The sequence below is a fragment of the Streptomyces sp. NPDC051214 genome, from assembly GCF_040682375.1.
In the GTDB taxonomy this organism is placed as follows: Bacteria; Actinomycetota; Actinomycetes; order Streptomycetales; family Streptomycetaceae; genus Streptomyces.
Genome location: NZ_JBFBAT010000009.1, coordinates 113,406 through 169,812, shown reverse-complemented (window position 1 = coordinate 169,812; position 56,407 = coordinate 113,406). Strand labels below are relative to the sequence as shown.

Below are 56,407 nucleotides of genomic sequence, written 5' to 3'. Positions count from 1 at the left end.
TCGGGCCCGCCCGGACTGACCCGAATGGCGACACGCCGGAAGCCCGGTTCCTGGCCCGTCCCGCCGGGCGGATTACCGGGCCGGGAGCTGGGCACAACGCTTGCATGCTCGCCGCGCGGCACCCGTGGGGCGGGCGCATCAGGCGGCGTGCCCCGTTGCCGCGGGCTCTGAGTCGATTTATCGTCCCAGCACGAATCGCGAGCAAGATCACAATATGTGAAGGGGCCGCGGCCATGGTGGCGAAGAAGACCGCCGTACAGCATCCGGCGTCGGGCAGATCCACGGGCGCGGCGACGAAGAAGACCGCCGCCACGAAGACAGCCGCGAAGAAGACCGCCACGAAGAAGACCGCGGCCAAGGAAGCCGTGGCGAAGAAGGCGGCCGTCAAGAAGGCCGTCGCCAAGAAGGCGGTCGCCAAGGTCGCCGACATCGGCAAGAAGACGGCCGCCGACGAGGGCGCGGCCAAGGAGCCCGCTTCGAAGAAGGCCGCCACGGCGAAGACCACGGCGAAGGCCGCAGCAAAGAAGGCCCCCGCGGCCAAGAAGACAGCTGCCAGGAAGAGCACGGCCAAGAAGACGGCCGCGACAGCGGCCGAGGGTGCGGCTCAGGCCGCGGAGACGACGGGAGCCACGACAGTGGTCACGAAGAAGACTCCGGGCACGGCGACGGCAGCCAAGAAGCCGACGGCGGTGCCCAAGGCGCGCGTCGCCGCCGCGGAGCCCGGTGAGCTCGCGGTGCGGCCCGGCGAGGACCCCTGGACCCCCGAGGAGGTCGAGGAGGCCCGCGCGGAGCTCCAGAGCGAGGCGCTGCGGCTCGGCAGCGAGATCGCCTCGTCCGAGGACGCCCTCGCGGGTCTGATGCGTGACTCCGGGGACGGCGCGGGCGACGACGACGCGGACACCGGCACGAAGAACATCACGCGGGAACATGAGATGTCGCTGGCCGCCAACGCGCGCGAGATGCTCGAACAGACGGAGCGCGCCCTGGAGCGTCTTGACGCGGGGACGTACGGCATCTGCGAGAACTGCGGTAGTCCCATCGGCAAGGCGCGGATGCAGGCCTTCCCCCGCGCGACCCTGTGCATGGACTGCAAGCAGAAGCAGGAACGGCGCTACTGAAGGCGGCCTGACCACCTGGTGCCGTACGTGTGTGCCGTACCCTCGTCCCCAGTCAGGTACCTAGGTTGAGGGACTCACGTGGCAGAGGCGGAGCGCATCATCGGTACGCCGGATATCCCTGAGGCCGACGGGGCCGAGCCGGAGCAGTCCGCCTCGGGCTCCGGCGCGGCGAAGGGGCAGGACGAGCCGGCGTCGCCGGACGAGCAGGGCCCCCAGGGCCCCGAGGGCAAGGGGAAGCGCAAGCTCCTGGTCCTGTTCGCGGTGGCCGTGATCGCGTACGCCCTGGACCTCGTCAGCAAGATGATCGTCGTCGCGAAGCTCGAGCACCACGAGCCGATCGCGATCATCGGGGACTGGCTGCAGTTCAACGCCATCCGGAACGCGGGCGCGGCCTTCGGCATGGGCGAGGCGTTCACCGTGATCTTCACCTTCATCGCTACGGCGGTGATCGTGGTCATCGCCCGCCTGGCCCGCAAGCTCTACAGCCTGCCGTGGGCCATCGCGCTCGGCATGCTGCTGGGCGGCGCCCTGGGCAACCTCACCGACCGGATCTTCCGTGCCCCCGGTGTGTTCGAGGGAGCGGTGGTCGACTTCATCGCGCCCAAGGGCTTCGCGGTGTTCAATCTCGCCGACTCGGCGATCGTGTGCGGCGGCTTCCTGATCGTGATCCTGTCCTTCCGCGGCCTGGACCCGGACGGCACCGTCCACAAGGACTGAGCGCTCCCGGCGAGGGGCTCGCGGTGCGGGAGTGTCAGCCGCCTCCTGCATACTCAATGGGTGAGCACGATTCCCGAGATCCGTACCCTGCCCGTGCCGGACGGCCTGGAGGGCGAGCGCGTCGACGCCGCCATCTCCCGCATGTTCGGTTTTTCCCGCACGAAGGCCGCCGAGCTGGCGGCGGCAGGCAAGGTGATGGTCGACGGCAGCGTGGTCGGCAAGTCCGAGCGTGTGCACGGCGGCGCCTGGCTGGAGGTGGAGATGCCGCAGGCGCCCGCTCCGGTGCAGGTCGTCGCCGAGCCCGTCGAGGGCATGGAGATCATCCATGACGACGACGACATCCTCGTGATCGTCAAGCCGGTGGGCGTGGCCGCGCACCCGAGCCCCGGCTGGACCGGCACCACGGTGATCGGCGGCCTCGCGGCCGCCGGGTACCGCATCTCGACCTCCGGTGCCGCCGAGCGCCAGGGCATCGTGCACCGCCTGGACGTGGGCACCTCCGGCCTGATGGTGGTCGCCAAGTCGGAGCGCGCGTACACCTCCCTGAAGCGGCAGTTCAAGGAGCGCACGGTCGACAAGCGGTACAACGCGCTCGTGCAGGGCCACCCCGACCCGATGAGCGGCACGATCGACGCCCCCATCGGCCGCCACCCGAACCACGACTACAAGTGGGCCGTCACCGCCGAGGGCAAGCCCTCCGTCACGCACTACGACCTCATCGAGGCGTTCCGCGCGGCCTCGCTGCTCGACATCAAGCTGGAGACGGGCCGCACGCACCAGATCCGCGTGCACATGGCGGCCCACCGCCACCCGTGCGTGGGCGACCTGACGTACGGAGCCGACCCGACGCTCGGCAAGCGGCTCGGTCTGACCCGCCAGTGGCTGCACGCGGTGCGCCTCGGCTTCGAGCACCCCGGGGACGGGCAGTGGGTGGAGTTCGAGAGCACCTACCCGGACGACCTCCAGCAGGCGCTTGACCGCGTCCGGGCGGAGAGCTCGTGAGCTCCGCGGTCACCTGCCGGGTCGCGGTCGGGACCGACGACCTGGAGGCCTGCTTCGCGGTCCGCAAGGAAGTCTTCGTCGTGGAGCAGCGGGTCCCCGAGGACCTTGAGTACGACGCGTACGACGCCGACGCGGTGCACGTCATAGCGGTCCGCGACGACGGTCTTCCGCTGGGCACGGGCCGCCTGCTCACCGGAGCTGCGGCCGCCGCGAAGAACGGCGGGGACGCCGGGGTGGGCGCGCTCGGCCGGCTCGCGGTGACCAAGGCGGCGCGCGGCCTCGGCGTGGGCGCGGCCCTGGTGCGCGCGATAGAGGACGCGGCACGCGCGCGTGACCTCGGCGCCGTCGACCTGCACGCGCAGACGCACGCCCTCGGGTTCTACGAGCGCCTGGGGTACGAGGTCTACGGCCCCGAGTTCCCGGACGCCGGGATCCCGCACCGGGCGATGCGCAAGGCGCTGGTCTAGCGAGCGGGGCGGGCGCCCGGAGGGGCATCGGCCGGTTCGCGGGGAACGCGTGGCAGGGTTGAGGTCTTGATCGTCTGAGTCCCGGACCGTCCCGGACCGGCGAGCTGCCTCGAACCGTCTCGAACCGCCGGAGGGCGCACCGTGGACCAACTGGCGCTGCTGCTCATTCTGTTGCTCGGTGCCGTCGTGACGGTGCCGCTGGGGGAGCGGCTCGGACTGCCCGCGCCCGTCCTCATGACGCTGGCCGGGATCGTGCTCGCCTTCGTCAGCTGGGTCCCGAACGTCGAGATCCCGCCCGACTACATCCTGCCGCTGGTCCTCCCGCCCCTGCTGTACGCGGCCGTCCAGCGCACCTCCTGGCGGCAGTTCGCGGCCAACAGACGCCCCATCTTCCTGCTCGCCGTGGCCCTCGTCTTCGTGACGACCGCCGCGGTCGCCGCCATCGCCAACTCGGTGGTCCCCGGGCTCCCGATCGCCGCGGCGGTGGCCCTCGGCGCGCTCGTGGCGCCGCCCGACCCGGTCGCCGCGACCGCCGTCGCCGGGTCGCTCGGGCTGCCGCGGCGGCTCGTGTCGATCCTGGAGGGCGAGGGTCTCTTCAACGACGTCACGGCGATCGTGCTCTACCACGTGGCCATCGCGGCGGCGATCAGCGGGACGTTCTCCTGGCCGTCGGCGGTGGGGCAGTTGGTGCTCTCCGGAGTGGTCGCCGTCGCCGTGGGCGTCGCGCTCGGCTGGCTGACCAACAAGCTCATGGGGGTGCTCGGCGAGGCCACCCTGCAGACCGGCCTGACGCTGCTCGTGCCCTTCGTGAGCTACGTGCTCGCCGAGGAGCTCCTCGGCTCCGGCGTGCTCGCCGTGCTGACCACCGCGCTCTATCTGGCGGAGCACGGCGCCGACGCGGACGACGTGCTCGGCCGGATCACCGGGCAGACGTTCTGGCAGATCGTCGACACCCTGGTCACCGGCGTCGCCTTCGGGCTCATCGGGCTCGAACTGCACAACGTCTTCGGCACGGCCAACGGCCGCGAGCTGCAGATGATCGGCTGGGGCGCGGCGGTCGTCGCCGTCGTCATCGGCGTACGGCTGCTGTGGCTGCTGCCCGCGACCTGGCTGGCCAAGCGGCTGCACAAGCTGCGGGACTACGACGAGGACATCCCCACGACCTGGCGCGAGACCGTCGTCATGTGGTGGTCCGGGATGCGCGGCGTGGCGTCCGTCGCCCTCGCCCTGGCCATTCCGCTCAAGACGGAGAATGGCGACCCCTTCCCGGCCCGCGACGAGATCATCTTCATCGCCTTCTGCGTGATCATGGCCACGCTCGTCGTGCAGGGGCTCACCCTGCCCTGGCTGGTGCGGAAGCTCGGGGTGCGCGCGGACACGGACGCCGAGCGGGCCGTCGAGCGTGACCTCGCCGTCCGGGCGGCCAAGGCGGCCAAGCGCCGCCTGAAGGAGATCGAGGAGGTCGAGGAGCTGCCGGAGGACCTCTCGGAGCGGCTGCTGCGCGGCGCCTTCGACATCGGGGCCAGGATCAGCCCCGACATCGTCGACGACGAGCGCCGCGAGCGGTACTCCAAGCGCGCCGACCGCCTCAAGGCGGTCCAGCGCATCCAGCGCGACATGATGTCGGCCGCGCGCCACGAGATCCTCGCCGCCCGCAGTGAACCCGGCGCCGATCCGGAGATCGTCGACCGGGTCCTGCACCAGCTCGACGTACGCAGCCTGCGGTCCTGAGGGAGGCCCGGGAGTCAGCCCCGGCCCGTGCGGGGCACTATCGGCGGCGGCGGATGCGGACCGTCGTCTTCCGGCGGCAGTTCGGCCCAGGCCGTGCTGACCTTGGGCAGCGCGTACGCGTGGTGTTCGGTCAGCCAGCGGACCAGGTGCTCGCGCACGGTGACCCGCACCGTCCAGATGTCGTCCGCGTCCTTGGCGGTGACCAGGGCGCGGACCTGGATCGTGTTCGGCGTCGTGTCCGTGACCGCGAGGCCCCAGTCCCTGCCGTCCCAGGCGGCGCACTCGCGCAGGATGTCCTGGAGCTTCTCGCGCATCTCGGTGATGGGCGCGGTGTGGTCCAGCTGGAAGAAGACCGTGCCGGTCATCTGGGAGCCGCCGCGCGACCAGTTCTCGAAGGGCTTCGAGACGAAGTAGGACACCGGCATCGTGATCCGGCGCTCGTCCCAGGTCCGTACGGCCAGGAAGGTCAGGGTGATCTCGTCGATCGTGCCCCACTCGCCGTCCACGACGACCGTGTCGCCGATCCGCACCATGTCGCCGAAGGCGATCTGCAGCCCCGCGAAGAGATTCGACAGCGTGGACTGGGCGGCGACGCCCGCGACGATGCCCAGCACACCGGCCGACGCGAGCAGCGACGTCCCGGCCGCCTGCATGGCGGGGAAGGTGAGCAGCATCGCACCGACGGCCACGACGCCGACGATCGCGCTGACCACCCGCTGGATGAGCGTGACCTGCGTACGCACACGCCGGACGCGGGCGGGATCGCGGTGCGCGTTGGCGTACTGGGCGTAGGTGGCCTCGACGATGGCGGTCGCGATACGGACGAGGAGCCAGGCCACCGACCCGATGAGCACCAGGGTCAGGGTCTGCGCGATCCCCGCGGCATGGTCCTTGGCGATCTCCGCTTGTTCGAATGAGCCGCGCAGCAGGGCGGCACACAGGGACAGTTGCAGTGGCAGTCGGCAGCGGCGCAGCAGACCCCACAGTGGGTTTTCGGGGTGGCGGTCGTCGGCCCGGCGCAGCAGTACATCGGCCAGCCAAACCACGGCCAGCGTGAGCACGACCGAGCCGCCGACCACGATCAACGGACGCAGTACGTTCTCCATGCCCCCGAGGGTAGGTGGCACGATGGCCTCATGAACATCATGCTTTTCCACTCGACGTACGGGCTGCGGCCCGCGGTGCACGCGGCGGCCGACCGGCTGCGCGCGGAGGGACACGAGGTGTGGACGCCCGATCTGTTCGACGGGCGCACCTTCGACACCGTCGAGCAGGGCATGGCCTTCAAGGACGAGCTCGGCAAGGACGAGCTCCTGAAGAGGGCGATCCTGGCCGCCGCGCCCTACTCCGAGCGGGGTCTCGTCTACGCCGGGTTCTCGTTCGGCGCCGCCACCGCGCAGACCCTGGCCCTCGGCGACGACAAGGCGCGGGGCCTGCTGCTCCTGCACGGCACGTCCGACATCGCCGAGAACACGTCGGTGGACGAGCTGCCGGTGCAGCTGCACGTCGCCGAGCCCGACCCGTTCGAGACGGACGACTGGCTGAGCGCGTGGTACCTCCAGATGGGCCGCACGGGCGCCGACGTCGAGGTCTACCGCTATGCGGGAGCGGGCCACATCTTCACCGACCCCGACCTGGACGACTACGACGCCGAGGCCGCGGAGGCGACGTGGCGCACGGCGATCGGCTTCTTGGAGACGCTCTAGCCGGCAGCCCCCGGGCCCTTCACGCGCGCGTGCAGCGTCCCACCGGGGCGCTGGCGGGCGGCTTGCACATGATGCCGAAGTCGGCGTCGCTCGAGCTGAGGTAGCGCCCCGCGCAGTCCTTGTCGGTGGTCCTGCCGCGCTCGGCGCAGAACCGCAGCGCGGCCCGGCCGTCCGCGAAGGGCCCGGGGGCGTAGATCACCCAGAAGCCCGGCCGCAGCGAGGCGTAGTCGTCGCTGCGCAGATAGCGCGCCTCCGGCACGTCCTCGCGCACGGCCGCGAGCCGGCGGTCGCGGTCCTCCGTACTGGAGCCGACGGGCTCGGAGTGGAGCTGGGCGATCCAGCTGCCCGCCGCGGGCGGGACGCCGGGAGAGGACTCCGCGCGTCCGGGTGTCCTGCCGGGCTTCGGGGACGCCTCGGGCGAAGCCTCCCCGGAGGCGCGCGCACCGCCCTTGCCCTGCGCCCTGTCCGTCTTGGTCCCGTCCTGGAGCGCCAGCACCAGTGCGGCGCCGGCCACCAGGGCGAGCGCCACCGAGGCCGCCGCGACGAGCATCGGCATACGTCGTCGGGGCAGCGCCTGGGGCGAGTCCCGGGGCGCGACCAGCGTCGGCTGCCGGGTGACGCCGTTCGCCACGTCGGCGAGCAGCGCGTCGAGGCGCTCCGCGTCCGGGCGCAGTGCCGGGTCCCGCACCAGAAGGGCGGTCAGGACCGGGGTGAGCGCCTCCGAGCGCACCGGCGGCGGCACCGGTTCGTCGAGCACGGCGGCGAGCGTGGCGAGGGTCGTGGCGCGGCGCAGCGGGCTGACGCCCTCCACGGCGACGTACAGCACGACGCCGAGTGACCAGAGGTCGCCCGCCGGGCCCCGGTCCGTGCCGCGGATGCGCTCGGGCGCGATGTACTCCGGCGAGCCGATCAGGTCGCCGGTCGCGGTGAGCTGCGTGGAGCCCTGGAGCGAGGCGATGCCGAAGTCGGTGAGGACCACGGAGACGCCGGTGCCGGGGGCCTCCTCCCGCAGCAGGATGTTCGCGGGCTTCACGTCCCGGTGCAGGATGCCCGCCGCGTGGGCGACGCGCAGCGCCGAGAGCAGCTGGCGGCCGATGCGGGCCGCCTCCCGGGGCGGCAAGGTGCCCTGCTCCAGGAGGTCTTGGAGCGTGCGCCCCGGCAGCAGCTCCATCACGAGCCAGGGGTGCGGGCCGGTGTCCACGATGTGGTGGATCATCACCACATGGGGGTGGTTGAGGCGGGCCAGCGCCCTGGCCTCGCGCAGCACCCGCTCCCGCAGGACGCGCGACTGCTCGTCCGTCAGCTCGTGCAGCGCGGGGCGCACTTCCTTGACGGCCACCTCCCGGTGCAGCACGGTGTCGCGCGCCCGCCACACCGTGCCCATGCCTCCGCTGCCGAGCCGCTCGATGAGCTCGAAACGACCGTCCACCACATCCCCCGGGTCACTCATGCCGTCAGAGTAAGGGGCGGCTTCGGCAGTGACGCACGTGACCCGGTCAGCGCACCGGCGCGTACGCCCGCTCGACCCGCTGGGTGCCGCTGAGGGCGCGGTACGAACGGGCCCACTTGGACGTCGCCTCGGGGTCCTTGCGGTCGGAGAGGACGTAGTAGTCCATCTGCGAGCGTTCGGCGGTGACGTCGAGGACGCCGTAGCCGTGCGAGTCCATGTCCAGCCACTTCACATGGCGGTTGGCCGCCTTCACCGCGCCGACCGCGACCAGCGAGAGGGTGTGCGGGGCGACGTGCAGCATGTCGTCCACGTTGTCGGAGGTCACGGAGGTGACCACGAACTCCGTGGCCGCGGAGGGCGATCCGGGGTACGTGGCGGCCCTGACCGGTACGTCGTTCGCCCACGCCATGTGGATGTCCCCGGTGAGGAAGACCGTGTTCCGGATCGCCTGGTCGACCAGGTGGGAGATGAGCTCCTTGCGGTCGTCGGTGTAGCCGTCCCACTGGTCGCCGTTGACGGCGAGGCCCTCCTTGGGCAGCCCGAGCAACTCCGCGATGGGCTCCAGGAGATGGGCGGGCACGGAGCCGAAGGCCACCGGCGAGATCATCACCGAGGTGCCGACCAGCTTCCAGGAGGCGTCGGACGAGGCCAGGCCCGCCTTCAGCCAGTCGAGCTGGGCGCGTCCGGTGATCGTACGGTCCGGGTCGTCCACGTCGCCGCTGCCGAATCCCGCCTGCTCGGAGCGGAAGGAGCGCAGGTCGAGCAGGTGCAGATCGGCCAGCTTGCCGAAGCGCAGGCGGCGGTAGACGGTGCCTTCGGTGGAAGGGCGTACGGGCATCCACTCGAAGTACGCCTGCTTGGCGGCCGCCATGCGCCGGGCCCAGCCGCCCTCGGACTCCGGGGAGTGGTTCACCGCGCCGCCCGACCAGGTGTTGTCGGCGAACTCGTGGTCGTCCCATATCGCGATCAGCGGGTGCGTGGCGTGCATCGCTTGGGCGTCCGGGTCGGTCTTGTGGGCGCCGTGCCGGGTGCGGTAATCGGCGAGGCTGACGATCTCGTGCCGCGGCTCGTGCTGCCGCACCCCGTACTCGGCGGCCGGGTACTCGCCGCTCTTGTACTCGTAGATGTAGTCGCCGATGTGCAGCACCGCGTCGAGCTCGGTGCGGGCCGCGAGATGGCGGTAGGCGGAGAAGTACCCCGCCTCCCAGTTGGCGCAGGACACCACGCCGAACCGGACACCGGGGGCCGCCGACTCGTGCGCGGGGGTGGTGCGGGTGCGGCCCACGGGGGAGTGCACCGGGGTCCCGTCGGACCCGGAGCCGCCCACGGAGAAGCGGAAGTAATAGGTGGTGGCAGGGCTCAAGCCCCTTACGTCGGCCTTGACCGTGTGGTCGGCCGTGGGCCGCGCGGTCGTGCTGCCCTGGCCGACGACCTGGGTGAAGCCCTTGTCCTTGGCGATCTCCCAGCGCACTTCCGTGTCGGGCCCTTTGCCGGAGCCCGGCGTGGCCTCGGGTGTCGGCGTCACGCGGGTCCACAGCAGGACGCCGTCGGGCAGCGGGTCGCCCGACGCGACGCCGTGGTGGAACGCGGGGCCCGCGGCGGCGTGGGCGAGGGGAGCGGCGACGAGCGGCGCGAGGGCCGCGGTGGCGGCAGCGGCCTTGACGACCGTACGGCGGCTCGGGGCAGGGGAGTTGAGCGGTCTGTGTGCGCTGTTTCGACTGGTCACGAGCGATCACCTTACTGATCGGTAATCGCCAAGAGCGGGCGAACAACGAAACGTTCGCCCGCTCTTCCGCCGTGCGCCGCTCAGCGAGCGGCCGGCTGTCCGCTCAGGCCTTGAGCGCCGCGTCGATGGCCGTCTTGTACTCCTCGACCGTCGAGGGCGCGTTCTTCTTGTCGGAGCCGGTCAGCTTCTTGCCGTCCATGACGAAGGAGGGAGTGCCGTCGACGCCGTCCTTGTTGTCGTCGAACTTCTTCGACATCTCCAGGGCCCAGCGGTCGTACGTGCCGTCCTTGACGTCCTTCGCGAAGGTCTTGCTCTTCTTGAGCTCCGGGACCTGATTCGCGATCTTGGTCAGGTACGCGTCGTCCTTGAACTTGTCGGTGGTCTCCTCGGGGTGGTTCTCCTTGGAGAACAGCGCCTTCTTGTAGTCGAGGAAGGCCTGGTCGCTCACGTTCAGGGCGGCACCCATCGCGCTGAGCGCGTTCTTGGAGCCCTCACCCGTGAGGTTGCGGTCCAGGAACGAGGCGCCGATGAACTGGATCTTGTACTTGCCGTCCTTCAGGTCCTTCTCGACCGTCGGGCCCACGGTCTGCTCGAAGCTGGCGCAGACCGGGCAGCGCGGGTCCTCGTAGACCTTGAGGGTCTTCTTGGCGCTGTCCTTGCCGATGACGACGGTCGTGCCGTCCGTGCCCGTGGAGTTGGCCGGCTTGACCAGCTTCTCGTCCTTGGCGGCGTCCCAGTGGTCGGGCTTGTTGGCCTGCATGACGGCGTAACCGACGCCGCCCGCGATCGCCAGGACCGCGACGACGGAGACGCCGACGATCATCGACCGCTTCCGCTTCTGCCGCTTGCGCTCGGCTTCCTGCTGGGCGCGGATCCGCTCGCGGGCCGCCGACTTGGCCGCCTGGCTGTTGCGCTTGCTCATGATGGTGTTCTCCGTAGGGGTGACGTACGTGGGGACGGTGGTGCTCAGGCGAAGACGGCCGAGCACGGCGGTCCACGCCGTCCCACGCAGTGCACGAGCAGCCGCGTACGCGCGGTGCGCACCCGGCGCGCGGGACGCGGGGCCCGCAGGACGGGCCGCGGGCGGATGCCCGCCGCGGCGACCGCGACGAGCAGCGGCCGGAAGGTGGAGGCGGTCACCGCGCGCAGGACCTGGGCCAGGGCGCGTTCCCCGCGCCGCAGCCAGGCGGCCGCGAGCAGGCCGACCGCGATGTGCGCGCCGAGCAGCAGCCAGGCGGCGCCCGGATCGGCGTCGGCGAGCAGCACGGTGGCACGGTGTCCGTCGCCGCCGGTCATCTGGGCCAGCGGGGTGCCGACGCCGGCGCCGCCGCACAGCACGTCGAAGCCGACGGAGCGCAGCGGGCCCGCGACGGGGCCGCCCGCCTGGCCGTAACAGACGTGCTGCCCCGCGGTGAACACCGTGTCGGCGGCCAGCTCGAGGGGGATGAGCAGGGCGGCGATGCGGCCGTAGCCACGCTCGCGCCCCGCGAGCGCGTACGCGATGACGAAGACCGCGCCGGAGATCACCGCGACGGTGGTCAGCGGGAGCGGGGCGCGGGACAGCAGCACGTGCGACGCGGCGGAGAGCGTCACGACGAGCGCCGTGAAGAGCGCCGCACGCACGGCTCTGAGCTGGGTCCCGGATATGTCCATCGCGCAAGCGAGTGTGCCATGCGCTCGCGTAAGGCAGCCCTAAAGGGTGCCTATGAGTCGCACGGCGTCGTCCTGGTGCCTACAGACCCGGGATCCGGCCGTTGCGGAACAGGTCGACGAAGATCTGGTGGTCCCTGCGGGCCCGCGCGCCGTACTCGTGCGCGAAGTCCACGAGCAGGTCGCCGAAGCCCTCCTCGTCCGCCGCGATGGCGGCGTCGATCGCGCGCTCCGTGGAGAACGGCACCAGGTCCGAGTGCCCGCTCTCGTCGTCCGCCGCGGAGTGCATCGTGGCGGTGGCGCGGCCCAGGTCGGCGATGACCGCGGCGATCTCCTCCCAGTCGTCGATGTCCGACCAGTCCAGGTCCACCGCGTACGGAGAGACCTCGGCGACCAGCTGGCCGGCACCGTCCAGCTCGGTCCAGCCGAGCCACGGGTCGGCGTGCGCCTGCAGCGCGCGCTGCGAGATGACCGTGCGGTGGCCCTCGTGCCGGAAGTAGTCACGGGCCGCGCCGTCGGTGATGTGCCGCGAGACGGCCGGGGTCTGCGCCTGCTTGAGGTAGATCACGACGTCGTTCTCCAGGGCGTCGCTGTTGCCCTCGAGCAGGATGTTGTACGAGGGCAGCCCCGCGGAGCCGATGCCGATGCCGCGCCGGCCGACGACGTCCTTGACGCGGTACGAGTCGGGGCGGGTGAGCGAGGACTCGGGCAGCGTCTCCAGATAGCCGTCGAAGGCGGCGAGCACCTTGTACCGCGTGGCCGCGTCGAGCTCGATGGAGCCGCCGCCCGGCGCGAAGCGGCGCTCGAAGTCGCGGATCTCCGTCATGGAGTCCAGGAGGCCGAAGCGGGTCAGCGAGCGGGCGTCGCGCAGCGCGTCCAGGAGCGGGCCCTGGGCGGTGTCCAGGGTGAAGGGCGGCACCTCGTCGCTCTTGGCGCCGGTCGCCAGGTCGTGGATCCGCTCGCGGTACGCCGCCGCGTAGATCCGGACCAGGTCGGTGATCTGCTCGTCGCTGAGCGCCTTGGTGTACCCGATCAGGGCCACGGAGGCGGCGAAGCGCTTCAGGTCCCAGGTGAAGGGGCCCACATACGCCTCGTCGAAGTCGTTCACGTTGAAGATCAGGCGGCCCTGGGCGTCCATGTACGTGCCGAAGTTCTCCGCGTGCAGGTCGCCGTGGATCCACACCCGCCCCGTGCGCTCGTCCAGGTAGGGGCCGCCGTGCTGCTCGCGCTCCAGGTCCCCGTAGAAGAGGCAGGCCGTGCCGCGGTAGAACGCGAAGGCGGAACCGGCCATCTTCCGGAACTTCACCCGGAACGCGGCGGGGTCCGCGGCGAGCAGCTCGCCGAACGCGGTGTCGAAGACGGAGAGGATCTGCTCGCCGCGCTGCTCAGCGGTGGGCTGCGGTTCCGACATCGCGGGGTGCCTCCAGGTAACAGGTGGTGCCAGGTGGTGCATGACATTTTGGACAGGTGCTCCGACCTGTCCAACGCACGACGGTACCCCCGAGTGCCCGCCGCTTGTCAGTGCTCCGGATTAGACTTCCACGCTGTCCCCCCAGACTGCCCGCAGTCCGTCGCCGATAGTTTCCCGGAGGCCTCCCGCCGTGACCAAGCCGCCCTTTACGCACCTCCACGTCCACACCCAGTACTCGCTGCTGGACGGTGCCGCGCGGCTCAAGGACATGTTCGACGCCTGTAATGAGATGGGCATGACGCACGTCGCCATGTCCGACCACGGCAACCTCCACGGGGCGTACGACTTCTTCCACTCGGCGCAGAAGGCGGGCGTCACGCCGATCATCGGCATCGAGGCGTACGTGGCGCCCGAGTCCCGCCGCAACAAGCGGAAGATCAAGTGGGGCCAGCCGCACCAGAAGCGCGACGACGTGTCCGGTTCGGGTGGTTACACCCACAAGACGATCTGGGCGGCGAACAACACCGGCCTGCACAACCTCTTCCGGCTGTCGTCGGACGCGTACGCAGAGGGCTGGCTGCAGAAGTGGCCGCGCATGGACAAGGAGACGATCTCCCAGTGGTCGGAGGGCCTGATCGCCTCCACCGGCTGCCCCTCGGGAGAGCTCCAGACCCGGCTGCGCCTCGGCCAGTTCGACGAGGCCGTGAAGGCCGCCGCCGAGTACCAGGACATCTTCGGCAAGGACCGGTACTTCCTCGAGCTGATGGACCACGGCATCGACATCGAGCGCCGGGTCCGCGACGACCTGCTCCGGGTCGGCAAGAAGCTCGGCATCCCGCCCCTGGTGACGAACGACTCGCACTACACGTACGCGCACGAGTCCGTCGCGCACGACGCCCTGCTGTGCATCCAGACCGGCAAGAACCTCTCGGACCCGGACCGCTTCCGCTTCGACGGCACCGGCTACTACCTGAAGTCCACGGACGAGATGTACGCCATCGACTCCTCGGACGCCTGGCAGGAGGGCTGCCGCAACACGCTCCTGGTGGCCGAGCAGATCGACACCACCGGCATGTTCGAAAAGCGCGACCTCATGCCGAAGTTCGACATCCCGGAGGGCTTCACCGAGGTCACCTGGTTCCAGGAGGAGGTCCGCCGCGGCATGCAGCGCCGCTACCCGAGCGGTGTCCCCGCGGACCGGCAGCAGCAGGCCGAGTACGAGATGGACATCATCATCCAGATGGGGTTCCCGGGGTACTTCCTCGTGGTCGCCGACTTCATCATGTGGGCCAAGAACAACGGCATCGCGGTGGGTCCGGGGCGTGGCTCCGCGGCCGGTTCGATCGTCGCGTACGCCATGGGCATCACCGACCTCGACCCCATCACGCACGGGCTGATCTTCGAGCGGTTCCTCAACCCCGAGCGCGTGTCCATGCCCGATGTCGACATCGACTTCGACGAGCGCAGGCGCGTCGAGGTGATCCGGTACGTGACCGAGAAGTACGGCGCCGACAAGGTCGCCATGATCGGCACGTACGGAAAGATCAAGGCGAAGAACGCCATCAAGGACTCCGCGCGCGTGCTCGGATATCCGTACGCGATGGGCGACCGCCTCACCAAGGCGATGCCCGCCGACGTCCTCGGCAAGGGCATCGACCTCTCCGGCATCACCGACCCCAAGCACCCGCGCTACAGCGAGGCGGGCGAGATCCGGGGGATGTACGAGAACGAACCGGACGTGAAGAAGGTCATCGACACAGCCAAGGGTGTGGAGGGCCTGGTCCGGCAGATGGGCGTGCACGCGGCCGGCGTGATCATGTCCAGCGAGCCCATCGTGGACCACGCGCCGATCTGGGTGCGGCACACGGACGGCGTGACGATCACACAGTGGGACTACCCCCAGTGCGAGTCGCTCGGCCTGCTCAAGATGGACTTCCTCGGCCTGCGCAACCTCACCATCATGGACGACGCCGTCAAGATGGTGCGCAACGACAAGGGCATCGACCTGGAGATGCTCTCGCTCCCGCTCGACGACCCGAAGACCTTCGAACTGCTCTGCCGCGGTGACACGCTCGGCGTCTTCCAGTTCGACGGCGGCCCGATGCGCTCGCTGCTCCGCCAGATGCAGCCCGACAACTTCGAGGACATTTCCGCCGTCTCGGCCCTCTACCGGCCGGGCCCGATGGGCATGAACTCGCACATCAACTACGCGGAGCGCAAGAACGGCCGCCAGGAGATCACGCCGATCCACCCGGAGCTCGAAGAGCCCCTGAAGGAGACGCTCGGTCTGACCTACGGCCTCATCGTGTACCAGGAGCAGGTGCAGAAGGCCGCGCAGATCATCGCCGGCTACTCCCTCGGCGAAGCCGACATCCTGCGCCGCGTGATGGGCAAGAAGAAGCCCGACGAGCTGGCGAAGAACTTCGTCCTGTTCCAGGAGGGTGCGAAGAAGAACGGCTACTCCGACGCCGCGATCCAGGCCCTGTGGGACGTCCTGGTCCCCTTCGCCGGATACGCGTTCAACAAGGCGCACTCCTCCGCGTACGGCCTCGTCACGTACTGGACCGCCTACCTCAAGGCGAACTACCCCGCCGAGTACATGGCCGCGCTGCTCACCTCGGTGAAGGACGACAAGGACAAGTCGGCCATCTACCTGAACGAGTGCCGGCGTATGGGCATCAAGGTCCTGCCGCCCAACGTGAACGAGTCCGTGCACAACTTCGCCGCCCAGGGCGACGACGTGATCCTCTTCGGCCTGGAGGCCGTCCGCAACGTCGGCACGAACGTCGTCGAGTCGATCGTCAGGTCGCGCAAGGCGAAGGGGAAGTTCGCCTCGTTCCCCGACTACCTCGACAAGGTCGAGGCCGCCGCCTGCAACAAGCGGACCACGGAGTCACTGATCAAGGCGGGCGCCTTCGACACCATGGGGCACACCCGCAAGGGCCTCACCGCGCAGTACGAACCCATGATCGACAACGTGGTGCAGGTCAAGCGCAAGGAGGCGGAAGGGCAGTTCGACCTCTTCGGAGGGGGCGAGGAGACCGGCGGCGAGCCGGGCTTCGGGCTCGACGTGGAGTTCTCCACCGACGAGTGGGAGAAGACGTATCTGCTCGCCCAGGAGCGGGAGATGCTCGGTCTGTACGTCTCCGACCACCCGCTGTTCGGCCTGGAGCACGTCCTTTCCGACAAGGCCGACGCGGGCATCGGACAGCTCACCGGCGGTGACTACTCGGACGGCTCGATCGTCACCATCGGCGGCATCATCTCCGGCCTCCAGCGCAAGATGACCAAGCAGGGCAACGCCTGGGCGATCGCGACCGTCGAGGACCTCGCGGGCTCCATCGAGTGCATGTTCTTCCCGGCGACCTACCAGCTGGTGTCGACCCAACTCGTCGAGGACGCCGTGGTGTTCGTCAAGGGCCGCCTCGACAAGCGCGAGGACGTGCCGCGCCTGGTCGCGATGGAGATGCAGGTCCCCGACCTGTCGAACGCGGGCACCAACGCGCCCGTCCTGATCACCATCCCCACGGTGAAGGTGACCCCGCCGATGGTCAGCCGCCTCGGTGAGATCCTCAGCCACCACCGCGGCAACAGCGAGGTGCGGATCAAGCTCCAGGGCGCCCAGAAGACGACGGTGCTGCGGCTCGACCGCCACCGGGTACAACCGGATCCCGCCCTTTTCGGCGACCTGAAGGTGTTGCTCGGCCCGTCCTGCCTGGCCGGGTGAGGGGCAGATTCATGTGAAGGGGCGCACCCGGAATTCCGGGTGCGCCCCTTCACGCTTATCCGCCTGTGTGGGCGTCAGTCAGGCGTCAGTCAGGCGTCGGTCAGGCGTCAGTTGTGGCCGAAGCGGCGCTGGTGCTTGCGCGCGACCTCGGACGGGCTGCCCTGTGCCTGCACGTTGGACTGCACGCGCTGCTCGGCCTGCTCCGCGGACGACTTGGCCTGCTCCTGGGCCTGCTCGGCGGCCGAGGCGCGGTTCTGGTCGCCACCCTGCTTGCGGTTCTTGTTCTTGGCCATGGTGATCTTCCTCCTGAGGGGGATCTGGGGGCCAGGACGCGACCAGATTCACATACGGCGACAAGCTGCGCATTTCAGAGAATTACCGTGCGTAATAAGCCCTGTCGGGGAGTGAAGTCGCGATACGCCACGCCGAAGATCGAGTTCCGGCCGTTAACCTCCGCCGGGTCGGGCAGACTCGAAGGAAACCCGAACCATTACTTCCAGGGAATCTCCAGGGAAAGAGGGTGGATCGCGTGGACCGCTGCATCGTCCTGGTGGACGCCGGGTATCTGCTGGGCGCCGCCGCGAGTCTCCTCGCCGGCGAGCCCTCCCGGTCCCGGATCACCGTCGATCACACCGCCCTCATCCAGGGCATCCGTGAGCGCGCCGAATCCGACACCGAGCGCCCCCTGCTCCGGATCTACTGGTTCGACGGAGCCCCCGACCGCGTGCCCCAGCCCGATCACCGCAGGCTGCGCGTCATGCCCCGCGTGACGGTCCGGCTCGGCGCCCTGACCCGCAGCGACGGACGGTGGGCCCAGAAGGGCGTCGACGCCGCCATGCACGCCGAGCTCACGGAGCTGGCCCGCAACCGCGCCTGCTCGGACATCGTGCTCGTCACCGGCGACGGGGATCTGCTGCCCGGCATGATGGCCGCCAAGGAGCACGGCGTCGCCGTCCACCTGTGGGCCGTCCAGGCCGCCGACGGGGACTACAACCAGTCCGAGGACCTGGTGGCCGAGGCCGACGAGCGGCGCGTCCTGGACCGGGCCTGGATCACCAAGGCCGTACGCCCCAAGGAACTCACCGGCGTCTGCGCGCCTTCTCCCGTCCCGCGCCCCGAGATCGCCGCCATCCTCTCCGCCCCGCTGCCGGAGTCCGCGCTCGCGGCCGGCGCCCAGCGGGCCGCCGAGGAGGCCGCCGCAGTCGCCCGGCACGCCCAGCACGGCGAGCACCCCTCACACGCCCAGCACGCCGAAGCAGGGGCCAACGGCGACAGTGGCGGCGCCCACCACATTCCGCCGGGCAAGGGCGTGCCCACCCCCAAGGACCTGGCCGCCCTGCGCGGCCCCGGCACCCAGGCGGCCCAGCACCCCACCAACGCCACGCTGCGCTGGTCCTCCGACAAGGGCTGGGTCGAGCGCCCCGGCGGCGCCGCGGAGAGCCCGGAGGCCGCGGCCCTGCCGACGCTCGCCCAGCTGACGACGGCCGAGCAGCGCTGGGCGGACCGCGAGGAGGACATCACCACCGTCGGCGGTGACCCCTTCGAGGTCGGGCAGGTGTTCGCGCGCCGCTGGATGGCCCGCCTGCCCGAACAGCACAACCTGCAGAAGCTCTCGACGATGTACCCGCGCATCCCGCACCGCGTCGACGGCGAGCTCCTGCGGTACGCGGCCCGCTTCGGCCTGCTCGCCCACAAGGACGACCAGATCGACGAACACGACCGGTACGCGATCCGGGCCGGCTTCTGGCGCGAGATCGACGTGCACACGGCGGTCGAGCACGCACCGGTGGGCGACCGCTCCGGCGAGTGACCGAACAGGCACGCGAACGAGTGACGGAACACGTCCGCAGATGACTGATACGGGGCGTACGGGGCGCCCCGGGCGATGTGCCGGGCGCGGGACCCCGTACCCTCGTCCTTCGTGAGTACGCGCTCGGCACAGGCAGTCCGACAGGGGCTCCGACAGGGTCACGGCAGTGATGCCGTCTGCGCGGTGCGCGACCTCGTCAAGACCTATCCCGCCGCCCGCGGCAGGCGCGGCAGGCCCGCGACGCCCGAGGTGCGCGCCACCGACGGCATCAGCCTCGAGGTGCGGCGCGGCGAGATCTTCGGCCTGCTCGGGCCCAACGGCGCGGGCAAGTCCACCCTCGTACGGCAGCTGACCGGCCTGATGCGGCCCGACAGCGGGAGCGTCGAGATCCTCGGGCACGACATCCTGCGCCATCCCGAGCGGGCCGCGCGGATCCTCGCGTACCTGGGGCAGGAGTCCACCGCGCTCGACGAGCTGACCGTCTCGCTCGCCGTCGAGACGACCGCGCGGCTGCGCGGCCTCGAGGTCCGCGCGGCGCGGGCCGAGCGGGACGGCGTCCTCGAAGAGCTCGCGCTCACCCCCCTCGCCACACGGCCGCTGAAGAAGCTCTCCGGCGGGCAGCGCAGGCTCGCCTGCTTCGCCACCGCCCTGGTGGGGCAGCGGCCGCTGCTCGTCCTCGACGAGCCGACGACCGGCATGGACCCCATCGCGCGGCGCGCCGTCTGGGGTGCGGTCGACCGGCGCAGGGCCGAGCACGGCACCACCGTGCTGCTCGTCACGCACAACGTCATCGAGGCCGAGACGGTCCTCGACCGTGTCGCCGTCCTCGACCACGGCAAGGTCATCGCCTGCGACAGCCCCGTGGGTCTTAAGGAGCAGGTCGCCGGTGAGGTGCGGGTCGAGCTCGTCTGGCGGGAGCGGGCGCCGCTCGACGTCCCCGAGGTCGCCGCGCTGCGCTCGTCCGCGGTGGAGTCCGGCCGGCGCTGGTCGCTGCGGCTGGCCCCCGACGAGGCGCGGGCCGCCGTCGCGGCGGTCACCGGCGGGGCCGCCTTCGCCGCGCTCGACGACTTCACCTTGGCCACACCGAGTCTGGAGGACGTGTATCTCGCCCTGGGCGGGAACGGGGAAGGGCTGGTGAAGGCGTGACCTTCGCCGGACGGATGAACAGCGACAGCAGGAGGGCCGTTCGGTGAGTGCCGTTCCCCTGGAAGCGGCCGTACGGGCCGACGACCGAGAGTGGCAGGCCGAGGCCGCCGAGCCCCTGGGCCCCCGAGCGCGGCTGTTCCCCGCGCTCGCGGCCGTCTACCGGGCGCAGCTGTCCCGGGCCCGCGTCGCCCGCATCCCGCTGCTCTTCGTGGCCACCTTCCAGTCCGTCGGAATCATGATCCTGATGCGGGGCGTCGTGGACGGGGGCGGCGAGGCGCGTGCCGTCGTCGCCGGGTCCTCCGTGCTCGTCGTCGCGTTCGTCGCGCTCAACCTGCTCGCGCAGTACTTCGGGCAGCTGCGGGCCGACGGTGGCCTCGACCACTACGCCACGCTGCCCGTGCCGCCCGCCGCGGTGGTCCTGGGCGCCGCGGCCGCCTACGCCTCGTTCACCGTGCCGGGCACGCTCGTCACCGCGGTCGTCGGGTGCGGCCTCTTCGGGCTCCCGATGGCGAACCTCTGGGTGCTCCTCGCGGTGATCCCGTTGGCCGGTGCCGCGCTCGCCGGGCTCGGCGCCGCCCTCGGGCTGCTCGCGCCCCGCCCCGAACTGGCCACGCTGCTGGGCCAGTTGGGCATGTCGGCGGCGCTGCTCCTGGGTGTGCTCCCGGCCGAGCGGATGCCCGGGTTCCTGCAGTACGCGCGTGACCTGCTGCCCTCGACGTACGGGGTCGAGGCGTTCGCCCGTACCTTCGGGCCGCATCCGGACTGGGCGACCGTCGTCCTCGATCTCGCCGTCTGCGCGGGGGTCGGCGTCGCCTCGCTCGCGATCGCCACTTGGGCGTACCGCCGTGCAGCCGTGCGATGACGCGGTCCTCGCCGTGCGGTGAAGCGGTCCTCAGGTAGTACTGGCACCATGTGTGGGTGACTGCACCGCTGACGCCCTCCCAGCCGCCCCACGACCGGCCCCCGCACGACCCCTGGCAGCAAGCCGCTCAGCCGTCCGGAGCCGTTCCCCCGCAGGCGGACGAGGAGGACGGTCCTGGCATGAAGACCGAAGTGCGGCAGGCCGCGGTGATCGCGGTCGTGGTGGCTGTCTGCGGCGTGGTGCTCGGCCTGCTGTGGCTGTGGCTCGCGCCCCGTGTGCCGTTGATCGCCGACAGCGAGACGGTGTACCTCAAGGACACCGAGGGGGAGCAGGCGATCGGCGTGGACGGAACGTTCACCCTGCTCGCGCTGGCGTTCGGCGCGGTGAGCGGCGCCGTGGTGTTCCTGCTGCACAGGCGGGGCGGCATTCCGCTGGTCGTCGGGCTGACGGCAGGGAGCCTGCTGGGGGCCGTGCTCGCCTGGCGGCTCGGGATCTTCCTCGGGCCCGAGACGGATGTCGTCGCCCATGCGAAGTCCGTGGGCAAGGGCGTGGCGTTCGACGCCCCGATGGAGCTCAAGGCCAAGGGCGCGCTGCTCGCCTGGCCGGTGGCCGCGCTGCTCGTGCACCTGGGTCTTACCGGGCTCTTCGGACCGCGGGACCCCGAGCCGTACCCCCTGCCCTACGGGGACCCCGGGCGGGCAGAGGGCAGCTCGGACGCGACCGGGGCGTGAGACCGCCCCTCGGGCCGCTCGTGGACGTCAGGCGGGCCGGACGGGTCGGACGGGTCAGGCGGGCCGCTTTCCGTGGTTCGCCTTGCCCTTGCGTACCCGCCACTTCCTCTTGCGCGTCTTCTTCGACATGAGGGTGGTACTAGTCGAGCCCGTGGCCCCCGTCGAGGGCCTATTCACGCCCGATCGGGGCGAGTACCGCGCCCGTGAGACGCGCCAGGTCACCGGGGGCCAGTTCGACCTCCAGGCCCCGGCGGCCCGCCGACACGCAGATCGTGGCGTGCGAGGAGGCCGAGTCGTCCAGGACCGTGCGGAGCTTCTTGCGCTGGCCGAGGGGTGAGATGCCGCCGCGTACGTACCCCGTGGTGCGTTCGGCGGCTGCGGGGTCCGCCATCACCGCGCGCTTGCCGGAGACCGCCGCGGCCAGGGCCTTGAGGTTCAGGGTGCCCGCCACCGGGACCACGGCCACCGTCAGCTCGCCGTCGACCTCCGCGACCAGGGTCTTGAAGACCCGGTCGGGGGAGACGCCCATGGCCTGGGCCGCCTCCTCGCCGTACGAGGGGTGCGCGGGGTCGTGTTCGTAGGCGTGCACCGTGTGGTCCGCGCCCGCCGCGGTCAGGGCCACCGTCGCCGGGGTGCCGCCCGCGCCCGACTGCTTCTGCTGTTTCTTCTGCTTCTTCGCCAAAGCGCTCGCGCCTTACGTCGGTTGAGGCTCGTGTCAGTTGAGGCTCGTGGTGCCGCGCGTGAGGTCCGTCGCGGGCAACGACGGCAGATTACGGATGATCGCGGTCTCGGCGCGCAGGACTTTCAGCTCCTCGTGCAGGCGCGAAGCGGTGTCCGGCGCCTCCAGGAGCCGCTGCTTCGTGGGGGTGTCGAGGACGGCTGCGGCCGCGACCAGATACGACACCACGGACGGGTCGTCCGGCAGTTCGGCGCCCGTGGACAGGGACCGCTCGCGCGCCCCCGCGAGCCGCTTCTGGTAGGCGCGGAACGCCCGCAGGACGCCCTCGGCGAGGGCGCCCGCCTCCTCGCCCGGGTCCTCGGGCAGCTCCTCGACCTCCGCGGTCAAGAAGGCGCCCGAGGCGTCCACCGAGTGCAGGCGTACGCGGGTGGTGCCGGTGGCGAGGACCTCGAAGCCGCCGTCGGCGCGCTCCCTGATCGTCGCCGCGTCCGCGATGCAGCCCACCGCGTGGAAGGCCTTGAGCGGGTCCTCGCCGAAGCCGGCGGTCGGGCCCTGCTCGGGCTGTGCGGTGGGGTCCGGGAGGCCCGGGGCGCTCGGGGCGACCTCGAGGCCGTCCCGGATGGCGACGACCGCGAAGAGGCGCTGCTCCTCGTCGGGAGTCTTGAGCAAATCGCGCATCATGGCGCGATAACGCTCCTCGAACACGTTCAGCGGGAGCACGAGTCCCGGGAACAGCACCGAGTTGAGCGGGAAGAGCGGAAGCCGGACGGTGGTCACGAGCTGCAAGCCTAATGGTCGCCGGAGCCCGCTCGTCCGCCGCCGGTGCGCAGCGGGGTCCCGGAGGCCACCTCGATGCGTATGCCGTCGCGCAGTTCCAGGAACTGGCCGAGCGGATCGTCGGACATGCGGTCCCAGGGGAAGGACGTCGCATGGGGCCCGATGAGGCGCATCTGTTCCAGGGCGTCGCTCCACCGCTCCAGGCGTACGAGGACGAACGCGAGGACGTTGCGGACCTCCGCGGGCCAGGGGTCCCCGGCCTCGTACTCCCCGGACACCGCGATCCCCAGGTCGGCCGCCGCGTCCAGGCGCTCGCGCGGCACGCTCCCCGATGCGCTGGTGAGGTACGCGAAGGCGGCCCGCGCGGGCAGCGCCTGGATCAGCGAGCCGGGCAGCGCGTCGCGGGCGGCCCGCTCGGCGAAGTCGAAGCACTGGCCGTGCGAGCCGTACCAGGACGCGGAGAGGTACTGGAGCGCCGAGGCGTGGCAGCCGTAGTGGTGCGAGGAGCGGTGCACCGCCTCGGCCCGGATCTCGTCGAAGACCGAGTGCGGGGCATGGGTGCCGCGCGCGTGGTCCAGGGCGATCCGCCACGGCACGGGGTCGCGCGGGTCGGCCTCGGCTGCGGCGGTGATCAGGGGCGCCGTCTCGCGAAGCAGCTCGACGCGGGCGGGCGATTCCCAGCCGCGGACGACCGCGAGCTCGGCCTTGACGAGCAGCGCGTCCGGGTCGTGCGGCGACGCGACCTGCCAGTCGTCGAACCACTCGGGGCGGGAGCGGGCGAAGGCGGCGAGACGCGTCGTGTAGCGGTCGCGGTTCTCCCATTCGTTGCCCTCGCGCGTCATGGCGAGCAGTTTGGCGGCGGGGCCGTAATCGCCTCGGCCGGCGGCGACGAGCGCCGGGCCGAGCCGGTCGTCGGGCGCGTCGAGGAGCACCTCGTCGTCGGGGGTCAGACCGGAGGCGAGGAGCGGGGTGTTCCTGACCATTCGTGCGGTGCGGATCAGGGCGCGCAGGAGTGCCATCGTGTGGGTATTGAAATCCGCAGGTCGGGGCAGTGCCAGAGGGTGGCCGGTGAAGCTTTGGCATCAGTCGTTAGGTTGCCTGACACATGGTCAAGGGCTGGCAAAATCTCTGCTCCCGGGCGGCCCGGCAGGCTCCTCAGTTCCTCCGCAGCAGCCTGGTCGCCCCCGCCGCGACCGTCGTCGCGAGCACCCAGCCGAGCAGGATGAGGATGGCCGCGAACCACTGCCAGCCGCCGCGCAACTGCCAGTAGCTGTCCTGGCCGAGGTTGATCACCGGGAGCAGCAGGTCGAGGGAGAAGAGCGCGGGGTTCCAGTTCGGGTGCTCGCCCGGTTTGATCGCCGGGTGGTCGGCGCGGGCGAAGGCCACCGCGCTCACCGCCCAGAGCACCGCCATCCACAGGGCGGCGCGGCCGGGACGGTAGCCGTAGGCCACCGTCCAGTCCTGGGCGAAGCCCCAGAGCTTCGCCGCGAGCGGCAGGGTCTCGCGGCGTCTGCGCTGCTTGGCGAGCAGGACCTCGCGGGCGTCGGCGTCCTCGCCGCCGTTGCGCAGGACGGCGGCCAGCTTCTCGTACGGCTCGGGGTTGTACTCGGCGGTCGCCGCCGCCACCCAGGCCAGGCGCCGGGCGAGCGGGAAGCTGCCCTGCGGCACGAGGTTCTCGTAGCTGAAGCCGCCCATCTGGAGGCCGCCGGGGCCCGGCCAGCTGGTCGACTTGTCGATGAGGTTGACGACCTTGGCGCCGGACAGAATGATCTTGCCGCGCTGCGGGGCCTCGCCGAGGAAGCGCAGCTCGGGGGTCTGGACGCGGCGCAGCGACACCTCCTGGTCGTTCTCCAGGGTGAAGCGCGCCTGGGCCAGGTCGACGGCGTCGCCGAAGCGCCCGTCGTCGAGCCGGACACCGCCCTGGCACTCGAAGCGCTGGACACGGGTGCCGCGCGGGGGAGTGGTGCCGCTGGTCATGGGGGGATCGCCGAGCGCGGCCGGCGTCATGTAGAGGGTGCGTTCCACCGTCATCTGCGGGGCGTTGAGCGCCCGCTGGCCGTACGGATTGGCGAGCTTGCTGCCGCGCAGGCTGAAGGAGACCCCGACCTTCGCGCCGCGCAGGCTCAGCTGGCCGTGCGACTCCATCATCTCGGCCTGCAGGTCCTGCCCGACCGAGAGCCCGTCGCCCATGATCGAGTTGCCGCGCCGGTCGCGGTAGATCACGGCCTGGTTGATCAGCAGGTCGGTGCCGATCTGGGCGTCCGTGAGCCGCATGCCGTTGTGGATCCGGCAGCGCGGCAGATGCAGGTCGCCCTCCGTGTGCAGGCGGGCCGCCTCCACGCGCGGGATCGAGCAGTTGACGAGCCGCAGGGTGGTGAACTTGGCCTCGGGGACCAGGATCTCCTTCTCGAAGCGGCAGTGCTTCAGCTCGGCGTAGGGAAGGATCTCGCCGCCCGCCAGATCGAGCACGTCCGTGATCTGGAGGCCCGAGAGCTTGAGCGAGGAGACCCGGCCGGAAAGCGCCGGTGGCCCCTCCAGGAGCAGCCAGCACACGATGCGGGCGCGCACACTGCGTTCCGGACCCCAGGGGTGGCCGCCGTGCGGATCGTCCGCCATCGCGTCCCCCGACCGGAGGTCGTAGACGCTGCCGTTGCGAAAGGCCTGCCACATGCCGATCTCGGCGGCGGTCAGCCCGTCCGGCGGATCACCGGTGTCGTCGACCACTGCTGTTGTCCTCCCCGTACTGCGATGTGCTGCGTTTTCGATCGTGCGGTGCGCCCTGGTCTCGTACACCTGTTTCATGCCCGCTCAGTGACGGGCTGAACGCTAGTGGTGAACGAGGTCTTCCGGGATCCATATCAGCCAGTGATACGGCGTCCGGCCCCGAATCAGGGTCTGAGAGAATTGGCCATGTGATCTCCCGAATCGATCTGCGCGGCGACGCCCTCCCCGAGGGCCCCGCCCTGCGCGCCCTGCTGCCCCGTGCCGACTTCGACGTCGCGGCCGCCCTGGAGAAGGTGCGGCCCATCTGCGAGGACGTGCATCATCGTGGCGACGCGGCGCTGATCGAATACGCGGAGAAGTTCGACGGAGTACGGCTGACGCAGGTCCGTGTCCCCGCGACCGCCATCGCCGAGGCCCTGGCCGGCCTCGACCCGGTGGTGCGCGAGGCCCTGGAGGAGTCGATCCGCCGCGCCCGCATCGTCCACCGCGAGCAGCGCCGCGCCCCGCACACCACCCAGGTCGTGCCCGGCGGCTCGGTCACCGAGAAGTGGGTGCCGGTCGAGCGCGTGGGGCTCTACGCCCCGGGCGGCCGGTCCGTATACCCCTCCTCCGTGATCATGAACGCGGTCCCGGCGCAGGAGGCGGGCGTCGAGTCGATGGCCCTCGCGTCCCCGCCGCAGAGCGACTTTGACGGCCTTCCGCACCCGACGATCCTGGCCGCCTGCGCCCTCCTCGGCATCGACGAGGTGTACGCGGTCGGCGGCGCCCAGGCCGTCGCGATGTTCGCGTACGGCACCGAGACCTGCGCCCCGGCCAACATGGTCACGGGCCCCGGCAACATCTGGGTGGCCGCGGCCAAGCGCTACTTCACCGGCCGCATCGGCATCGACACCGAAGCAGGACCGACCGAGATCGCGGTCCTCGCCGACGACACGGCCGACGCCGTGCACGTCGCGTCCGACCTGATCAGCCAGGCCGAGCACGACCCGCTCGCGGCCGCCGTCCTCGTCACCGACTCGCTCGCCCTGGCCGACGCGGTCGTCAAGGAGCTGGAGCCGCAGGTCGCGGCGACCAAGCACATCCAGGACCGGATCGTCCCCGCCCTGGAGGGCAGGCAGTCCGCGATCGTCCTGGTCGACGGCCTGGAGGAGGGCCTGCGCGTCGTCGACGCGTACGGCGCCGAGCACCTGGAGATCCAGACCGCGGACGCCGCCGCCGTCGCGGACCGCGTCAAGAACGCGGGCGCGATCTTCGTGGGCCCCTGGGCCCCCGTCTCGCTCGGCGACTACTGCGCGGGCTCCAACCACGTCCTGCCGACCGGCGGCTGCGCCTGCCACTCCTCGGGCCTGTCCGTCCAGTCGTTCCTGCGCGGCATCCACATCGTCGACTACACGCGCGACGCCCTCGCCGACGTGGCCCAGCACGTGGTGACGCTCGCCGAGGCCGAGGACCTGCCCGCGCACGGCGCGGCGGTCAAGGCGCGGTTCGGATGGAAGGTGCCTCAGAGCAAGTGACCGACATCGACGACCTCCCCGTACGCGACGAACTGCGCGGCAAGTCCCCCTACGGGGCGCCCCAGCTCGACGTACCCGTACGCCTGAACACGAACGAGAACCCCTACCCGCTCCCCGAGCCGCTCGTCGAGCGCATCGCCGAGCGTGTCCGCGAGGCGGCCCGCGACCTCAACCGCTACCCCGACCGCGACGCGGTCGAGCTGCGCACCGAGCTCGCCCGCTACCTCACGAAGACCGGCGGCCACGAGGTCACCCTCGCCAACGTCTGGGCGGCCAACGGCTCGAACGAAGTCATCCAGCAGCTCCTGCAGACCTTCGGCGGGCCCGGCCGCACCGCCATCGGCTTCGAGCCCTCGTACTCGATGCACGGCCTCATCGCGCGCGGCACCGGCACGGGCTGGATCTCGGGCCCCCGCGGCGACGACTTCACGATCGACGTCGAGGCGGCCACCAAGGCCATCGCCGAGAACCAGCCCGACGTCGTCTTCGTGACCACGCCCAACAACCCCACGGGCAACGCCGTCCCGGCCGAGACGGTCCTCGCGCTGTACGAAGCCGCGCAGGCCGCCAAGCCGTCGATGGTGGTGATCGACGAGGCGTACGTGGAGTTCAGCCACGGCGACTCGCTGCTCCCGCTGCTCGCGGGGCGCCCGAACCTGGTCGTCTCCCGCACGATGTCGAAGGCCTTCGGCGCGGCCGGGCTGCGCCTGGGCTACCTCGCCGCTGACCCCGCGGTGGTCGACGCCGTACAGCTCGTACGGCTGCCGTACCACCTGTCGGCCGTCACGCAGGCCACCGCGCTTGCCGCCCTCGAGCACACCGACACGCTCCTGAAGTACGTCGAGCAGCTGAAGCGGGAGCGCGACCGCGTGGTGAGCGAGCTGCGTGCGATCGGCTATGAGGTGACCGACTCCGACGCCAACTTCGTGCAGTTCGGGCGATTCGAAGACGCTCACGCGGTCTGGCAGCGGATCCTCGACCGGGGCGTCCTGGTCCGGGACAACGGAGTGCCGGGGCGGCTGCGCGTGAGCGCGGGAACCCCCGAAGAGAACGACGCGTTCCTCGATGCGGTACGCGAACTGAAGAAGGAGCAGCAGGCATGAGCCGGGTTGGACGGGTCGAACGGACCACGAAGGAGACGTCGGTCCTCGTCGAGATCGATCTCGACGGCAAGGGCGAGGTGGCGGTATCCACAGGGGTCGGTTTCTACGACCACATGCTCGACCAGCTCGGCCGCCACGGCCTCTTCGACCTCACGGTCAAGACCGAGGGCGACCTGCACATCGACACCCACCACACCATCGAGGACACCGCCCTCGCGCTTGGCGCCGCCTTCAAGCAGGCGCTCGGCGACAAGGTGGGCATCTACCGCTTCGGCAACTGCACGGTCCCGCTCGACGAGTCGCTCGCCCAGGTGACCGTCGACCTCAGCGGCCGCCCGTACCTCGTGCACAGCGAGCCCGAGACGATGGCGCCGATGATCGGCACGTACGACACGACGATGACCCGGCACATCCTGGAGTCCTTCGTCGCGCAGGCCCAGATCGCCCTGCACGTCCACGTGCCCTACGGCCGCAACGCGCACCACATCGTGGAGTGCCAGTTCAAGGCCCTGGCCCGCGCGCTGCGTTACGCCTCTGAGCGTGACCCGCGCGCCGCCGGCATTCTTCCCTCCACGAAGGGCGCGCTGTAAAGCCATGACCGGTCTGACCACCATCCTGATCGTCGTCGGTCTCTTCCTGATCGGCGGCATCATCTCCTTCGTCAAGCAGGGGATGCCCAAGGGTCTGATCACGCTGCTCTCCATCGCCGCGGCGATGTGCCTGACGGCGGGGATCATGCGGCTCGACTACTGGAACTGAGGGGCGTACGCGACATGAGCACTCCCCAGAACCCCCGCAAGAAGGTCGTCGTCTTCGACTACGGCTTCGGGAACGTCCGCTCCGCCGAGCGCGCCCTCGCGCGGGCCGGCGCGGACGTCGAGATCACCGGCGACTACGACAAGGCCATGGCCGCCGACGGCCTCCTGGTCCCCGGCGTCGGCGCCTTCGCCGCCTGCATGCAGGGCCTCAAGGAGGCGCGCGGCGACTGGATCGTGGGCCGCAGGCTCGCGGGCGGCCGCCCGGTGATGGGCATCTGCGTCGGCATGCAGATCCTCTTCGCGCGCGGCATCGAGCACGACGTGGAGGCCGAGGGCCTCGACGAGTGGCCCGGCACCGTCGAGCCGCTGAAGGCCGACATCGTCCCGCACATGGGCTGGAACACCGTCCAGGCGCCGGACGACTCCCAGCTGTTCGCGGGCCTCGACGCCGAAGCCCGCTACTACTTCGTGCACTCGTACGCCGTGCACCACTGGGACTTCGAGGCCGGCAACCCCGCCTTCCGCGCGCCCAAGGTCGCCTGGACCACGCACGGCGAGCCCTTCGTGGCCGCCGTCGAGAACGGCGCGCTGTGGGCCACGCAGTTCCACCCCGAGAAGTCCGGCGACGCCGGCGCCCAGCTCCTCACCAACTGGATCGGAACCCTTTAAGAATGTCAGGGACCTCTGTGAGCAAGCTCGAACTCCTTCCCGCCGTCGACGTCCGCGACGGCCAGGCCGTACGCCTCGTCCATGGCGAGTCCGGCTCTGAGACCTCCTACGGCTCCCCGCTGGAGGCCGCCCTCTCCTGGCAGCGGTCGGGCGCCGAGTGGCTGCACCTGGTCGACCTGGACGCCGCGTTCGGCACCGGCGACAACCGCGCGCTCATCGCCGAGGTCGCGGGCGCCATGGACATCAAGGTCGAGCTGTCCGGCGGCATCCGCGACGACGACACGCTCGCCGCCGCCCTCGCCACCGGCTGCACCCGCGTGAACCTCGGCACCGCGGCCCTGGAGACCCCGGAGTGGGTCGCCAAGGTCATCGCCGAGCACGGCGACAAGATCGCGGTCGGCCTCGACGTGCGCGGCACGACCCTGCGCGGCCGCGGCTGGACCCGCGACGGCGGCGACCTGTACGAGACCCTGGAGCGCCTCAACTCCGAGGGCTGCGCCCGCTATGTCGTCACCGACATCGCCAAGGACGGCACGCTGCAGGGCCCGAACCTGGAGCTCCTGCGCAACGTCTGCGCGGCCACCGACCGCCCGGTCGTCGCCTCCGGCGGCGTGTCCTCGCTCGACGACCTGCGCGCGATCGCCGAGCTCGTCCCGCAGGGCGTCGAGGGCTCCATCGTCGGCAAGGCGCTGTACGCGAAGGCCTTCACGCTCGAAGAGGCCCTCGCCGCGGTGGCGACGTCATGAGTAACCACCTCGTCCGCCGGGTGAGCTCGGGCGGACCGTGGGAGGAAGCCATCGGCTACTCCCGCGCGGTCGAGCTCCCCAACGGCCTCGTCCTGGTGTCGGGCTGCACGTCGGTGGTGGACGGCGTCATAGACGCCGGGACCCCCTACGAGCAGGCCGCCAACGCCTTCCACGTCGCCGTCGAGGCCCTGAAGAAGCTGGGCCTCGGTCGGGAGCACGTCGTACGCACCCGCATGTATCTGACCCACGCGCGGGACGTGGAGGAGGTCGGCCGGGCCCACAAGGAGCTCTTCGACGACGTCCGCCCGGCCGCGACGATGCTCATCGTCTCCGGCTTCATCGACCCGAGTCTGGTCGTCGAGGTCGAGGTCGAGGCGTACGGTCCGCGTGCAGGGGCAGGTGGCGAATGACCCTCTCCGTACGCGTCATCCCCTGCCTGGACGTGGACAACGGCCGGGTCGTCAAGGGCGTCAACTTCCAGAACCTGCGCGACGCGGGCGACCCCGTCGAGATGGCCAAGGTGTACGACGCCGAGGGCGCCGACGAGCTCACCTTCCTGGACATCACGGCCTCGTCCGGCAACCGCGAGACCACGTACGACGTGGTCCGGCGCACCGCCGAGCAGGTCTTCATCCCGCTCACGGTGGGCGGCGGTGTCCGCACGGCCGAGGACGTCGACAAGCTTCTGCGGGCCGGTGCGGACAAGGTGGGCGTGAACACGGCCGCCATCGCCCGCCCGGAGCTGATCCGCGAGATCGCGGAGCGGTTCGGCCGCCAGGTGCTCGTCCTCTCGGTGGACGCCCGGCGCACCGCGTCAGGCGGCTTCGAGGTGACGACCCACGGCGGCCGCAAGTCCGCCGGGATCGACGCCGTCGAATGGGCCCACCAGGCCGCCGAGCTCGGTGCGGGGGAGATCCTGCTCAACTCGATGGACGCGGACGGCACCAAGGACGGCTACGACATCGAGATGATCGCGGCGGTCCGCCGTCACGTCACCGTGCCCGTCATCGCGTCCGGCGGCGCCGGCCGCCTCGACCACTTCCCGCCCGCGATCGAGGCGGGCGCGGACGCGGTCCTCGCGGCTTCGGTCTTCCACTTCGGGGATCTGCGGATCGGCGAGGTGAAGGACACGCTGCGGGAAGCGGGACATCCCGTGCGCTGAGGCGTACCGCTGTGCGTCGAGCCCTGGTCACCGGGTGGCCAGGGCTTTTCGCCGCCCTGATGCGAAAGGAAAGTTGCGCAATTTATATTGCGCAAGTTTTGTTTCGCATCTACGGTCGGGGCATGGACGACGACCAGCAGAAGTCAGGCGGGCCTCGCCGCATCACCGACCTCGGCACGCTCAAGGCACTGGGGCATCCGTTGCGCCTGCGGGTGTACGGCGCGCTGCGGGTGTCCGGCCCGTCGACGGCGTCCCAGCTCGCCTCGCAGGTCGACGAGGCGGTCTCCCTCGTCAGCTACCACCTGCGCAAGCTCGCGGAGCACGGCCTCATCAAGGAGGCCGAGGTGCAGAGCGGTGATGCGCGGGAGAGGTGGTGGCAGGCGGCCCAGGACACCCTGAGCTTCCGGCACGAGGACTTCAGGGACTCACCCGAGGGGGCAGCCACGCACGCGGCCGTCGTGCGCAGCCTGATCTCGTACCGCCGGGAGCAGTACGAGACCTACCTCGACCAGCAGGAGGCATGGGGCGCCGACTGGCGCATCGCGGCCGACCAGTCGGACTTCCTCGCTCGGCTCAACCCCGCCGAACTCACCCGCCTCAACGCCGAGATCCACGCCCTGGTCAGGACGTACGAGGAGCAGGGCAAGGCCGCCGAGGCGGCGGGCGACACCGAGGGGCGCGAGAACGTCGCCGTACACCTGGCCAGCTTCCCCTTCCGGATCTGAGAGGGCTGCCCCACATGACCACCACTGTTTTACGTACGGCTCCCGCCCCGCAGAGGCCCGCGCACAAGGACGGCAACGTCCTGCGCTGGCTCGGTGCCTACAGCGCGTCCGCGGTCGGCGACAACGTCTACTACCTGGCCCTGTCCTGGGCCGCCGTCCGGTCCGGGGGCGCCGCGCAGGCCGGCCTGGTGATGGCCGTGAGCGCCGTGCCGCGGGCGCTCCTGATGCTGGGCGGGGGAGTGGTCGCCGACCGCTTCGGGCCGCGCAGGGTCGTCATCGGCAGTGACGCGGTGCGGTGCGCGGCGGTGTTCGCGGTGGCGGGGCTGCTGCTCGTGGCGAGCCCCGGGGTGTGGCTGCTCGGCGCGTTGGGGCTTGTCTTCGGGACGGTCGACGCCCTGTTCATGCCCGCCGTCGGAGCGCTGCCGGCCCGCGTCACGGGACGGGACCAGCTGGCGCGCGTGCAGGGGATGCGGGGCCTGGTGGTCCGTCTCGCCAACGTCGTGGGCGCCCCGCTCGGCGGCCTCGGGGTCGCGCTCGGCGGCTCCGCGGCGGCCTTCGGCATCGCGGGGGCGCTGTTCGCGGTGTCGCTGCCGCTGCTGATCTCCCTGCGGGTGAGGGAGCTGCCGGACGACGGCGGGGCGGGCGAGCGGACCGCGTGGGGCGAACTGGGCGACGGGCTGCGGTACATCCGCGGCCACCGCGTTCTCGCACCCCTGATGGTGCTCGTCGCCCTGGCCGACCTGGGCTTCGTCGGGCCGCTGAACATAGGGCTCACCCTGCTGGCCGACGAGCGCGGGTGGGGAGCCTCGGGGGTCGGTCTCGTCCTTGCCGGGTTCGGGGCGGGCGCCGGGATCTCCGCGCTCTTCCTGACGGTGCGCGGAAGGGTGCCGAGGGCCGGTCTCGTGCTGTCGGTGACGTGCCTCGCCGGAGCGGTGGGGGTGGGCGCCGTGGCGTACGTGCCCGTCGTCTGGGCCGCCGCGGGGGTGGCGCTGCTGGTGGGACTCCTGATCGGGCTGACGGGGGCGGTGTGCGCGGCGCTGGCGCAGACGGAGGCCGACCCGACCTATGTGGGGCGGGTGACCTCGGTGGGCAGCCTGGTCAGCCTGGGGGTGGCCCCGCTGACGTATCCGCTCACGGGTGTGGCCGTGGGGGCGTGGGGCACGGCGCCGGTGTTCACCGTGAGCGCGGCGGCGTGCGGGCTCGCCGGCCTCTTCGGGCTGTGCTCCCGCGGACTGCGGGAAGCGGAACTGCCCCGCTGAACCCGCGTACCGAAGACCGTCTACGCCCTGCCCTGCATCAGCTGCACCAGATTCCCCACCGTGTCGTCGAGCACCGCGGTGATCACCGGGCCCTGCTTCTCGGGGCCGTGGGCGAACCGCACGCCCAGGCCGACGAGCCGTTGGTGCTCGGCCCGCACGTCGTCGACCCCGAGGACGATGCACGGGATCCCCGCCGCGTGCAGCGCCTTGCGGTAGGGCTCGGCGATGGGTCCCTCGCCCGGCTCCAGGAGCAGCTCCACGTCGTTGTGACCGCCCGCCGCCCCGACCGTGACGAAGGGTGTGCCACCGCCCGGCCACACGTGATGGCGGGTCTCGAAGCCCAGGACGTCCGTGTAGAACGCGTGGGCCCTGGCCACGTCGTCCACGTACACCCCGGTCATCGCGACCCGGATCATCAGATGCCCAGTTGCTTCGTCTCGTGCAGCCTGGCGATCGCGTCCTTGTCGCCGTCCAGCTCGACGTCGGCCACGTCCTGCCGTCCGTGCACGAACATCAGCAGCTCGGAGGGCTCGCCGGTCACCGTCACCACGGGAGTGCCGCGGTGCGCCACCACCGTCTGGCCGTCGGGGCGCCGCAGGACCACGCCCACCGGTGCCTTGCGGCCCACCAGGCGGGCCATCCGCTCCAGGCGGGACCACAGGGCGTCCGAGAACACCGGGTCGATCTCGCGGGGCGTCCAGTCGGGCCGGGCGCGCCGCACGTCCTCGGTGTGGACGTAGAACTCGACGGCGTTCGACGCCTCGTCGATCTGCTTGAGGGAGAAGGGGGAGAAGCGGGGCGGTCCCGTCCTGATCAGCTGGATCAGTTCCTCGTACGGCTTCGCGGCGAACTCGGCCTGCACCCGCTCCAGGCGCGAGGCCAGCTGCTTGATGAGAAGCCCGCCCGCGGCGTCCGCGCGGCGCTCGCGGACCACCACATGGGCCGCGAGATCACGGGTGTTCCAGCCGTCGCAGAGCGTGGGGGCCTCTGGGCCCTCCGCCTCCAACAGATCGGCGAGGAGAAGTCGTTCACGCTTGGCATGGGTCGACATACCGTCCAGCCTACGACTCGGCATCCGGCCCGCCCAGTGGACACGGCCAGGCCGATGCGTGCGGGCGCGGCACAATGGCCCCATGACCGTCACACCTCCGCCCAGCAGCCTCGACCCCGAGATCGCCGCCCGCCTCAAGCGCGGCGCCGACGGCCTCGTCCCCGCCGTCGCCCAGCAGTACGACACCGGCGAGGTGCTGATGCTGGGCTGGATGGACGACGAGGCACTGCACCGCACGCTCACCACGGGCCGCTGCACGTACTGGTCGCGCAGCCGTCAGGAGTACTGGGTCAAGGGCGACACGTCCGGCCACTTCCAGTACGTGAAGTCCGTGGCCCTGGACTGCGACGCCGACACCGTCCTGGTCCAGGTCGACCAGATCGGCGCCGCCTGTCACACCGGCACCCGCACGTGCTTCGACGCCGACTCCCTCCCGGTCACCTTCACCGGCACCGAAGCGTGATCGTCTCGCCGTCCCGCAGCACGATGCGGGACGGGTCGCCGGCGACGGAGCGCCCGGCGACATCCGCGCGGCACTTCTCGCGTACGCCGCTCACGCCCCACTGGGTCATGAACTGACCCAGGGTGAAGTCGCGCCACTCCTCCGACTCCACGTGCAGGGTGCCGCTGGTGTCGTGCGTGTGCAGCGGGCTGTAGCGGGGCTTCGGGCCCGAGCGGTCGATGCCGATGTCCGCGGGGACCGTGACGGGACTGGCCCCCGAGTACACCTTCAGGGTGGTGTGGATGTGCATGTCCATCGCCTCGGAGTCGAGCATCTCCAGGCCGGCGGCGCGGACCCGCTCGGGCACGTTCTCGGGGGCGGGCCACACCACCGGCTCGGGAGCGGCGGCGGCCGCGAACGCGGTCGATGCGAGGAGGAGGGCGAAGGCGGGCAGCATACGTCGGTCGGTCATCGTCCCGTTCTAGTGGCACGGGCCCCGCCCGTCGGCCCGCGACACCGTCGGCCACCCGCACGGCCGTAAGCTCCTCCCATGGATCTCGAGACCTTCCGCAAGCTCGCGAGCGACCGCCGAGTGATCCCCGTCAGCCGCAGGCTCCTCGCGGACGGCGACACTCCCGTCGGGCTCTACCGCAAGCTCGCCGCAGAGCGGCCCGGCACGTTCCTCCTGGAGTCCGCGGAGAACGGCCGGTCCTGGTCTCGCTACTCCTTCGTCGGAGTCCGCAGCGCCGCCACCCTCACCAGCCGCGACGGCGAGGCCCACTGGCTCGGCACCCCGCCCGTCGGCGTCCCCACCTCCGGTGACCCGCTCGACGCCCTGCGCGCCACCGTCGAGGCCCTGCACACCCCGCGCGACCTGGCGTCCGGGATGCCGCCCTTCACCGGCGGGATGGTCGGATACCTCGGCTACGACATCGTGCGGCGCCTGGAGAAGATCGGCCCCGGCGAGCGCGACGACCTCAGGCTGCCCGAGCTGACCATGCTGCTCACCAGCGACCTCGCCGTCCTCGACCACTGGGACGGGTCCGTGCTCCTGATCGCCAACGCGATCAACCACAACGACCTCGAGACGGGCGTCGACGAGGCGTACGCCGACGCGGTGGCGCGGCTCGACGCGATGGAGGCCGACCTGTCGCGGGCCGTCTCCCAGCCCCCGGCGGCCCTGCCGCCTTCCGAGCTCCCCGAGTACACCGCGCTGTGGGGCGGCGAGCAGTACCAGGAAGCCGTCGAGGACATCAAGGAGCGCATCCGCGCGGGCGAGGCCTTCCAGGTCGTCCCCTCGCAGCGCTTCGAAACCCCTTGTGAAGCAAGCGCGTTGGACGTCTACCGCGTGCTCCGGGCCACCAACCCGTCGCCGTACATGTATCTCTTCCGCTTCGACGGCTTCGACGTGGTCGGCTCGTCCCCCGAAGCCCTCGTCAAGGTCGAGGACGGCCGCGCCATGGTGCACCCCATCGCGGGCACCCGGCCGCGCGGCGCGACCCCGCAGGAGGACCAGGCCCTCGCCGACGAGCTGCTGGCCGACCCCAAGGAGCGGGCCGAGCACCTGATGCTCGTCGACCTGGGCCGCAACGACCTGGGGCGCGTCTGCGAGCCCGGCTCGGTCGAGGTCGTCGACTTCATGTCCATCGAGCGGTACTCCCACGTCATGCACATCGTGTCGACGGTCACCGGACAGGTCGCCGAGGGCCGCACCGCCTTCGACGTCCTCACCGCCTGCTTCCCCGCGGGCACCCTCTCCGGCGCCCCCAAGCCGCGCGCGATGCAGATCATCGACGAGCTCGAACCCTCCCGGCGCGGCCTGTACGGCGGCTGTGTCGGATATCTCGACTTCGCGGGCGACTCCGACACCGCCATCGCCATCCGGACCGCGCTCCTGCGCGACGGCACGGCATACGTCCAGGCCGGAGCCGGGGTCGTCGCCGACTCCGACCCGGTGGCCGAGGACACCGAGTGCCGCAACAAGGCGGCGGCGGTTCTGCGGGCCATCCACACGGCGAACCGGCTGCAGCGCCCCGACGGGCGTGAGGGATAGTGGAGGGGTGACTTCTGCCGTACCTCCGCCCCGCACCCAGGCCGCCGACGCCGCCGATGCCGACGCCGAGCCCGAGACCCGGGCCCAGCGCAGCGGCCGGCGCAGCATCGCCGTCGCCCTGCTGTCCGGCGCGGTCGGCGCGGCCCTCGCCCTGCTCGCGTCCCGCCAGACCTGGGCCAACGGCACCGCTTCGGTGGCGGGTGGCGACCTGCCGCTGAGCGCCACGGGCAGCGATGTCACGGGCGTGCCCGCGGCCCTGGCGATAGTGGGCCTCGCCGCGCTCGTCGCCGTCTTCGCCGTCCGCAGGGCCGGGCGGATGCTCGTCTCGCTGCTCCTCGCGCTGAGCGGCGCGGGCACCGTGGCCGCCGCCCTCCTCGCCGCGGACGACAGCGGCGCCCTCGACGAGAAGGCCGCCGAGGCCTCCGGCGACGCCGCCGCCACGATCGGTGACCTCAGCCACACGGCCTGGCCGTACGCGGCGGCCGCCGCGGGCGCGCTCATCATGATCGCCGGGCTGCTCGCCCTGACGTACGGCCGCAACTGGCCCGCGATGTCGGGACGCTACGAACGCGACGGCGCCCCGCGCCCGCGCAAGGCGCCCAAGGTCGACCCGGACCGCCCCGAGGACCTGTGGAAGGCCCTCGACCGCGGCGAGGACCCGACGCGCGAGGCATGACCCCGCGCTCACGGCACGTGCGCGAGTACGGGACAATGGAGCGGTGAGCGTTCGGCTCACCCCACGCATCACCACCACGCATACAGCAACGAGGAGCAAGTCATGGCGGGCACGAGCCACGGACACACCCCGGCCGCCTGGACCGGTGTCATCATCGCCTTCATCGGTTTCTGCGTTTCGGGTGCCTTCATGGTGATGGCCAATCCGCTGGGCTTCTGGGCCGGCATGGTCATCATCGCCGTCGGCGGCGTCGTGGGCATGGCCATGCGTGCCGCGGGCCTGGGCCAGGCCAAGCGCAGCCCGCAGCCGAAGACGGGCCAGCTCGCGCACTCCGAAAGCTGATCTCCACGGCGTACGAGGAGGCGGTCGCGGCAGGTGCCGAGGCCGCCTCCTCTCGCGTTTCCCGTCGGGCGCAGGCCGCCGCCGAAGGGCACAATGCATCGGGTGAACGCTGAACCCGAGAGCGCGGCGCCACCCGCCGGCCCCGCACTGCGGCGCCTCGCCGTGCCCGTCGGCGTGCTCGGCTCGGTGATCGCCGCCTTCGCCTACGTCGGGACGGTCGACCCGAACGACCCCGGTCACTATCCCGCCTGCCCGCTGCTGCAGCTCACCGGCGTCTTCTGCCCCGGCTGCGGCGGTCTGCGCAGTGCGCACGCCTTCGTCCACGGCGACCTCGTCACGGCGCTCGGCGCCAACGCGCTCGCCGTCGTCGGGTACGGCGTCTTCGCGGTCCTGTGGACCCTCTGGGCGGCCCGCGCGGTGCGCGGACGGCCCCTGCGGATCGAGTTGGGGCCTGCGCAGCTGTACGGGCTCGGGGTGCTGATCGCCGTTTTCACCCTGGTGCGCAATCTGCCGTTCGGGGCATGGCTGCATCCCTGAATGCCGAGAAAGCCCAGGCAGCGGGGCCGGCGGGTGTCCAGGACGTGGGACTGGCGTCAACCGGATGCGGGGCCTTCGCCCTCCTGCGGATACCATCGCAGTGACCATCGGAATGCCGGATGAGGCAGCCGAACAGCTTGAGGTGCAAACAGCAGCTTCACCGTCAGGGAAGGGGGCCGCTCGCGTGAGTGTGCTCGACGAGATCATCGACGGAGTCCGTGCCGACCTCGCGGAACGGCAGGCGCGCGTCAGCCTCGACGAGCTCAAGGAGCGCGCGGCGAAGGCTCCTGCGGCCAAGGACGGGGTCGCCGCGCTGCGTGGCGACGGCGTCAAGGTCATCTGTGAGGTCAAGCGCTCCAGCCCGTCCAAGGGCGCGCTCGCCGCGATCGCCGACCCGGCCGGGCTCGCCGCCGACTACGAGGCGGGCGGCGCGGCCGTCATCTCCGTGCTCACCGAGGAGCGCCGCTTCGGCGGTTCGCTCGCCGATCTGGAGGCCGTCCGCGCCAAGGTCGACATCCCGGTGCTCCGCAAGGACTTCATCGTCACCTCGTACCAGCTGTGGGAGGCGCGGGCGTACGGCGCCGACCTCGCCCTGCTGATCGTGGCCGCCCTGGAGCAGCCCGCCCTCGAGTCGCTCATCGAGCGCGCCCATTCGATCGGCCTGTCGCCGATCGTCGAGGTGCACGACGAGGACGAGGCCGAGCGGGCCGTGGACGCGGGCGCGCGCATCATCGGCGTCAACAACCGCGACCTCAAGACCCTGAAGGTCGACCGCTCCACCTTCGAGCGTGTCGCGCCCGAGCTGCCGGACGACGTCGTCAAGATCGCCGAGTCCGGTGTGCGCGGGCCGCACGACCTCATCGCGTTCGCCAACGCGGGCGCCGACGCGGTCCTTGTCGGGGAGTCCCTGGTGACCGGCCGCGACCCGAAGGGCGCGGTCTCCGACCTGGTCGCCGCGGGCGCGCACCCGGCCCTGCGGCACGGGCGGAGCTGACCCCGCCATGTCCATCGCCGTCCGCCTCGCACCCGGCTGCCGCCCTCGCGGCTGCCGGGCGCCGGCGCGGCGTGTACGGGGCAGGCGGGTGCGGTACCACATCGGGGCGGAGCCGGGACAGATCCCTGGGATGCGATGGCAGGGCGGCGCCTTGAACGCCGCCGCGAGCTGAAGCGCCCCGTAAGGGGCGCGGGGAACTGCGCGACAAGCCCAGGACGGGCCGCAGTCGCGAGGAATCCCTGAACAGCAACGGCGCCAAGGCACACTCATGCCCGATGCCAACGCCAGCCTTAGCGAGGTTTCGCATGCCCAGCCAGTTCTTCATCCCGGACCCGGAGGGTCAAGTCCCCAGCGCCGAAGGCTACTTCGGCGCCTTCGGCGGCAAGTTCATCCCGGAGGCCCTCGTCGCCGCCGTCGATGAAGTCGCCGTCGAGTACGACAAGGCCAAGAACGACCCCGAGTTCGCCCGCGAGCTCGACGACCTCCTGGTCAACTACACCGGCCGCCCGAGCAGCCTCACCGAGGTGCCCCGGTTCGCCGAGCACGCCGGCGGCGCCCGCGTCTTCCTCAAGCGCGAGGACCTGAACCACACCGGCTCGCACAAGATCAACAACGTGCTCGGCCAGGCCCTGCTCACCAAGCGCATGGGCAAGACCCGCGTCATCGCGGAGACCGGCGCGGGCCAGCACGGCGTGGCGACGGCCACCGCCTGCGCCCTCTTCGGCCTCGAGTGCACCATCTACATGGGCGAGATCGACACCGAGCGCCAGGCCCTGAACGTGGCCCGCATGCGCATGCTCGGCGCCGAGGTCATCGCCGTGAAGTCCGGCAGCCGCACCCTGAAGGACGCCATCAACGAGGCGTTCCGCGACTGGGTCGCCAACGTCGACCGCACTCACTACCTCTTCGGGACCGTGGCGGGTCCGCACCCCTTCCCCGCCATGGTGCGTGACTTCCACCGCGTCATCGGGGTGGAGGCGCGGCGCCAGATCATCGAGCGCGCGGGCCGTCTTCCCGACGCCGCCGTCGCGTGCGTGGGCGGCGGCTCGAACGCCATCGGCCTCTTCCACGCCTTCATCCCGGACGCCGGTGTCCGGCTCATCGGGTGCGAGCCCGCGGGCCACGGCGTCGAGACCGGCGAGCACGCGGCCACGCTGACCGCCGGGGAGCCGGGCATCCTGCACGGCTCCAGGTCGTACGTCCTCCAGGATGAGGAAGGGCAGATCACCGAGCCCTACTCGATCTCCGCCGGACTCGACTACCCGGGCATCGGCCCCGAGCACGCCTACCTCAAGGACAGCGGACGCGGCGAGTACCGCGCGGTCACCGACGACGCGGCCATGCAGGCGCTGCGTCTCCTGTCGCGCACCGAGGGCATCATCCCGGCCATCGAGAGCGCCCACGCGCTCGCCGGGGCCCTTGAGGTGGGCAAGGAGCTCGGCAAGGACGGGCTGATCATCATCAACCTGTCCGGGCGCGGCGACAAGGACATGGACACGGCCGCCCGCTACTTCGGCCTGTACGACACGGACGCCGCCGTCGAGGCGGACGCGGGCGACGGCGCCGCGGAGATCGAGGGGGACGCCAAGTGAGCGGCAACATCCAACTGCTGGACGACACCCTCGCGGCCGCCAAGGCCGAGGGGCGCTCCGCCCTCATCGCCTACCTCCCGGCCGGATTCCCGACCGTGGACGGCGGCATCGCGGCCATCAAGGCCGTCTTCGACGGTGGCGCCGACGTCGTGGAGGTCGGCCTCCCGCACAGCGACCCGGTCCTCGACGGTCCCGTCATCCAGACCGCCGACGACATCGCGCTCAAGGCGGGCCTGAAGATCGCCGACGTGATGCGCACGGTGCGCGAGGCCCACGAGGCCACGGGCAAGCCGGTGCTGGTCATGACGTACTGGAATCCGATCGACCGCTACGGCGTCGAGCGCTTCACCGCCGAGCTCGCCGACGCGGGCGGCGCGGGCTGCATCCTGCCCGACCTGCCCGTCCAGGAGTCGGGCCTGTGGAGGGAGCACGCCGAGAAGCACGGACTCGCCACGGTCTTCGTCGTCGCGCCGAGCAGCAAGGACGAGCGGCTCGCCACCATCACGGCGGCCGGCTCGGGCTTCGTCTACGCGGCGTCGCTGATGGGCGTCACCGGCACCCGCGCCTCCGTGGGCGAGCAGGCGCAGGAACTGGTGCGGCGCACCAAGGCCACCACCGAGCTGCCGGTCTGCGTCGGCCTCGGGGTCTCCAACGCCGACCAGGCGGCAGAGGTCGCCGGCTTCGCCGACGGCGTGATCGTCGGGTCGGCCTTCGTGCAGCGGATGCTGGACGCCGAGAACGCCAACGACAGAGCCGCCGGACTGGACGCCGTCCGTGCGCTCGCCCGTGACCTCGCCCAAGGAGTTCGCGGCAACGCGTAACTCGTACGGGTGGACCTGGGACCGGGGAGGCACGCTCGTGCCTCCCCGGTTCGTTGGCGGGGTGTGAGCGAGAAGAACCGTGAGGGAAAGCGCGCGGCCCGCGACCGGCTGGCGGAAGAGCGAGAGCGGCAGAAGTCGCGGGACAAGCAGCGCAGGGTGTTGATCGTGAGTGCCGCCGTCGTGGGCGTCCTCGCGCTCGCCGCCGTGGCGGGTCTGGTCGCCGCCAACTCAGGTGACGACAAGGACACTTCGGGTCCGCTGTCGGTCCCCAAGGGGGCGGTCGGCGAGAATCAGCTCGCGATCCCCGTCGGCAAGGACAGCGCCAAGTCCACCCTCACCATCTGGGAGGACTTCCGCTGCCCCGCCTGCAAGCAGTTCGAGGACATGTACCGCAAGACCATCCACGAACTCACCGACAAGGGCCAGCTCAAGGTCGAGTACCACCTGGCGACGATCATCGACGGGAACATGGGCGGCAGCGGCTCCCTGCGCGCGGCCAACGCGGCCGCCTGCGCCCAGGACGCCGGGAAGTTCACCCCGTACCACGACGTGCTGTTCACGAACCAACCGCCGGAGACGGACGACGCGTTCAGCAAGAACAGCAAGCTGATCGAGCTCGCGGGCAAGGTGGACGGCCTCGTGAACGACACCTTCAAGAAGTGCGTGGACGACGGCAAGCACGACAGCTGGGCCCAGAAGTCGAACAAGGCCTTCCAGGAAGCGGGCCTGCAGGGCACGCCCAGCGTGCTGCTCGACGGCAAGAACATCTTCGGCGACCAGAAGAACCCGCTGACCCCGGCGAAGCTGAAGGCGAAGGTCGAGGAAGCCAACAGGGGCTGACCGCCTCCCGGCGCGGGGCTCTTCCGGGGCCCCGCCCGCCGGTCCTGTTATGGAGACGTAGCCGGGCTGGTTGCCCCGGGCACCACCCGGCACGGTAGCGTCGGACCTGCCATGGACCTTGCCTTCATTCCCAGCCCGTCACGCGGAGTGGTCGATCTCGGACCCATTCCGCTGCGCGCCTACGCGTTCTGCATCATCATCGGCGTCTTCGTCGCCGTCTGGCTCGGCAACAAACGGTGGATCGCTCGCGGGGGCCGCCCAGGCACCGTGGCCGACATCTCCGTCTGGGCCGTGCCCTTCGGCCTCGTCGGCGGGCGTCTCTACCACGTGATCACGGACTACCAGCTGTACTTCAGCGAGGGCCGTGACTGGGTGGACGCCTTCAAGATCTGGGAGGGCGGCCTCGGTATCTGGGGCGCGATCGCGTTCGGCGCGGTCGGTGCCTGGATCGGCTGTCGCCGGCGCGGCATCCCGCTGCCGGCCTGGGCCGACGCCCTCGCCCCCGGCATCGCCTTCGCCCAGGCGATCGGCCGCTGGGGCAACTGGTTCAACCAGGAGCTGTACGGCAAGGCCACGGATCTGCCGTGGGCCCTGAAGATCACGTCGGCGGAGGACGGCCGGGTCCCCGGCACGTACCACCCGACGTTCCTCTACGAATCCCTCTGGTGCATCGGCGTCGGCTTCCTGGTCATCTGGGCCGACCGCCGCTTCAAGCTGGGCCACGGCCGGGCGTTCGCCCTGTACGTCGCCTCGTACTGCGCCGGGCGCGGCTGGATCGAGTACATGCGCGTCGACGACGCACACCACGTGCTCGGCCTGCGGCTGAACGTCTGGACCGCCATCGCGGTGTTCGTGCTCGCCGTCGTGTACTTCGTGCTCTCCGCGAAGAAGCGCCCCGGCCGCGAGGAGATCGTCGAGCCCGTGCCCGAGGACGAGGTGGCCTCGGACGACGCGTCGCCCAAGACCGAGGACACGGTCACGGACACCGACAAGGCCGTGGACGAGGACGAGGACGAGGACAAGGGCAAGGCCGAAGACGGGGACAAGGACGGAGCCGGAGCCGAGTCCGCCAAGAAGGGCTGACGAGGCTTTCCTCTCTCGTACGTCGACGGGGCCGCCTGATCACTGATCCGGCGGCCCGTCCGCATGAACGCCTACGGCCGCCGCCGAGCCAGGTCCAGGACCCGCCGCGCCCCGTCCACCACGGCCTTGTCCACGAACGTGCCGTCCGGCAGCGCCAGGGCGCCCGCCTCCGTCGTCGACGCCTTGACGATCTGCTCGGCGTGGTCGATCTCCTCTGGGGTGGGGAGGTAGGCGCGTTCGATGGCCGGGAGCTGGCGGGGATGGATCGCGGCGCGGCCGAGGAACCCCAGGGCACGGCCGTGCGCGCAGGACGCCGCCAGGCCCTGGATGTCACGGATGTCGGCGTACACCGACTGCGCGGGCGGTGCGAGGCCCGCGGCCCTGGCGGCCACCACCACGCGCGAGCGAGGCCAGTCGAGGCCCGCCTCCTCGCGTACTCCCAGGTCCGCGCGGAGGTCGGCCTCGCCGAGGGAGAGGCCGTGCAGGGCCGGGTGCGCGGTGGCGATGGCGAAGGCGTGCTCCAGGCCGACGGCCGACTCGATCAGGGCGTGCAGGGCGGGGGCGCCGCCGTCCGCCGGAGCCGACCGCTCGGCGACGCGCACGACGTCGGCGGGGCAGGTCACCTTCGGCAGGCGGAGACCGGAGACGCCGGGCAGGTGCGCGAGCGCGCGGAGGTCGGCCTCGGCGAGCGGGCCGTCCAGGGCGTTCACGCGGACGTGGACCGGGACGGCGGGAGGCTCGGAGAGCAGCTCGGCCGTCGCCGCCCGCGCGTACTCCTTGCGGTCGGGGGCGACCGCGTCCTCCAGGTCGACGATGACGACGTCGGCGCCCGCGAGCAGCGCCTTCGCCACGACGGAGGGCCGGTCTCCCGGTGCGTAGAGCCAGGTCAGGGGGGTGCCCCGCGCCGTGTCCCTCGCCGCTCCTCTCACAGGGCGCCCTCCTTGCGCAGCCCGGCGATCTCCCCTTCCGTCAGGCCCAGTTCGGTCAGGACAGCCTCGGTGTCCGCTCCGTGCGGGCGGCCCGCCCAGCCGATCGAGCCGGGGGTCTCGGAGAGGCGGAAGAGGACGTTCTGCATGCGCAGCGGGCCGAGCTCCGGGTCGTCGACCGTGGTGACGGTGTCCAGGGCCGCGTACTGGGGATCGGTCATCACGTCGCGTACGTCCTGGATGGGGGCGACCGCGGCCTCCGCCTTCTCGAAGGCCTCGATCACCTCGTCGCGGGTGTGCAGGGCGATCCAGCCGCCGACCGCACCGTCGAGCTCGTCCGCGTGGGCCGCGCGGTCCGCTCCCGTCGCGAACCAGGGTTCGGCGATCAGTTCCGGGCGGCCCACCAGGCGCATCACGCGCTCCGCGATCGACTGGGCGGAGGTGGAGACGGCGACCCAACGGCCGTCCGCCGTGCGGTAGGTGTTGCGGGGCGCGTTGTTGGTGGAGCGGTTGCCGGTGCGGGCCTGTACGTGGCCGAGCTGGTCGTACCAGAGCGGCTGCGGGCCGAGGACCGTGAGGATCGGCTCGATGATCGCCATGTCGACCACCTGGCCCTTGCCCGTACGGTCGCGGGCCGCGAGTGCCGTCATCACCGCGTACGCCGTCGCGAGGCCCGCGATCGAGTCGGCGAGGCCGAAGGGCGGCAGGGTCGGCGGCCCGTCGGGCTCGCCGGTGATCGCGGCGAAACCGCTCATCGCCTCGGCGAGGGTGCCGAAGCCGGGGCGGCGGGAGTACGGGCCGAACTGGCCGAAGCCCGTGACGCGGGTCAGGACGAGGCGGGGGTTGGCCGCGCTCAGCTCCTCCCAGCCCAGGTCCCACTTCTCCAGGGTTCCCGGACGGAAGTTCTCGACGACCACGTCCGCGGTGGCGGCAAGGCGCAGAAGGGTCGCGCGGCCGCCGGGCGTGGAGAGGTCGAGGGTCATCGTGCGCTTGTTGCGGCCCAGGATCTTCCACCAGAGACCGACGCCGTCCTTTGACGGGCCGTGCCCACGGGACGGGTCGGGCTTGCGCGGGTGCTCGACCTTGATGACCTCCGCGCCGAAGTCGCCGAGCATCGTGGCGGCGAGGGGGCCCGCGAAGAGCGTCGCCAGGTCGAGGACGCGGAGCCCGGCGAGGGGCGCGGTCATGAGGCGGTGCCGTTCGCCTGGGTGTCGATCTCGGCACGGAACGGCATGGACGACGACGCCCCCGGGCGCTGGACGGAGAGCGCGGCGGCCGACGACGCCCAGGTGAGCGCATCCCGCACGGAGCCGCCCTCGGCGAGCGCCACCGCGAGGGTGCCGACGAAGGTGTCGCCCGCGCCGGTCGTGTCCACGGCGGTGACGTGCGGGGCCTCGACCATGACCGGCTCGGCGCCCCTGGCCGCGTACAGGCTGCCGCGCGAACCGAGCGTGACGACGACCTCGGGGACCTGGGAGAGGAGCGAACGGGCGGCGTCGTGCGGATCGGTCAGTCCGGTGAGGGTGGCGACCTCGTATTCGTTCGGCACCAACAGGTCGATGGAGTCCAGGAGTTCGGGGGGCAGGGGCTGGGCGGGTGCCGGGGTGAGGATGGTGCGCACGCCGTGCCTGCGGGCGGCCCGCGCGGCGGCGAGCACCCCCTCCACGGGGATCTCCAGCTGGAGCAGGAGGGTGTCGGCGGAGGTGATCAGGCCCTCGTCACCGGGGGCGAGCGCGGTGAGCGTGGCGTTGGCGCCGGGGATGACGACGATCGCGTTGCCGCCCTCGTCGTCGACCACGATGTGCGCGGTGCCGGTGGCCGCGGTGTCCACGGTGCGCAGCAGGTCGGTGTCGACGCCGGAGTGTTCGAGCGCGCTGCGCAGCTGGGTGCCGAACGCGTCGGCGCCGACCGCGCCGATCATCGACACGGCGTCGGCGCCCGCGCGGGCCGCGGCGACGGCCTGGTTGGCGCCCTTGCCGCCGGGCAGCGTGCGGAACTCGCGCCCGGTGACGGTCTCCCCGCGCTGCGGTGCCTTGGCGACGTACGCGACGAGGTCCATGTTCGTGCTGCCGAGCACGGCGATGTGGGTCATGGGTGGGGCCTCTCCTGGGTCTCGTGGGCGAGTTCGGTGGTGAGGTCGGCGAGGGTGTCGAAACCGATGCCGTCGAAGCCGTGGACGGAGCTGGCCAGGCGGTTCTTGAGCGGGGCGGTCCAGCGGTCCGGGAGCGCGTCCGGGTGGCCCGCGAGCAGGCCCGCGATCGAGCCCGCGGTGGCGCCGTTGGAGTCGGTGTCCCAGCCGCCGGACACCGCGCGCGTGATGGAGCCGGTGAAGTCGCCGTCGGCGTGGGTGAGGGCGGCGGCCAGGAGGGCGGCGTTGGGGATGACGTGGACCCAGTGGAGGTGGGCGTGGGTGGCGTGCAGGGTGTCCACGACGTGGTCGAAGTGTCGTGTGTCGCGGGCCAGTTGGATGCCGTGGCGGATCGCGCGGGACAGGCGTGAGTCCTGCGGTACGACGGTGAGGCCCGTGCGCAGGCAGTGGTGGACGTCTCCGGTGCCTGCCGCCGCCTCGGCGATGGTGGCCGCGGCGAACATCGCGCCGTACACGCCGTTGGCGGTGTGCGTGAGGGTGGCGTCGCGGCGGGCCTGGTCGGCGGCGGCCTCGGGTGCGCCCGCGTTGGTCCAGCCGTGGACGTCGGCGCGGATCAGGGCGCCGATCCACTCGCGGAACGGGTTGTGGTGGGTGGCGGTGTGCGGGGGCTCGATGCCGTTGAGGAGGTTGCGGTAGGCGACGCGTTCGGCGGTGAAGGTGCGGGCCGCGGGGAGCTCGTCCAGCCAGAGCTTCGCCACGTCCGTGGTGGTGAAGTTCCTGCCGTGGCGTTGGAGGAGACGGAGGTTGAGGAGGGGGTAGTTGAGGTCGTCGTCCTCGGGCATGCCGTCGATGTTCTCGGCGAGGGAGGTTGGGGCGGAGCGTTTGTTCCAGGGGTGGGCTTCTTTTAGCTCCGGGGGGAGGCCTTTCTCCGTGAACCAGGTGGTGAGGGGCCAGTTGCCTGTTGCTTTGGCGAGGCTGCGGATGGCGGTGAGGGGGAGTTTCTCCACCGGTTTGCCCAGGAGGCAGCCTGCGGCTCTGCCTAGCCAGGCGGCGTGGAGGCGGGGGCGGAGGGCTTCGTTTTCCCCGCTGTGTCCCATCAGCGCGCTCCGCGCGCGGGCGCCCCTTCCCGAAACCGCCGCTCCGCCCTGCGGAACGCCTGCCCACAACACGGGCGGCTGCGACAGTTCGGTCAGTAGCTCTTCCGCGAAGGCCCGTAGCTCGGGTGTGGGTGGTGTGGGGGACGCCCCTGCTCTGGCAGGGGCCAAGTGGCCGCCTGCCGTCAGCCAGCGAGAACGTACGGAACGGACGTCCTTGCCCTCCTCCTCCGACTGGCGGAGTTCGTGGCCGATCAAGTCCTCCGGCTGGACCCAGGTGAGGCGGATCATGGGGTGGCCGTCAGGGCCGCGTACGCCGACTCGTGGGCTCGGCGGCGGCGTACGTCGCGGGTGAAGATCTCCTGGGTGACCTCCGCGAGCGTCGCCGCGGGGGCGTGCAGGTCCAGGCGGCTCGCCTCCGCGACCGTCTTCGACCACTCGGCCGGTGCCTCCGAGCCGAGCGCGCCGGCGAGCGCGCCGCTCATGGTGGCGATGGAGTCGCAGTCACGGCCGTAGTTGACCGAGCCGAGCACCGTGTGGCGGTAGTCGGCGTCGCCCACCAGGAGCATGCCGAGTGCGACGGGGAGTTCCTCGATGGCGTGCAGGCGGGAGGGGCGGCGGGCCCCGAGCGAGGGGGCGCGGTAGTCCGGGCCGACCGTGTCGAAGGGGGTGACGGCGGTGCGGAGGGGGACGAGTGCCGACTCGAAGTCCGTGTGGTGGGCGGCGACTTCGACCGCCGATTCGATCGCGGCCCGCGTGCCGTCCTTCGCGAGGGAGAGCGCGGTGTCGATCACTGAGGTCGGGGTCGCGCCGGGCGCGCAGGCCGCCGCCACCGCCGCCGCGAAGACCGCGGCTGCCTCGCGTCCGTACGAGGACTGATGGGCGCCCGCGACATCGAGGGCCTCGGCGTACGCACCCGCCGGGTTCGCCGCGTTGACCAGGCCGACCGGGGCCATGTACATCGCGGCGCCGCAGTTGACGATGTTTCCCGTGCCCGCCTCGCGTGGGTCGACGTGCCCGTAGTGGATGCGGGCGACGATCCACTTCTCGGCGAGGAACAGGCGGTGCAGGGGGATGGCCTCCGTCTCGAGTTCCGGGATCCAGCGCGGGTGCGTCATGAGGTCGGGGACCAGGTGGTCGGCGACCGCGTAGGCGTCCAAGTGGTCGCGGACGGCGGCGTACACGCGGATGAGCGCGTGCGTCATCAAGGTGTCGTCGGTGACGTGCCCGTCGCCCTTGTGGTACGGCGCGACGGGGCGGGCGGTGCGCCACTGGTCGCCGTTCCAGGGGCCGACGATGCCGTGGACGCGGCCGCCGTGCCGTTCGACGATCTGTTCGGGGGAGTACCCCTCGACGGGGCCGCCGAGGGCGTCGCCCACTGCCGCACCGACCAGGCAGGCGGTGATCCGCTCGGACAGGGGCAGGTCGGTGGGGTGCAGCTCAGTGGCCGGGGTCCGGAGTGTTCGGGGCGTTGGTGACGTCATGTCGGAATTGTCCTCCCGGGATGGTCAGTTCCGTGGCTGCGATGTGCCCGGCGAGTTCCACCAGGTCGGTGCCCGCGAGGCGGGGGAGCGCGCAGCCGGAGAGGGTGCGGCAGGCGTCGCGCCAGGACTCGGGGATGGCGGTGGCGGTGCCGAGTACCCCGGTCAGGGCGCCGGCCAGGGCGGGGGCGGAGTCGGCGACGCGGGAGAGGCAGGCGGCGGCAGGGACCGCGTCACGGATGCGGCCGCGGGCCGCGGTGGTCAGGGCGAGGGCGACCGGGACGGTCTCGGCGGCGGCGATGCCGTAGCTGTAGACGTGGTCGACGATCTGGTGCTCCAGGAGCGGGACGAGACCGAACGCGCCGTCATCGGGCTGGCTGCGGGCGAGCTTGACGGCGTGCCAGGCGTTGCGGCCGATCTCGGTGTGCTCCGGGAGCTGGGCGAGAGCGGCGTCCACGGTGGCGTCGACGTCCGCGCCGCCGAGTGCCGCGGCGATGGCGGCGGCCATGGCGCGGGCGCCGTGCACGCCGTCGCCGTCCTGGGAGTAGCGGGCGTCGAACTCGGCCAGGGCGGCGGCCTGTTCGGGCGCGCCGGGGTGGACGAGGGCGAGGACGCAGGCGCGTACGCAGGCGGCGTCGTCGAAGAAGTGGGGGTTGTCGTGGCCGGTGGCGGGCGGGCGCAGGCCGGTGGCGAGGTTGCCGAGGCCCGCGCGTACGGAGATGCGGGCGCGCAGGGGGAGTACGGCCGACTCGACCTCGGGGGCGCGGGCCGAAGCGGCGGCGATCTCGCTGGCGAGGGTGTTCCAGGCGAGGTCGAGCGCCGCGCGGACCCGGCGGTCCGGGGACAGCCGGGGGTCGAGCGTCCCGTCCGCCGCGCGGAGCAGTGACTCGGCGGCGAAGGCGGCCCATTCGGCGTCGTCGGAGGGGCCGAGGCGGAGGGGTTCCGGGGGCTGGTTGAGCGCGATGGGGACGGGGAGTGTGGTGGTGGCGTTCTGCTCGGCGAAGGTGTCCAGTTCGCGGGTCAGCCTGCGGGTCCACTCGGGCATGCGGGCGGCGCGGTGCCTGGCGGCGGGCCAACCGGCGGCGTCGCCCGCGGCGAGGCCGAGCAGCAGCCCCTCGATCTTCGCGGCGGAGACTGCTGCGGGGTAAACGGGTGGGTGGGTGGGAGAAATCCGCCGCGAAGCGGCGGGCTTGTCCTCCGTCATGAGACCCCCAGGTCAGAGACAAGCAACTCCGCCACGTCCAGCACGTGATGCCCCCGCATCGAGGGGAGACAGCTGCCCCGCACAGGGCCGATCGCCGCCCCCCACGCCGGGGGAATCGCCGAGGCCCCGCAGAACGCCCCGGCCAACGCCCCCGCCACCGCGGCAGTCGTATCCGCGTCCCGCCCCATGTTCACGGCGGTGAGCACCGCACCGGAGAACTCCCCGGCGGCAGCCGCGTACGCCCCGAAGGCGAGCCCCACCGCCTCGGGGGCGAGGTCGGTCCAGGGGTAGCCGCCGATCACCACCGCGGAGCGGACCGCGCGCTCGCCCCGGTGGGCCACCGCCACCGCCCGTCGCAGCGAGCGGGACGTCCAGCAGTCCTCCGGGATGACGGACAGGGCCGCGGCCACCACGGAGTCCACCGGCTCGCCGCCCATCGCCGCCGCGACCCCCGCGGCCACGGCCTGCCCGCCGTAGATGCCCTCGCCGTCATGGCTGACGGAGCCGTCGATCGCCACGAGCCGGGCCGCTTCGGCGGGGTGCCCCGCGGCGAAGACCCCGAACGGGGCGGCCCGCATCGCGAGGCCGTCGCTCCAGGCGTGCCGGTGCTGGGCGGAGATCGGCGCCGCGAGCCCCCGCCGCAGGTTCTCCAGCGTGCCCCGCTCGCTGAAGCCCGCGCCCCGGAAAGGCCCTTCGTCGAGGTCCGCGATCCACTCGTGCCAGGCCGCCTCGACATGCGCGACGGTGAGGGCGGAGCCGTGCCGGGCCAGGAGGAGCCCGGAGAAGATCGCGTACTCGGTGTCGTCCGTGCCGGCGGGATGCTCGGCGACGTACCCGGTGATGCGTCCCCAACGGCGGCGGATCTCCGACGGCTTCATGTTCTCGGCGGGCGCGCCCAGCGCGTCGCCGACCGCGAGGCCGAGAAGGGCGCCGCGCGCCCGCTCTCCCAGGCCGATCGCTCCTGTCACACCGGTCGAGCTCGTCATGCCGTGCCTCCATGGTGCGAAGACGTTGCGGGTATCCCTGCCACGCGGCGCCCCCGAGGCGAGCATCCGCGCCCCTGACATCACCCCTCCGACGCATGCGCTCACCGGTTCGAGGAACCCCCGTTCACCTGCGCGCAAGCGCAGGTAAGTACGGCCTTCCTTGCTGGCGAGAGCGATTTTTCGCGCGTACTTTCGAGATCGTCCAAGCACTGAGGGGGCCCACCATGGCGATCATCGAGACCGAAGCGGCACTGCACGAGGCACACCGCGACAACCACACCCACCGCGACGTCAACGGCGGCTGGCTGCGCCCCGCCGTCTTCGGCGCGATGGACGGCCTGGTGTCCAACCTGGCCCTGATGACCGGTGTCGCCGGCGGAGCCGTCTCGCAGCAGACCATCGTCGTGACGGGGCTCGTCGGTCTCGCCGCGGGCGCCTTTTCCATGGCGGCCGGTGAGTACACCTCCGTCGCCTCGCAGCGAGAGCTCGTCCAGGCCGAACTCGACGTGGAGCGGCGGGAGTTGCGCAAGCACCCGGCGGACGAGGAGCGGGAGCTCGCCGAGCTGTACGCGTCGCGTGGCGTCGAGCCGGGCCTCGCCCGTGAGGTCGCCAAGCAGCTGTCCAAGGACCCCGAGCAGGCCCTGGAGATCCACGCGCGCGAGGAGCTGGGCATCGACCCCGGCGATCTGCCCTCGCCGCTCGTCGCCGCGGTCTCCTCCTTCGGCGCCTTCGCGCTCGGCGCCCTGCTCCCCGTGCTGCCGTATCTGCTCGGCGCCGACACGTTCTGGCCCGCGCTGCTGCTCGCGCTGATCGGCCTCTTCGCCTGCGGAGCCGTCGTGGCGAAGGTGACCGCGCGCTCCTGGTGGTTCAGCGGTCTGCGGCAGCTCGCGCTCGGCGGGGCGGCGGCGGGTGTGACCTACGCCCTGGGCAGCTTGTTCGGTACCGCCGTAGGATGAACCCTTGCAGTCCTATGCGGGGCCCTGCATAACTAGCCGTTACTCGGCGGTTTCGAATCCTTAACCACCGGGCATGAGCCGTAAGCGCTGCGGGCAATGAGGCCTGTGCCGCGCTCGGGCCTACGGTCATCGATCTGTCCGCGGAGGCCCCACACCGCTCCCCACGCCTCTGGGCGGTGTCCACATGGTGGAATGAGCTATCCGCTTTTCGAGAAGCGTTCCATCATGTAACCTGCACGAAATTTTGCCTGGGCCAACGTCGTCCCTCGCCTTTTTGCCTATGCCACGACGACGACGGGAGAGCCAATGCGTACGCACGCCTGGTCGCCCATGGACGGTCGCCCCGCCCCCCAGGGCATGTACGACCCCCGTAACGAGCACGACGCCTGTGGTGTCGGGTTCGTGGCCACCCTCACCGGTGTAGCCAGCCATGAGCTTGTCGAACAGGCGCTGACCGTACTGCGCAATCTCGAACACCGTGGTGCCACCGGCTCCGAGCCCGACTCCGGTGACGGCGCCGGAATCCTGCTTCAGGTGCCGGACGCGTTCCTGCGCGAGGTCGCCGGCTTCGCGCTCCCCGATGCCGGTGCGTACGCCGTCGGCATCGCCTTCCTGCCCGTCGACACCGCGGGCACCACCGACGGCGCCGTCTCACAGATCGAGACGATTGCCTCGGAGGAGGGCCTGACGGTCCTCGGCTGGCGCGACGTCCCCGTCGCCCCCGAGCTGCTCGGGTCCACCGCCCGCTCGACGATGCCGGTCTTCCGGCAGATCTTCGTGGCCGACGGCGAGAGCACCGGCGTGGCGCTCGACCGCAAGGCCTTCGTCCTGCGCAAGCGCGCCGAGCGTGAGGCCGGGACGTACTTCCCCTCGCTCTCCGCCCGGACCATCGTCTACAAGGGCATGCTGACCACCGGCCAGCTGGAGCCGTTCTTCCCCGACCTGTCGGACCGCCGTTTCGCCACGGCCGTCGCGCTCGTCCACTCGCGCTTCTCCACGAACACGTTCCCGAGCTGGCCGCTCGCACACCCCTACCGCTTCGTCGCGCACAACGGCGAGATCAACACGGTCAAGGGCAACCGGAACTGGATGCGGGCACGTGAGTCGCAGCTCGCCTCCGGTCTGTTCGCCTCGGCCGGCGAGCACAGCACCGAGAAGCTCGATCGCGTCTTCCCGATCTGTACGCCGGACGCCTCCGACTCCGCGTCCTTCGACGAGGTGCTCGAACTTCTCCACCTCGGCGGCCGTTCGCTTCCGCACTCGGTCCTGATGATGATCCCCGAGGCGTGGGAGAACCATCGCTCGATGGACCCCGCCCGCCGCGCCTTCTACCAGTACCACTCCACGATGATGGAGCCCTGGGACGGTCCGGCCTGTGTCACCTTCACCGACGGCACCCAGGTCGGCGCCGTTCTCGACCGCAACGGTCTGCGCCCCGGCCGCTACTGGGTCACCGACGACGGCCTCGTCGTCCTCGGCTCCGAGGTCGGCGTCCTGGACATCGACCCCGCCAAGGTCGTCCGCAAGGGCCGCCTGCAGCCCGGCAAGATGTTCCTCGTCGACACCGCCGAGCACCGCATCGTCGAGGACGACGAGATCAAGGCCGCCCTCGCCGCCGAGAACCCGTACCAGGAGTGGCTGGAAGCCGGCGAGATCGAGCTCTCCGACCTGCCCGAGCGCGAGCACATCGTGCACACGCACGCCTCCGTCACGCGCCGCCAGCAGACCTTCGGCTACACCGAGGAAGAGCTGCGCATCATCCTCGCGCCGATGGCCAAGACCGGCGGCGAGCCGCTCGGCTCCATGGGCACGGACACCCCCATCGCGGCACTCTCCGAGCGCCCGCGGCTGATCTTCGACTACTTCACGCAGCTGTTCGCGCAGGTCACGAACCCGCCCCTGGACGCCATCCGTGAAGAGCTCGTCACCTCGCTGCACTCCTCGCTCGGCCCGCAGGGCAACATCCTGGAGCCGACCGCCGCGACGTGCCGCAGCGTCACGCTGCCCTTCCCGGTGATCGACAACGACGAGCTCGCCAAGCTCATCCACATCAACGCCGACGGCGACATGCCCGGCATGACGGCCGCGACCCTCTCCGGTCTCTACCGCGTCAGCGGCGGCGGCGACGCCCTCGCCGCCCGCATCGAGGAGATCTGCGCCGAGGCCGACGCCGCCATAGAGGCCGGCGCCCGCCTGATCGTGCTCTCCGACCGGCACTCCGACGCCGAGCACGCGCCGATCCCCTCGCTCCTGCTCACCGCGGCCGTCCACCACCACCTCATCCGCACGAAGCAGCGCACCCAGGTGGGTCTGCTCGTCGAGGCGGGCGACGTCCGCGAGGTCCACCACGTGGCCCTCCTCATCGGCTACGGCGCCGCGGCCGTCAACCCGTACCTCGCGATGGAGTCCGTCGAGGACCTCGTCCGCGCCGGCACGTTCCTCGAGGCCGACGAAGAGGGCGGCGCCGAGACGGCCATCCGGAACCTGATCTACGCGCTCGGCAAGGGCGTCCTGAAGGTCATGTCCAAGATGGGCATCTCGACCGTCGCCTCCTACCGCGGCGCGCAGGTCTTCGAGGCCGTCGGCCTCCAGGAGGACTTCGTCGCGAAGTACTTCGTCGGTACGACGTCCAAGATCGGCGGGGTCGGCATCGACGTCGTCGCGCAGGAGGTCGCCGCCCGGCACGCCAAGGCGTACCCGGGTTCGGGCGTCTCCTCCGCGCACCGCGCGCTCGACATAGGCGGCGAGTACCAGTGGCGCCGCGAGGGCGAGCCGCACCTCTTCGACCCGGAGACGGTCTTCCGCCTGCAGCACTCCACGCGCAACCGCCGCTACGACATCTTCAAGAAGTACACGGACCGCGTGAACGAGCAGTCCGAGCGCCTCATGACGCTGCGCGGCCTGTTCAACCTGAAGTCGGACCGCCCCTCGATCCCCCTCGACGAGGTCGAGTCGGCCGCCGACATCGTCAAGCGGTTCTCGACCGGCGCCATGTCGTACGGCTCGATCTCCCGCGAGGCGCACGAGACCCTCGCCATCGCCATGAACCAGCTGGGCGGCAAGTCCAACACCGGTGAGGGCGGCGAGGACCCGGACCGCCTGTACGACCCGGCGCGCCGCTCGTCCATCAAGCAGGTCGCCTCCGGCCGCTTCGGTGTGACCTCGGAGTACCTGGTCAACGCGGACGACATCCAGATCAAGATGGCGCAGGGCGCCAAGCCCGGCGAGGGCGGCCAGCTGCCCGGCCACAAGGTCTACCCGTGGGTCGCCAAGACGCGGCACTCGACGCCGGGCGTGGGCCTGATCTCCCCGCCGCCGCACCACGACATCTACTCCATCGAGGACCTGGCCCAGCTGATCCACGACCTGAAGAACGCGAACCCGCAGGCGCGGATTCACGTGAAGCTGGTCTCCGAGGTCGGCGTCGGCACGGTCGCCGCGGGTGTCTCCAAGGCGCACGCGGACGTCGTCCTCATCTCCGGCCACGACGGCGGCACGGGCGCATCGCCGCTCACCTCGCTCAAGCACGCGGGCGGTCCCTGGGAGCTCGGCCTCGCCGAGACCCAGCAGACGCTGCTGCTCAACGGCCTGCGTGACCGCATCGTGGTCCAGACGGACGGTCAGCTCAAGACCGGCCGTGACGTCGTCATCGCCGCGCTGCTCGGTGCCGAGGAGTTCGGTTTCGCGACCGCGCCGCTCGTCGTCTCCGGCTGCGTCATGATGCGCGTCTGCCACCTGGACACCTGCCCGGTCGGTATCGCCACGCAGAACCCGGCGCTGCGCGAGCGGTTCTCCGGCAAGGCCGAGTACATCGTCAACTTCTTCGAGTTCATCGCCGAAGAGGTCCGCGAGATCCTCGCCGAGCTCGGC

The 56,407-nt window shown here is 71.4% G+C and carries 54 protein-coding genes (1 of these 54 running past the window's edge); 33 read left to right on the top strand and 21 right to left on the bottom strand.

Translation table 11 applies throughout. The features are described from left to right. Positions 1–233 precede the first annotated feature (233 nt). The 5 genes from AB0M70_RS24425 to AB0M70_RS24405 all read left to right on the top strand — a co-directional run bounded on the left by AB0M70_RS24425 (position 234) and on the right by AB0M70_RS24405 (position 5,035). Complete coding sequence (locus AB0M70_RS24425; protein ID WP_365822701.1) at positions 234–1,118, top strand: TraR/DksA C4-type zinc finger protein; 885 nt, start codon at positions 234–236, stop codon at positions 1,116–1,118. Between the two features lie 78 nt (positions 1,119–1,196). After that, positions 1,197–1,835, top strand: a complete 639-nt coding sequence (gene lspA / locus AB0M70_RS24420; RefSeq protein ID WP_365822698.1) for a signal peptidase II — start codon at positions 1,197–1,199, stop codon at positions 1,833–1,835. A gap of 60 nt (positions 1,836–1,895) precedes the next feature. Beyond that, the gene (locus AB0M70_RS24415) at positions 1,896–2,837 is read left to right on the top strand and encodes an RluA family pseudouridine synthase (RefSeq protein WP_365822696.1); all 942 of its coding nucleotides are present in this window, start codon (positions 1,896–1,898) and stop codon (positions 2,835–2,837) included. Continuing rightward, positions 2,834–3,304, top strand: coding sequence for a GNAT family N-acetyltransferase (locus tag AB0M70_RS24410; RefSeq protein ID WP_365822694.1), 471 nt, complete (start codon positions 2,834–2,836; stop codon positions 3,302–3,304). The genes AB0M70_RS24415 and AB0M70_RS24410 overlap by 4 nt, the downstream gene beginning before the upstream one ends. 141 nt (positions 3,305–3,445) lie before the next feature. After that, entirely contained in the window at positions 3,446–5,035 is a 1,590-nt protein-coding gene (locus tag AB0M70_RS24405; RefSeq protein WP_365822692.1) for a Na+/H+ antiporter, read from the top strand. 14 nt (positions 5,036–5,049) lie between these two features. On the opposite strand, the gene AB0M70_RS24400 is transcribed toward AB0M70_RS24405, so the two are convergent. After that, positions 5,050–6,141, bottom strand: a complete 1,092-nt coding sequence (locus tag AB0M70_RS24400; RefSeq protein ID WP_365822690.1) for a mechanosensitive ion channel domain-containing protein — start codon at positions 6,139–6,141, stop codon at positions 5,050–5,052. Between the two features lie 30 nt (positions 6,142–6,171). Here AB0M70_RS24400 and AB0M70_RS24395 point away from each other — a divergent pair, with 30 nt between their 5' ends. After that, positions 6,172–6,741, top strand: a complete 570-nt coding sequence (locus AB0M70_RS24395) for a dienelactone hydrolase family protein (protein WP_365822688.1) — start codon at positions 6,172–6,174, stop codon at positions 6,739–6,741. Between the two features lie 19 nt (positions 6,742–6,760). Here the strand turns inward: AB0M70_RS24395 and AB0M70_RS24390 are convergent, their stop codons facing one another. The 5 genes from AB0M70_RS24390 to AB0M70_RS24370 form a co-directional block, all read right to left on the bottom strand. After that, the gene (locus tag AB0M70_RS24390) at positions 6,761–8,191 is read right to left on the bottom strand and encodes a serine/threonine-protein kinase (RefSeq protein WP_365822686.1); all 1,431 of its coding nucleotides are present in this window, start codon (positions 8,189–8,191) and stop codon (positions 6,761–6,763) included. A 46-nt stretch (positions 8,192–8,237) separates the two neighbouring features. Then, positions 8,238–9,917 carry an alkaline phosphatase D family protein gene (locus AB0M70_RS24385; protein WP_365822684.1) on the bottom strand — a complete coding sequence of 560 codons (1,680 nt, stop codon included), beginning with the start codon at positions 9,915–9,917 and terminating at the stop codon, positions 8,238–8,240. Between the two features lie 103 nt (positions 9,918–10,020). After that, on the bottom strand, positions 10,021–10,839 hold the full coding sequence (locus AB0M70_RS24380; protein WP_365822682.1) for a thioredoxin domain-containing protein: 819 nt from the start codon (positions 10,837–10,839) through the stop codon (positions 10,021–10,023). A gap of 44 nt (positions 10,840–10,883) precedes the next feature. After that, positions 10,884–11,570 carry a hypothetical protein gene (locus AB0M70_RS24375; RefSeq protein ID WP_365822680.1) on the bottom strand — a complete coding sequence of 229 codons (687 nt, stop codon included), beginning with the start codon at positions 11,568–11,570 and terminating at the stop codon, positions 10,884–10,886. Positions 11,571–11,649: 79 nt separating this feature from the next. Further along, entirely contained in the window at positions 11,650–12,978 is a 1,329-nt protein-coding gene (locus AB0M70_RS24370) for a DUF2252 domain-containing protein (RefSeq protein ID WP_363208210.1), read from the bottom strand. 190 nt (positions 12,979–13,168) lie between these two features. Between AB0M70_RS24370 and dnaE the strand changes: the two genes are divergently transcribed. After that, complete coding sequence (dnaE, locus tag AB0M70_RS24365) at positions 13,169–16,705, top strand: DNA polymerase III subunit alpha (RefSeq protein ID WP_365822678.1); 3,537 nt, start codon at positions 13,169–13,171, stop codon at positions 16,703–16,705. 107 nt (positions 16,706–16,812) lie between these two features. Here the strand turns inward: dnaE and AB0M70_RS24360 are convergent, their stop codons facing one another. Next, entirely contained in the window at positions 16,813–16,998 is a 186-nt protein-coding gene (locus AB0M70_RS24360) for a hypothetical protein (RefSeq protein WP_365822676.1), read from the bottom strand. A gap of 236 nt (positions 16,999–17,234) precedes the next feature. Between AB0M70_RS24360 and AB0M70_RS24355 the strand changes: the two genes are divergently transcribed. From AB0M70_RS24355 to AB0M70_RS24340, 4 genes are all read left to right on the top strand, one after another. Next, complete coding sequence (locus AB0M70_RS24355) at positions 17,235–18,515, top strand: NYN domain-containing protein (RefSeq protein WP_365822674.1); 1,281 nt, start codon at positions 17,235–17,237, stop codon at positions 18,513–18,515. A gap of 111 nt (positions 18,516–18,626) precedes the next feature. Further along, complete coding sequence (locus AB0M70_RS24350) at positions 18,627–19,661, top strand: ABC transporter ATP-binding protein (RefSeq protein ID WP_365822672.1); 1,035 nt, start codon at positions 18,627–18,629, stop codon at positions 19,659–19,661. A gap of 58 nt (positions 19,662–19,719) precedes the next feature. Further along, positions 19,720–20,523, top strand: coding sequence for an ABC transporter permease (locus tag AB0M70_RS24345; protein WP_365823177.1), 804 nt, complete (start codon positions 19,720–19,722; stop codon positions 20,521–20,523). Between the two features lie 56 nt (positions 20,524–20,579). Continuing rightward, the gene (locus tag AB0M70_RS24340; RefSeq protein WP_365822670.1) at positions 20,580–21,254 is read left to right on the top strand and encodes a DUF2567 domain-containing protein; all 675 of its coding nucleotides are present in this window, start codon (positions 20,580–20,582) and stop codon (positions 21,252–21,254) included. A 169-nt stretch (positions 21,255–21,423) separates the two neighbouring features. Here the strand turns inward: AB0M70_RS24340 and ybaK are convergent, their stop codons facing one another. From ybaK to AB0M70_RS24320, 4 genes are all read right to left on the bottom strand, one after another. Next, entirely contained in the window at positions 21,424–21,936 is a 513-nt protein-coding gene (gene ybaK, locus AB0M70_RS24335; RefSeq protein ID WP_365822668.1) for a Cys-tRNA(Pro) deacylase, read from the bottom strand. Between the two features lie 33 nt (positions 21,937–21,969). After that, positions 21,970–22,710 carry an LON peptidase substrate-binding domain-containing protein gene (locus tag AB0M70_RS24330; RefSeq protein WP_365822666.1) on the bottom strand — a complete coding sequence of 247 codons (741 nt, stop codon included), beginning with the start codon at positions 22,708–22,710 and terminating at the stop codon, positions 21,970–21,972. An 11-nt stretch (positions 22,711–22,721) separates the two neighbouring features. Beyond that, on the bottom strand, positions 22,722–23,729 hold the full coding sequence (locus AB0M70_RS24325; RefSeq protein ID WP_365822664.1) for a hypothetical protein: 1,008 nt from the start codon (positions 23,727–23,729) through the stop codon (positions 22,722–22,724). A gap of 136 nt (positions 23,730–23,865) precedes the next feature. Further along, a complete protein-coding gene (locus tag AB0M70_RS24320; protein WP_365823175.1) occupies positions 23,866–25,380 on the bottom strand; it encodes an oxidoreductase in 1,515 nt (504 codons plus the stop codon). 242 nt (positions 25,381–25,622) lie between these two features. Here AB0M70_RS24320 and hisD point away from each other — a divergent pair, with 242 nt between their 5' ends. From hisD to AB0M70_RS24270, 10 genes are all read left to right on the top strand, one after another. Continuing rightward, entirely contained in the window at positions 25,623–26,948 is a 1,326-nt protein-coding gene (gene hisD / locus AB0M70_RS24315) for a histidinol dehydrogenase (RefSeq protein WP_365822662.1), read from the top strand. After that, positions 26,945–28,051 carry a histidinol-phosphate transaminase gene (locus tag AB0M70_RS24310; RefSeq protein WP_365822660.1) on the top strand — a complete coding sequence of 369 codons (1,107 nt, stop codon included), beginning with the start codon at positions 26,945–26,947 and terminating at the stop codon, positions 28,049–28,051. The genes hisD and AB0M70_RS24310 overlap by 4 nt, the downstream gene beginning before the upstream one ends. Beyond that, on the top strand, positions 28,048–28,641 hold the full coding sequence (gene hisB / locus AB0M70_RS24305) for an imidazoleglycerol-phosphate dehydratase HisB (RefSeq protein WP_365822658.1): 594 nt from the start codon (positions 28,048–28,050) through the stop codon (positions 28,639–28,641). The genes AB0M70_RS24310 and hisB overlap by 4 nt, the downstream gene beginning before the upstream one ends. A 4-nt stretch (positions 28,642–28,645) precedes the next feature. Then, positions 28,646–28,810 carry a hypothetical protein gene (locus AB0M70_RS24300; RefSeq protein WP_365822656.1) on the top strand — a complete coding sequence of 55 codons (165 nt, stop codon included), beginning with the start codon at positions 28,646–28,648 and terminating at the stop codon, positions 28,808–28,810. A 14-nt stretch (positions 28,811–28,824) separates the two neighbouring features. Beyond that, entirely contained in the window at positions 28,825–29,478 is a 654-nt protein-coding gene (hisH, locus tag AB0M70_RS24295) for an imidazole glycerol phosphate synthase subunit HisH (protein ID WP_365822654.1), read from the top strand. Between the two features lie 17 nt (positions 29,479–29,495). Then, positions 29,496–30,224 (top strand): bifunctional 1-(5-phosphoribosyl)-5-((5-phosphoribosylamino)methylideneamino)imidazole-4-carboxamide isomerase/phosphoribosylanthranilate isomerase PriA, encoded by a 729-nt coding sequence (gene priA, locus AB0M70_RS24290; RefSeq protein WP_365823173.1) that lies wholly within the window; start codon positions 29,496–29,498, stop codon positions 30,222–30,224. Next, on the top strand, positions 30,221–30,634 hold the full coding sequence (locus tag AB0M70_RS24285) for a RidA family protein (protein ID WP_365822652.1): 414 nt from the start codon (positions 30,221–30,223) through the stop codon (positions 30,632–30,634). The genes priA and AB0M70_RS24285 overlap by 4 nt, the downstream gene beginning before the upstream one ends. Beyond that, entirely contained in the window at positions 30,631–31,386 is a 756-nt protein-coding gene (gene hisF, locus AB0M70_RS24280) for an imidazole glycerol phosphate synthase subunit HisF (protein WP_365822650.1), read from the top strand. The genes AB0M70_RS24285 and hisF overlap by 4 nt, the downstream gene beginning before the upstream one ends. A gap of 122 nt (positions 31,387–31,508) precedes the next feature. After that, positions 31,509–32,111, top strand: a complete 603-nt coding sequence (locus AB0M70_RS24275; RefSeq protein ID WP_365822648.1) for a helix-turn-helix domain-containing protein — start codon at positions 31,509–31,511, stop codon at positions 32,109–32,111. 14 nt (positions 32,112–32,125) lie between these two features. Then, positions 32,126–33,370 (top strand): MFS transporter, encoded by a 1,245-nt coding sequence (locus tag AB0M70_RS24270; RefSeq protein WP_365822646.1) that lies wholly within the window; start codon positions 32,126–32,128, stop codon positions 33,368–33,370. A gap of 20 nt (positions 33,371–33,390) precedes the next feature. On the opposite strand, the gene AB0M70_RS24265 is transcribed toward AB0M70_RS24270, so the two are convergent. Together AB0M70_RS24265 and AB0M70_RS24260 are read right to left on the bottom strand one after the other, a co-directional pair. After that, on the bottom strand, positions 33,391–33,786 hold the full coding sequence (locus AB0M70_RS24265) for a VOC family protein (RefSeq protein WP_365822644.1): 396 nt from the start codon (positions 33,784–33,786) through the stop codon (positions 33,391–33,393). Then, positions 33,786–34,421 carry a TIGR03085 family metal-binding protein gene (locus AB0M70_RS24260; RefSeq protein WP_365822642.1) on the bottom strand — a complete coding sequence of 212 codons (636 nt, stop codon included), beginning with the start codon at positions 34,419–34,421 and terminating at the stop codon, positions 33,786–33,788. Before AB0M70_RS24260 ends, AB0M70_RS24265 begins: the two co-directional genes overlap by 1 nt. An 82-nt stretch (positions 34,422–34,503) precedes the next feature. Here AB0M70_RS24260 and hisI point away from each other — a divergent pair, with 82 nt between their 5' ends. Beyond that, complete coding sequence (hisI, locus tag AB0M70_RS24255) at positions 34,504–34,884, top strand: phosphoribosyl-AMP cyclohydrolase (protein WP_365822640.1); 381 nt, start codon at positions 34,504–34,506, stop codon at positions 34,882–34,884. Here the strand turns inward: hisI and AB0M70_RS24250 are convergent. Next, the gene (locus AB0M70_RS24250; RefSeq protein WP_365822638.1) at positions 34,865–35,335 is read right to left on the bottom strand and encodes a hypothetical protein; all 471 of its coding nucleotides are present in this window, start codon (positions 35,333–35,335) and stop codon (positions 34,865–34,867) included. The two genes, hisI and AB0M70_RS24250, sit on opposite strands and share 20 nt — an antisense overlap. 78 nt (positions 35,336–35,413) lie before the next feature. Here AB0M70_RS24250 and AB0M70_RS24245 point away from each other — a divergent pair, with 78 nt between their 5' ends. From AB0M70_RS24245 to lgt, 9 genes are all read left to right on the top strand, one after another. Then, positions 35,414–36,916 (top strand): anthranilate synthase component I, encoded by a 1,503-nt coding sequence (locus AB0M70_RS24245; protein WP_365822636.1) that lies wholly within the window; start codon positions 35,414–35,416, stop codon positions 36,914–36,916. Between the two features lie 7 nt (positions 36,917–36,923). Beyond that, a complete protein-coding gene (locus tag AB0M70_RS24240) occupies positions 36,924–37,592 on the top strand; it encodes a TIGR02234 family membrane protein (protein ID WP_365822634.1) in 669 nt (222 codons plus the stop codon). Between the two features lie 102 nt (positions 37,593–37,694). Further along, positions 37,695–37,934, top strand: coding sequence for an HGxxPAAW family protein (locus tag AB0M70_RS24235; RefSeq protein ID WP_365822632.1), 240 nt, complete (start codon positions 37,695–37,697; stop codon positions 37,932–37,934). A 93-nt stretch (positions 37,935–38,027) separates the two neighbouring features. After that, positions 38,028–38,471 (top strand): DUF2752 domain-containing protein, encoded by a 444-nt coding sequence (locus tag AB0M70_RS24230; protein ID WP_365822630.1) that lies wholly within the window; start codon positions 38,028–38,030, stop codon positions 38,469–38,471. Between the two features lie 184 nt (positions 38,472–38,655). Beyond that, entirely contained in the window at positions 38,656–39,465 is an 810-nt protein-coding gene (trpC, locus tag AB0M70_RS24225; protein WP_365822628.1) for an indole-3-glycerol phosphate synthase TrpC, read from the top strand. A 305-nt stretch (positions 39,466–39,770) separates the two neighbouring features. Continuing rightward, entirely contained in the window at positions 39,771–41,057 is a 1,287-nt protein-coding gene (gene trpB, locus AB0M70_RS24220) for a tryptophan synthase subunit beta (protein WP_365822626.1), read from the top strand. Continuing rightward, positions 41,054–41,878 (top strand): tryptophan synthase subunit alpha, encoded by an 825-nt coding sequence (trpA, locus tag AB0M70_RS24215; RefSeq protein WP_365822624.1) that lies wholly within the window; start codon positions 41,054–41,056, stop codon positions 41,876–41,878. The genes trpB and trpA overlap by 4 nt, the downstream gene beginning before the upstream one ends. Before the next feature lie 63 nt (positions 41,879–41,941). Then, positions 41,942–42,718, top strand: a complete 777-nt coding sequence (locus AB0M70_RS24210) for a thioredoxin domain-containing protein (protein ID WP_365822622.1) — start codon at positions 41,942–41,944, stop codon at positions 42,716–42,718. Positions 42,719–42,829: 111 nt separating this feature from the next. Continuing rightward, positions 42,830–43,801 (top strand): prolipoprotein diacylglyceryl transferase, encoded by a 972-nt coding sequence (lgt, locus tag AB0M70_RS24205; RefSeq protein ID WP_365822620.1) that lies wholly within the window; start codon positions 42,830–42,832, stop codon positions 43,799–43,801. Positions 43,802–43,872: 71 nt separating this feature from the next. On the opposite strand, the gene AB0M70_RS24200 is transcribed toward lgt, so the two are convergent. From AB0M70_RS24200 to AB0M70_RS24170, 7 genes are read right to left on the bottom strand one after another with little or no spacing between them, the layout of a single operon-like run. Then, the gene (locus AB0M70_RS24200; protein ID WP_365822618.1) at positions 43,873–44,730 is read right to left on the bottom strand and encodes a CoA ester lyase; all 858 of its coding nucleotides are present in this window, start codon (positions 44,728–44,730) and stop codon (positions 43,873–43,875) included. Continuing rightward, positions 44,727–45,914 (bottom strand): CoA transferase, encoded by a 1,188-nt coding sequence (locus AB0M70_RS24195; protein WP_365822616.1) that lies wholly within the window; start codon positions 45,912–45,914, stop codon positions 44,727–44,729. Before AB0M70_RS24195 ends, AB0M70_RS24200 begins: the two co-directional genes overlap by 4 nt. Beyond that, positions 45,911–46,819: a ribokinase gene (gene rbsK, locus AB0M70_RS24190; protein WP_365822614.1), complete on the bottom strand. Its 909-nt coding sequence runs from the start codon at positions 46,817–46,819 to the stop codon at positions 45,911–45,913. The genes AB0M70_RS24195 and rbsK overlap by 4 nt, the downstream gene beginning before the upstream one ends. Then, on the bottom strand, positions 46,816–48,201 hold the full coding sequence (locus tag AB0M70_RS24185) for an ADP-ribosylglycohydrolase family protein (RefSeq protein WP_365822612.1): 1,386 nt from the start codon (positions 48,199–48,201) through the stop codon (positions 46,816–46,818). Before AB0M70_RS24185 ends, rbsK begins: the two co-directional genes overlap by 4 nt. Next, entirely contained in the window at positions 48,198–49,394 is a 1,197-nt protein-coding gene (locus AB0M70_RS24180) for an ADP-ribosylglycohydrolase family protein (protein WP_365822610.1), read from the bottom strand. Before AB0M70_RS24180 ends, AB0M70_RS24185 begins: the two co-directional genes overlap by 4 nt. After that, complete coding sequence (locus AB0M70_RS24175; RefSeq protein ID WP_365822608.1) at positions 49,351–50,595, bottom strand: ADP-ribosylglycohydrolase family protein; 1,245 nt, start codon at positions 50,593–50,595, stop codon at positions 49,351–49,353. The genes AB0M70_RS24180 and AB0M70_RS24175 overlap by 44 nt, the downstream gene beginning before the upstream one ends. Beyond that, positions 50,592–51,581, bottom strand: coding sequence for an ADP-ribosylglycohydrolase family protein (locus AB0M70_RS24170; RefSeq protein WP_365822606.1), 990 nt, complete (start codon positions 51,579–51,581; stop codon positions 50,592–50,594). The genes AB0M70_RS24175 and AB0M70_RS24170 overlap by 4 nt, the downstream gene beginning before the upstream one ends. A 224-nt stretch (positions 51,582–51,805) precedes the next feature. Between AB0M70_RS24170 and AB0M70_RS24165 the strand changes: the two genes are divergently transcribed. Both AB0M70_RS24165 and gltB read left to right on the top strand, forming a co-directional pair. After that, a complete protein-coding gene (locus AB0M70_RS24165; RefSeq protein ID WP_365822604.1) occupies positions 51,806–52,537 on the top strand; it encodes a VIT1/CCC1 transporter family protein in 732 nt (243 codons plus the stop codon). A 306-nt stretch (positions 52,538–52,843) separates the two neighbouring features. Next, positions 52,844–56,407: the 5' portion of a glutamate synthase large subunit gene (gltB, locus tag AB0M70_RS24160; RefSeq protein ID WP_365822602.1), read on the top strand. 1,032 nt of this gene lie beyond the right edge of the window; only the first 3,564 of its 4,596 coding nucleotides appear in the window; it begins with the start codon at positions 52,844–52,846; its stop codon lies beyond the right edge, outside the window.

Coding starts and splice junctions, on each gene's coding strand:
- AB0M70_RS24285 (WP_365822652.1), top strand. CDS start 30,221: ATGAGTAACCACCTCGTCCGCCGGGTGAGCTCGGGCGGACCGTGGGAG.
- AB0M70_RS24175 (WP_365822608.1), bottom strand. CDS start 50,595: ATGACGGAGGACAAGCCCGCCGCTTCGCGGCGGATTTCTCCCACCCAC.
- AB0M70_RS24270 (WP_365822646.1), top strand. CDS start 32,126: ATGACCACCACTGTTTTACGTACGGCTCCCGCCCCGCAGAGGCCCGCG.
- AB0M70_RS24380 (WP_365822682.1), bottom strand. CDS start 10,839: ATGAGCAAGCGCAACAGCCAGGCGGCCAAGTCGGCGGCCCGCGAGCGG.
- AB0M70_RS24395 (WP_365822688.1), top strand. CDS start 6,172: ATGAACATCATGCTTTTCCACTCGACGTACGGGCTGCGGCCCGCGGTG.
- AB0M70_RS24425 (WP_365822701.1), top strand. CDS start 234: ATGGTGGCGAAGAAGACCGCCGTACAGCATCCGGCGTCGGGCAGATCC.
- AB0M70_RS24230 (WP_365822630.1), top strand. CDS start 38,028: ATGCATCGGGTGAACGCTGAACCCGAGAGCGCGGCGCCACCCGCCGGC.
- AB0M70_RS24370 (WP_363208210.1), bottom strand. CDS start 12,978: ATGTCGGAACCGCAGCCCACCGCTGAGCAGCGCGGCGAGCAGATCCTC.
- AB0M70_RS24300 (WP_365822656.1), top strand. CDS start 28,646: ATGACCGGTCTGACCACCATCCTGATCGTCGTCGGTCTCTTCCTGATC.
- AB0M70_RS24360 (WP_365822676.1), bottom strand. CDS start 16,998: ATGGCCAAGAACAAGAACCGCAAGCAGGGTGGCGACCAGAACCGCGCC.
- AB0M70_RS24245 (WP_365822636.1), top strand. CDS start 35,414: ATGGATCTCGAGACCTTCCGCAAGCTCGCGAGCGACCGCCGAGTGATC.
- AB0M70_RS24265 (WP_365822644.1), bottom strand. CDS start 33,786: ATGATCCGGGTCGCGATGACCGGGGTGTACGTGGACGACGTGGCCAGG.
- hisB (WP_365822658.1), top strand. CDS start 28,048: ATGAGCCGGGTTGGACGGGTCGAACGGACCACGAAGGAGACGTCGGTC.
- AB0M70_RS24375 (WP_365822680.1), bottom strand. CDS start 11,570: ATGGACATATCCGGGACCCAGCTCAGAGCCGTGCGTGCGGCGCTCTTC.
- AB0M70_RS24170 (WP_365822606.1), bottom strand. CDS start 51,581: ATGACGAGCTCGACCGGTGTGACAGGAGCGATCGGCCTGGGAGAGCGG.
- hisH (WP_365822654.1), top strand. CDS start 28,825: ATGAGCACTCCCCAGAACCCCCGCAAGAAGGTCGTCGTCTTCGACTAC.
- AB0M70_RS24235 (WP_365822632.1), top strand. CDS start 37,695: ATGGCGGGCACGAGCCACGGACACACCCCGGCCGCCTGGACCGGTGTC.
- lgt (WP_365822620.1), top strand. CDS start 42,830: ATGGACCTTGCCTTCATTCCCAGCCCGTCACGCGGAGTGGTCGATCTC.
- AB0M70_RS24260 (WP_365822642.1), bottom strand. CDS start 34,421: ATGTCGACCCATGCCAAGCGTGAACGACTTCTCCTCGCCGATCTGTTG.
- AB0M70_RS24275 (WP_365822648.1), top strand. CDS start 31,509: ATGGACGACGACCAGCAGAAGTCAGGCGGGCCTCGCCGCATCACCGAC.
- AB0M70_RS24185 (WP_365822612.1), bottom strand. CDS start 48,201: ATGATCCGCCTCACCTGGGTCCAGCCGGAGGACTTGATCGGCCACGAA.
- hisI (WP_365822640.1), top strand. CDS start 34,504: ATGACCGTCACACCTCCGCCCAGCAGCCTCGACCCCGAGATCGCCGCC.
- AB0M70_RS24195 (WP_365822616.1), bottom strand. CDS start 45,914: ATGACCGCGCCCCTCGCCGGGCTCCGCGTCCTCGACCTGGCGACGCTC.
- hisF (WP_365822650.1), top strand. CDS start 30,631: ATGACCCTCTCCGTACGCGTCATCCCCTGCCTGGACGTGGACAACGGC.
- trpB (WP_365822626.1), top strand. CDS start 39,771: ATGCCCAGCCAGTTCTTCATCCCGGACCCGGAGGGTCAAGTCCCCAGC.
- AB0M70_RS24250 (WP_365822638.1), bottom strand. CDS start 35,335: ATGACCGACCGACGTATGCTGCCCGCCTTCGCCCTCCTCCTCGCATCG.
- AB0M70_RS24400 (WP_365822690.1), bottom strand. CDS start 6,141: ATGGAGAACGTACTGCGTCCGTTGATCGTGGTCGGCGGCTCGGTCGTG.
- AB0M70_RS24165 (WP_365822604.1), top strand. CDS start 51,806: ATGGCGATCATCGAGACCGAAGCGGCACTGCACGAGGCACACCGCGAC.
- AB0M70_RS24180 (WP_365822610.1), bottom strand. CDS start 49,394: ATGACGTCACCAACGCCCCGAACACTCCGGACCCCGGCCACTGAGCTG.
- AB0M70_RS24390 (WP_365822686.1), bottom strand. CDS start 8,191: ATGAGTGACCCGGGGGATGTGGTGGACGGTCGTTTCGAGCTCATCGAG.
- AB0M70_RS24325 (WP_365822664.1), bottom strand. CDS start 23,729: ATGGCACTCCTGCGCGCCCTGATCCGCACCGCACGAATGGTCAGGAAC.
- AB0M70_RS24320 (WP_365823175.1), bottom strand. CDS start 25,380: ATGTGGCAGGCCTTTCGCAACGGCAGCGTCTACGACCTCCGGTCGGGG.
- rbsK (WP_365822614.1), bottom strand. CDS start 46,819: ATGACCCACATCGCCGTGCTCGGCAGCACGAACATGGACCTCGTCGCG.